Origin of the sequence: Ectobacillus soli (assembly GCF_042610425.1) — a bacterium.
In the GTDB taxonomy this organism is placed as follows: Bacteria; Bacillota; Bacilli; order Bacillales; family Bacillaceae_G; genus Ectobacillus.
In genome coordinates, this window is the sequence record NZ_JBGJZM010000003.1 from 57,672 (window position 1) to 115,342 (window position 57,671).

The 57,671-nt window shown below is 39.9% G+C and carries 52 protein-coding genes (2 of these 52 cut by a window edge); 36 read left to right on the top strand and 16 right to left on the bottom strand.

Features of this window, described 5'->3' with window-relative positions:
- The 5 genes from ACAN53_RS14850 to ACAN53_RS14870 form a co-directional block, all read left to right on the top strand.
- Positions 1-1,610, top strand: partial view of a DUF2309 domain-containing protein gene (locus ACAN53_RS14850; protein WP_379970935.1) — the 3' portion only. The gene continues 1,000 nt to the left of window position 1, outside the view; the window shows 1,610 of its 2,610 coding nt (coding positions 1,001-2,610); the start codon falls outside the window, past its left edge; it ends in the stop codon at positions 1,608-1,610.
- A gap of 101 nt (positions 1,611-1,711) precedes the next feature.
- Complete coding sequence (locus ACAN53_RS14855; protein WP_379970936.1) at positions 1,712-2,095, top strand: Na-translocating system protein MpsC family protein; 384 nt, start codon at positions 1,712-1,714, stop codon at positions 2,093-2,095.
- Positions 2,096-2,115: 20 nt separating this feature from the next.
- Positions 2,116-2,586: a carbonic anhydrase gene (locus ACAN53_RS14860; protein WP_379970937.1), complete on the top strand. Its 471-nt coding sequence runs from the start codon at positions 2,116-2,118 to the stop codon at positions 2,584-2,586.
- A 201-nt stretch (positions 2,587-2,787) separates the two neighbouring features.
- The gene (locus tag ACAN53_RS14865) at positions 2,788-4,143 is read left to right on the top strand and encodes a DUF2252 domain-containing protein (protein ID WP_379970938.1); all 1,356 of its coding nucleotides are present in this window, start codon (positions 2,788-2,790) and stop codon (positions 4,141-4,143) included.
- 53 nt (positions 4,144-4,196) lie between these two features.
- Entirely contained in the window at positions 4,197-5,078 is an 882-nt protein-coding gene (locus ACAN53_RS14870; RefSeq protein WP_379970940.1) for a VOC family protein, read from the top strand.
- Positions 5,079-5,419: 341 nt separating this feature from the next.
- Here ACAN53_RS14870 and ACAN53_RS14875 read toward each other — a convergent pair whose 3' ends face one another.
- The gene (locus ACAN53_RS14875) at positions 5,420-5,716 is read right to left on the bottom strand and encodes a DUF3892 domain-containing protein (RefSeq protein WP_379970941.1); all 297 of its coding nucleotides are present in this window, start codon (positions 5,714-5,716) and stop codon (positions 5,420-5,422) included.
- 265 nt (positions 5,717-5,981) lie between these two features.
- Here ACAN53_RS14875 and ACAN53_RS14880 point away from each other — a divergent pair, with 265 nt between their 5' ends.
- Positions 5,982-7,373 carry an amino acid permease gene (locus tag ACAN53_RS14880; protein ID WP_379970942.1) on the top strand — a complete coding sequence of 464 codons (1,392 nt, stop codon included), beginning with the start codon at positions 5,982-5,984 and terminating at the stop codon, positions 7,371-7,373.
- A 266-nt stretch (positions 7,374-7,639) separates the two neighbouring features.
- Here the strand turns inward: ACAN53_RS14880 and ACAN53_RS14885 are convergent, their stop codons facing one another.
- Positions 7,640-8,059: a cupin domain-containing protein gene (locus ACAN53_RS14885; RefSeq protein WP_379970943.1), complete on the bottom strand. Its 420-nt coding sequence runs from the start codon at positions 8,057-8,059 to the stop codon at positions 7,640-7,642.
- A gap of 262 nt (positions 8,060-8,321) precedes the next feature.
- Positions 8,322-8,744 carry a VOC family protein gene (locus tag ACAN53_RS14890; protein ID WP_379970944.1) on the bottom strand — a complete coding sequence of 141 codons (423 nt, stop codon included), beginning with the start codon at positions 8,742-8,744 and terminating at the stop codon, positions 8,322-8,324.
- A gap of 242 nt (positions 8,745-8,986) precedes the next feature.
- On the opposite strand from ACAN53_RS14890, the gene ACAN53_RS14895 reads away from it, so the two are divergent.
- The 4 genes from ACAN53_RS14895 to ACAN53_RS14910 all read left to right on the top strand — a co-directional run bounded on the left by ACAN53_RS14895 (position 8,987) and on the right by ACAN53_RS14910 (position 14,938).
- The gene (locus tag ACAN53_RS14895) at positions 8,987-9,130 is read left to right on the top strand and encodes a DUF3934 domain-containing protein (protein ID WP_379970945.1); all 144 of its coding nucleotides are present in this window, start codon (positions 8,987-8,989) and stop codon (positions 9,128-9,130) included.
- A gap of 569 nt (positions 9,131-9,699) precedes the next feature.
- Positions 9,700-10,374 (top strand): response regulator transcription factor, encoded by a 675-nt coding sequence (locus ACAN53_RS14900; RefSeq protein WP_379970946.1) that lies wholly within the window; start codon positions 9,700-9,702, stop codon positions 10,372-10,374.
- Positions 10,371-11,717, top strand: coding sequence for a sensor histidine kinase (locus tag ACAN53_RS14905; protein ID WP_379970947.1), 1,347 nt, complete (start codon positions 10,371-10,373; stop codon positions 11,715-11,717). Before ACAN53_RS14900 ends, ACAN53_RS14905 begins: the two co-directional genes overlap by 4 nt.
- 71 nt (positions 11,718-11,788) lie before the next feature.
- On the top strand, positions 11,789-14,938 hold the full coding sequence (locus ACAN53_RS14910; protein WP_379970948.1) for an efflux RND transporter permease subunit: 3,150 nt from the start codon (positions 11,789-11,791) through the stop codon (positions 14,936-14,938).
- 328 nt (positions 14,939-15,266) lie between these two features.
- On the opposite strand, the gene ACAN53_RS14915 is transcribed toward ACAN53_RS14910, so the two are convergent.
- The gene (locus ACAN53_RS14915; protein WP_379970949.1) at positions 15,267-15,926 is read right to left on the bottom strand and encodes a YczE/YyaS/YitT family protein; all 660 of its coding nucleotides are present in this window, start codon (positions 15,924-15,926) and stop codon (positions 15,267-15,269) included.
- A 184-nt stretch (positions 15,927-16,110) separates the two neighbouring features.
- Between ACAN53_RS14915 and ACAN53_RS14920 the strand changes: the two genes are divergently transcribed.
- Positions 16,111-17,490, top strand: coding sequence for an aminotransferase-like domain-containing protein (locus ACAN53_RS14920; protein ID WP_379970950.1), 1,380 nt, complete (start codon positions 16,111-16,113; stop codon positions 17,488-17,490).
- 61 nt (positions 17,491-17,551) lie between these two features.
- On the opposite strand, the gene ACAN53_RS14925 is transcribed toward ACAN53_RS14920, so the two are convergent.
- Positions 17,552-17,827 (bottom strand): hypothetical protein, encoded by a 276-nt coding sequence (locus tag ACAN53_RS14925; RefSeq protein ID WP_379970951.1) that lies wholly within the window; start codon positions 17,825-17,827, stop codon positions 17,552-17,554.
- A 207-nt stretch (positions 17,828-18,034) separates the two neighbouring features.
- Positions 18,035-18,310: a hypothetical protein gene (locus ACAN53_RS14930; protein WP_379970952.1), complete on the bottom strand. Its 276-nt coding sequence runs from the start codon at positions 18,308-18,310 to the stop codon at positions 18,035-18,037.
- Positions 18,311-18,586: 276 nt separating this feature from the next.
- Here ACAN53_RS14930 and ACAN53_RS14935 point away from each other — a divergent pair, with 276 nt between their 5' ends.
- On the top strand, positions 18,587-18,940 hold the full coding sequence (locus ACAN53_RS14935) for a helix-turn-helix transcriptional regulator (RefSeq protein WP_379970954.1): 354 nt from the start codon (positions 18,587-18,589) through the stop codon (positions 18,938-18,940).
- A 24-nt stretch (positions 18,941-18,964) separates the two neighbouring features.
- On the top strand, positions 18,965-19,552 hold the full coding sequence (locus ACAN53_RS14940) for a carboxymuconolactone decarboxylase family protein (protein WP_379970956.1): 588 nt from the start codon (positions 18,965-18,967) through the stop codon (positions 19,550-19,552).
- Positions 19,553-19,567: 15 nt separating this feature from the next.
- On the opposite strand, the gene ACAN53_RS14945 is transcribed toward ACAN53_RS14940, so the two are convergent.
- Positions 19,568-21,436 (bottom strand): pyruvate kinase, encoded by a 1,869-nt coding sequence (locus ACAN53_RS14945; RefSeq protein WP_379970957.1) that lies wholly within the window; start codon positions 21,434-21,436, stop codon positions 19,568-19,570.
- 631 nt (positions 21,437-22,067) lie between these two features.
- On the opposite strand from ACAN53_RS14945, the gene ACAN53_RS14950 reads away from it, so the two are divergent.
- From ACAN53_RS14950 to ACAN53_RS14975, 6 genes are all read left to right on the top strand, one after another.
- Positions 22,068-23,420 (top strand): MFS transporter, encoded by a 1,353-nt coding sequence (locus ACAN53_RS14950; RefSeq protein WP_379970958.1) that lies wholly within the window; start codon positions 22,068-22,070, stop codon positions 23,418-23,420.
- A 115-nt stretch (positions 23,421-23,535) separates the two neighbouring features.
- The gene (locus ACAN53_RS14955; RefSeq protein WP_379970959.1) at positions 23,536-24,663 is read left to right on the top strand and encodes a glycerate kinase; all 1,128 of its coding nucleotides are present in this window, start codon (positions 23,536-23,538) and stop codon (positions 24,661-24,663) included.
- A 227-nt stretch (positions 24,664-24,890) separates the two neighbouring features.
- Entirely contained in the window at positions 24,891-25,931 is a 1,041-nt protein-coding gene (locus ACAN53_RS14960) for a toxic anion resistance protein (protein WP_379971097.1), read from the top strand.
- Between the two features lie 32 nt (positions 25,932-25,963).
- Positions 25,964-26,797 carry a DUF3974 domain-containing protein gene (locus ACAN53_RS14965; protein WP_379970960.1) on the top strand — a complete coding sequence of 278 codons (834 nt, stop codon included), beginning with the start codon at positions 25,964-25,966 and terminating at the stop codon, positions 26,795-26,797.
- A 277-nt stretch (positions 26,798-27,074) separates the two neighbouring features.
- Entirely contained in the window at positions 27,075-30,011 is a 2,937-nt protein-coding gene (locus tag ACAN53_RS14970) for an OmpL47-type beta-barrel domain-containing protein (RefSeq protein WP_379970961.1), read from the top strand.
- Positions 30,012-30,227: 216 nt separating this feature from the next.
- The gene (locus ACAN53_RS14975; RefSeq protein ID WP_379970962.1) at positions 30,228-31,829 is read left to right on the top strand and encodes a DNA-binding protein; all 1,602 of its coding nucleotides are present in this window, start codon (positions 30,228-30,230) and stop codon (positions 31,827-31,829) included.
- 98 nt (positions 31,830-31,927) lie between these two features.
- On the opposite strand, the gene ACAN53_RS14980 is transcribed toward ACAN53_RS14975, so the two are convergent.
- A complete protein-coding gene (locus tag ACAN53_RS14980) occupies positions 31,928-32,800 on the bottom strand; it encodes an NAD(P)-dependent oxidoreductase (RefSeq protein ID WP_379970963.1) in 873 nt (290 codons plus the stop codon).
- Between the two features lie 166 nt (positions 32,801-32,966).
- Here ACAN53_RS14980 and ACAN53_RS14985 point away from each other — a divergent pair, with 166 nt between their 5' ends.
- Both ACAN53_RS14985 and ACAN53_RS14990 read left to right on the top strand, forming a co-directional pair.
- The gene (locus ACAN53_RS14985) at positions 32,967-33,512 is read left to right on the top strand and encodes a helix-turn-helix domain-containing protein (protein ID WP_379970964.1); all 546 of its coding nucleotides are present in this window, start codon (positions 32,967-32,969) and stop codon (positions 33,510-33,512) included.
- A 163-nt stretch (positions 33,513-33,675) separates the two neighbouring features.
- On the top strand, positions 33,676-34,455 hold the full coding sequence (locus ACAN53_RS14990; RefSeq protein ID WP_379970965.1) for a YhfC family intramembrane metalloprotease: 780 nt from the start codon (positions 33,676-33,678) through the stop codon (positions 34,453-34,455).
- A gap of 36 nt (positions 34,456-34,491) precedes the next feature.
- Here the strand turns inward: ACAN53_RS14990 and ACAN53_RS14995 are convergent, their stop codons facing one another.
- The 5 genes from ACAN53_RS14995 to ACAN53_RS15015 all read right to left on the bottom strand — a co-directional run bounded on the left by ACAN53_RS14995 (position 34,492) and on the right by ACAN53_RS15015 (position 39,207).
- A complete protein-coding gene (locus ACAN53_RS14995; protein WP_379970966.1) occupies positions 34,492-35,238 on the bottom strand; it encodes an amino acid ABC transporter ATP-binding protein in 747 nt (248 codons plus the stop codon).
- 19 nt (positions 35,239-35,257) lie between these two features.
- The gene (locus tag ACAN53_RS15000) at positions 35,258-35,929 is read right to left on the bottom strand and encodes an amino acid ABC transporter permease (protein ID WP_379970967.1); all 672 of its coding nucleotides are present in this window, start codon (positions 35,927-35,929) and stop codon (positions 35,258-35,260) included.
- A gap of 15 nt (positions 35,930-35,944) precedes the next feature.
- Entirely contained in the window at positions 35,945-36,745 is an 801-nt protein-coding gene (locus ACAN53_RS15005; protein ID WP_379970968.1) for an amino acid ABC transporter substrate-binding protein, read from the bottom strand.
- 257 nt (positions 36,746-37,002) lie between these two features.
- Positions 37,003-38,397 carry a glycosyltransferase family 4 protein gene (locus ACAN53_RS15010; protein WP_379970969.1) on the bottom strand — a complete coding sequence of 465 codons (1,395 nt, stop codon included), beginning with the start codon at positions 38,395-38,397 and terminating at the stop codon, positions 37,003-37,005.
- Between the two features lie 51 nt (positions 38,398-38,448).
- Positions 38,449-39,207 carry a sulfite exporter TauE/SafE family protein gene (locus tag ACAN53_RS15015; protein WP_379970970.1) on the bottom strand — a complete coding sequence of 253 codons (759 nt, stop codon included), beginning with the start codon at positions 39,205-39,207 and terminating at the stop codon, positions 38,449-38,451.
- A 229-nt stretch (positions 39,208-39,436) separates the two neighbouring features.
- Here ACAN53_RS15015 and hisC point away from each other — a divergent pair, with 229 nt between their 5' ends.
- The 7 genes from hisC (at position 39,437) to ACAN53_RS15050 (ending at position 48,499) form a co-directional block, all read left to right on the top strand.
- The gene (gene hisC, locus ACAN53_RS15020) at positions 39,437-40,498 is read left to right on the top strand and encodes a histidinol-phosphate transaminase (RefSeq protein WP_379970971.1); all 1,062 of its coding nucleotides are present in this window, start codon (positions 39,437-39,439) and stop codon (positions 40,496-40,498) included.
- A 275-nt stretch (positions 40,499-40,773) separates the two neighbouring features.
- Complete coding sequence (locus tag ACAN53_RS15025; RefSeq protein WP_379970972.1) at positions 40,774-42,393, top strand: long-chain fatty acid--CoA ligase; 1,620 nt, start codon at positions 40,774-40,776, stop codon at positions 42,391-42,393.
- 97 nt (positions 42,394-42,490) lie between these two features.
- The gene (gene purU, locus ACAN53_RS15030; RefSeq protein ID WP_379970973.1) at positions 42,491-43,390 is read left to right on the top strand and encodes a formyltetrahydrofolate deformylase; all 900 of its coding nucleotides are present in this window, start codon (positions 42,491-42,493) and stop codon (positions 43,388-43,390) included.
- A 215-nt stretch (positions 43,391-43,605) separates the two neighbouring features.
- Positions 43,606-45,891 (top strand): ATP-dependent DNA helicase, encoded by a 2,286-nt coding sequence (locus ACAN53_RS15035; protein ID WP_379970974.1) that lies wholly within the window; start codon positions 43,606-43,608, stop codon positions 45,889-45,891.
- Positions 45,892-45,996: 105 nt separating this feature from the next.
- Positions 45,997-46,959, top strand: a complete 963-nt coding sequence (msrA, locus tag ACAN53_RS15040) for a peptide-methionine (S)-S-oxide reductase MsrA (RefSeq protein WP_379970975.1) — start codon at positions 45,997-45,999, stop codon at positions 46,957-46,959.
- Positions 46,960-47,153: 194 nt separating this feature from the next.
- Entirely contained in the window at positions 47,154-47,660 is a 507-nt protein-coding gene (locus ACAN53_RS15045) for a DUF1700 domain-containing protein (protein ID WP_379970976.1), read from the top strand.
- A gap of 2 nt (positions 47,661-47,662) precedes the next feature.
- A complete protein-coding gene (locus ACAN53_RS15050; RefSeq protein ID WP_379970977.1) occupies positions 47,663-48,499 on the top strand; it encodes a DUF4097 family beta strand repeat-containing protein in 837 nt (278 codons plus the stop codon).
- A 61-nt stretch (positions 48,500-48,560) separates the two neighbouring features.
- On the opposite strand, the gene ACAN53_RS15055 is transcribed toward ACAN53_RS15050, so the two are convergent.
- Positions 48,561-48,947, bottom strand: a complete 387-nt coding sequence (locus tag ACAN53_RS15055; RefSeq protein ID WP_379970978.1) for a C40 family peptidase — start codon at positions 48,945-48,947, stop codon at positions 48,561-48,563.
- A gap of 241 nt (positions 48,948-49,188) precedes the next feature.
- Here ACAN53_RS15055 and ACAN53_RS15060 point away from each other — a divergent pair, with 241 nt between their 5' ends.
- Complete coding sequence (locus tag ACAN53_RS15060) at positions 49,189-49,347, top strand: hypothetical protein (protein WP_379970979.1); 159 nt, start codon at positions 49,189-49,191, stop codon at positions 49,345-49,347.
- A gap of 375 nt (positions 49,348-49,722) precedes the next feature.
- Here ACAN53_RS15060 and ACAN53_RS15065 read toward each other — a convergent pair whose 3' ends face one another.
- On the bottom strand, positions 49,723-49,917 hold the full coding sequence (locus ACAN53_RS15065) for a YwbE family protein (protein ID WP_379970980.1): 195 nt from the start codon (positions 49,915-49,917) through the stop codon (positions 49,723-49,725).
- Positions 49,918-50,109, bottom strand: a complete 192-nt coding sequence (locus ACAN53_RS15070; protein ID WP_379970981.1) for a hypothetical protein — start codon at positions 50,107-50,109, stop codon at positions 49,918-49,920.
- Between the two features lie 418 nt (positions 50,110-50,527).
- Here ACAN53_RS15070 and ACAN53_RS15075 point away from each other — a divergent pair, with 418 nt between their 5' ends.
- The 7 genes from ACAN53_RS15075 to ilvA all read left to right on the top strand — a co-directional run.
- Positions 50,528-51,964 carry a GntP family permease gene (locus ACAN53_RS15075; RefSeq protein ID WP_379970982.1) on the top strand — a complete coding sequence of 479 codons (1,437 nt, stop codon included), beginning with the start codon at positions 50,528-50,530 and terminating at the stop codon, positions 51,962-51,964.
- A gap of 45 nt (positions 51,965-52,009) precedes the next feature.
- A complete protein-coding gene (locus ACAN53_RS15080) occupies positions 52,010-52,711 on the top strand; it encodes a CoA transferase subunit A (protein WP_379970983.1) in 702 nt (233 codons plus the stop codon).
- Positions 52,712-52,722: 11 nt separating this feature from the next.
- A complete protein-coding gene (locus tag ACAN53_RS15085) occupies positions 52,723-53,385 on the top strand; it encodes a 3-oxoacid CoA-transferase subunit B (protein ID WP_379970984.1) in 663 nt (220 codons plus the stop codon).
- A 14-nt stretch (positions 53,386-53,399) separates the two neighbouring features.
- The gene (locus tag ACAN53_RS15090; protein ID WP_379970985.1) at positions 53,400-54,182 is read left to right on the top strand and encodes a 3-hydroxybutyrate dehydrogenase; all 783 of its coding nucleotides are present in this window, start codon (positions 53,400-53,402) and stop codon (positions 54,180-54,182) included.
- Between the two features lie 111 nt (positions 54,183-54,293).
- On the top strand, positions 54,294-55,679 hold the full coding sequence (locus ACAN53_RS15095) for a sigma-54 interaction domain-containing protein (RefSeq protein WP_379970986.1): 1,386 nt from the start codon (positions 54,294-54,296) through the stop codon (positions 55,677-55,679).
- 375 nt (positions 55,680-56,054) lie between these two features.
- Positions 56,055-56,987, top strand: coding sequence for a D-2-hydroxyacid dehydrogenase (locus ACAN53_RS15100; RefSeq protein ID WP_379970987.1), 933 nt, complete (start codon positions 56,055-56,057; stop codon positions 56,985-56,987).
- A gap of 71 nt (positions 56,988-57,058) precedes the next feature.
- Positions 57,059-57,671, top strand: the 5' portion of a protein-coding gene (gene ilvA, locus ACAN53_RS15105) for a threonine ammonia-lyase (protein WP_379970988.1). The gene runs 596 nt beyond the window's last position; the window shows 613 of its 1,209 coding nt (coding positions 1-613); it begins with the start codon at positions 57,059-57,061; its stop codon lies off the right edge, out of view.

The window sequence follows — 57,671 nt, forward strand, 5'->3', positions numbered from 1 at the left end:
CAGAGCGGAAAGCCCGTCTAACGTTAGCATATCGTTTTGATGAAATGGTTCGTCGTAAACTGTGGCTAGAGGCGTGGGAAGAAACGTACGAAAATCAACTGAAGAATCAGTTTACTTGTAAACAGCCAGCCATTGAAATGGCAAAAGTTCCAACAGCGCAATTTGCTTTTTGTATTGATGTACGCTCTGAACTTTTCCGCCGAAAGTTAGAACAAGCAGGCCCGTTTGAAACGTTTGGAACGGCAGGCTTCTTTGGTTTACCGATTGAAACGAATGAGCTCGGTTGTAAGCATAATCACAGTTCCTTACCCGTTATGTTTCAACCAAAGTACAAAGTTAAAGAAGCAGCATCGGCTTCTGCTATGCAGCAATACCAGGAGCGCGGGCAAGCGGTTCATTCTCTTAGCAATTCGTTTTTGACATTAAAACATAATCTGATGGCAAGCTTATTGTTACCTGAGGTGAGTGGCCCTTGGCTTAGCTTACAAACCTTGGCTCGTAGCTTTGTTCCGCGAAGTACAGGCTATGCCTTCCGTAAATTTCGCAAATCCTGGCTTCGAAAGCCGACCACTGAATTGTCTCTTGGCCGTATGCATACATCTGAAACGGAACTGCCGGTGGGATTTTCAGATGAAGAGCAAGTGTACTATGCGCACAATGCCCTGAAAATGATGGGACTTACCGATCATTTTGCTCCGATTGTTGTCATTTGTGGTCATGGAAGTCATAGTACGAATAACCCGTATGCTTCTTCCCTGGACTGCGGTGCTTGCGGGGGCGCGTCAAGCGGATTTAATGCGCGGGTGCTCGCAGCGTTATGCAATCTACCCAACGTAAGAAAGTCGCTTGCGGCAGATGGGATTATCATTCCAAAAGATACCGTTTTTGCAGCTGCAGAGCACATTACTTCAGTGGATGAATTACGTTGGCTATATGTGCCGGAATTATCAGAAGCAGCCGAGGAAGCATTTGCTGCTATTCAAACTGCATTGCCAAAAGTGAGTGAGAAAGCGAGTATCGAACGATTGGAACAGTTGCCGAATGTCAGCTCTACTTATAAGAATCCAAAGGAAGAGGTATACCGCCATGCTGAAGATTGGAGCGAAATCCGACCAGAATGGGGTCTTGCCAATAACGCTACGTTTATCATTGGAGATCGAAAACTTACAAAAGACACCTCTTTAGAGGGAAGAGCGTTTCTGCATAACTATAACTGGAAAAATGATAAGAACGGTACAATTCTTTCGGGTATTATCGCAGGGCCAGCAAAAGTGGCCCAGTGGATTAACCTTCAGTACTATTCTTCAACTGTCGCCCCTCATTACTATGGGAGTGGAAATAAAGCAACGCAGACGGTGACAGGCGGCATCGGTGTGATGCAAGGCAATGCTAGCGACTTATTATCAGGACTTTCTTGGCAATCTGTCATGCAATCTGATCAAGAAGCCTATCATACCCCTATACGTTTACTTGTGGTTATCCAAGCACCAAAGGAGTATGTAAAACGATTACTCGAGCAGGATCAAGCATTTCACCAAAAGGTTCGAAACGGATGGCTTCGACTAGCATCAATAGACCAAGAAGGAAACTGGGAAAGTTGGTCGTCGTAATGAGATCTGTCTACTTTGCTTACCAGCTCGTTTAAAGCTAAAATACAAGGGAACATCACATTCTCTCGTATAAATAACTTTAGTAAAGGAAAAGGATCATAATGAATAAATCAAAAGGGACGCTCGAGGCTGAAATAAGTAAGGCTTTAACACATTGGGAAAAACATTATCTAGGACGTGGTTCCGTTTCTGTTAAATCAGATATTTTACGGGATATGGTTATAGTTTCGTTACAAGGTATATTAACTCCCGCTGAATATTCTGTTTGTAAAGATAAAGATGGCTTGTTATCAGTGAAAGAAAGCCGAAATAGCTTAGTAGAATCAGGAGAAGATGATTTAAAGGAAATTATATTTTCAATTACAAATCAAGAAGTAGTAAGTTTTCACACCGATATTAGTACACGTACTGGCGAAAGAGTCATGGTCTTTAAGCTTTCGGATGATTTGCAAACCAATTTAGAGACATGTGAGATACCTTCATAATAAGTAATGAGGTGAATGTGATGTGGAAAGATGAAAAGAAAAATGTGTTAGTTGTGATGGGAATGGAGCAGGAACATTTCATTCAACCTATCAATCCAGAAAATAGTATTGTATTACATCGATATAGCCCCTTCGTTATTCATCCTTTCGACGATTTAATGAGGGACATCATCCTTGCAGTTTACGAGGAAAATATTGAGGAAATCGTTGTAGTTGAAACGAAAGAGGAGAATAACGAGGATATCTTTTATAAACTATATAAACAGAAAGGAAAGAAAATCCAAACGTTGGATTATCTTTTTAGAAATAATCCGAATCTTCCTGAGGAAAGTTTACGTGAATGGTTGGCAGGAGGCAAAGTATTACCAGATAACCAGCATAATGCAGATGTGATTCGCAATCATCCTTTAATACCATCTACTATTAAGGTCACAGAATTATGGATCGATACGGAACTACCTGAAAATCAAAAGAAAATCATAAACCTCTAACGTTTCATTTATATATATTTGCCTGATGAAATAAAAAAGAGAATTTTTCTTACTCTTAAAGAAAAATTCTCTTTTTTATGTAATGAAACTGAATCTTCACAGACAGAGAATTTATCCTGTGATAACATGAATTAATATTTATTATTATTCTGTCAAATTAGCAAACTAGATAACGTGATTTCAAGAGAGGAGTAGATTTGTATGGGGTTCGTTCTACTTGATCGTGTTAAAAATACTAGGAATGTGCTACGAAAGCATATTATTGAAACGATTTTAAATGAGTTTGATGGGCTGTGCATGCAGCTGGATCATGAAAAGCGAAGCATCAAATATAAAGAAATGATGGAAAGTCCGTTTCGTTTTTTCCGGGGGAGCGCATATTTGTTTTATTACGATATGACGAAAATTCCATTTTCCTATCATACGCCAGATGATAAACCGACATGGATTCAGGGCGACCTACATATGGAGAATTTCGGTGCGTTTCAGAATGAACAAGGGAACATTGTGTATGATGTAAATGACTTCGATGAGGGCTATATTGGTTCGTATTTATATGATGTGCTACGGATGTCGGTGAGCATTGCCTTATTTTGCGATGCACAAGGCTTTAGCGAAAAAGAGCAAAGACAGAGAATCATCACGTATCTTACTTCTTATTATGGGCAGCTGAAACGGTTTGCTAAGGATAAGGATGATCCGTTCTCGCTCATGTTCACGGAAGACAATACGAAGGGACCCGTGCGCAAGGTGTTAAAAAAATTAGGAAAAAGGCAGCGGGATCATCTCTTGCAGGATATTACGTATATCAATGAGGAACAAAAGCGAGTGTTCGCTTGGTCGGATGAAATCCAGCCGGTAGACGAACGAGAGCATGCGACGCTTGTGTCATTATTTGATGCCTATTTTCATTCACTAGATGCGGAAGACAAGCGGGACCGTTCCTTTTATACGATAAAGGATATTGCGCGGAAGCATGGTACGGGTACAGCCTCCATTGGACTCGATCGTTTCTATGTTTTGATCGAGGGAGGAAAGGAATCACACGGAATTGATGATTTAGTGCTAGAAGTAAAGGAAGTACGTACGCCGATACCTGCTTACTTTTTACCGTACCGTGAGCTATTTTGGGAAAAATATGAGCACCAAGGTCACCGCGTCGTTGCCACGCAAAAAGCGATGCACCATGCAGAGGATCCATACTTAGGCTATTTCACAATTGACGATCGCTATTTCTATGTGCGGGAACGATCTCCATACAAAAAGAAAGTAAAAGCGAATTTGTTGCAAGCGACTGAGGATGTGGATGTAACACTTGAAAGCATGGGAAAGATTACAGCAAAAATTCATGCCCGTGCTGATTCCGATTCCCAAACCGATTTGTTCTCCCACGATAGCGAGATAGAAATTTTGAAAGCAATCGGAAATGAATTTGACACCTTCTGTGCTCAAATTGTTTTTACAGCAATGACCTATAAGGAACAGGTGAAAATGGATTATGGATTATTTTGTAAGTGGGTGGGAGAGGAGTTTGGGGAAGTAGAGGAGAATGTTTGAAAGGTAGAAAACGAAGATGCTGATACGTCATTATGAATAGATGGAGGGTGTTTATGCAAAAAATCATACCACATTTATGGTTTGATCATCAGGCGGAAGAGGCAGTGAGTTTCTATACATCTATTTTTCAAAATTCAAGTATTCTGCGTGAATCTCGTTATGGTGAAGCAGGAGCAAAGGTGTCCGGAGTGGCTGAAGGAACAATCATGAACATGACGTTTCAGCTTGCTGGGCAAGAATTTATGGCGTTAAACGGCGGGCCGTATTTCACTTTCACGCCTGCTCTATCATTTTTTGTAAACGGAGATACCGAGGAAGAAATAAACGAAAATTGGGAGAAACTCACCCCAGGCGGAACTATTTTGATGGAACTGGATACGTATCCGTTTAGTGAAAAATTCGGATGGGTGCAGGATAAATTCGGTATTTCATGGCAATTGAATCTCGCTAGTCGCAAACAAAAGATTGCTCCATTTCTCATGTTTGCCGGCCAGCAACATGGAAAAGCCGAAGAAGCAATCAATCAATACATTTCCTTGTTCCCTAATTCGGGTATAAATGAAATTGAATATAACGAGGATGCTGAAGGAACGGTAAAACGCGCCGCATTCACACTTGGTGGGCAGGAATTCATGGCCATTGACGGTGGCAACGAACACTCCTTCACATTTACGGAAGCAATCTCTTTATTCGTTAACTGCACGACGCAGGAAGAAGTAGACATGTTATGGGAAAAGCTTTCTGAAGGAGGGGAACAAGGACAATGCGGCTGGCTGAAAGACAAGCATGGCGTATCATGGCAAATCGTTCCGACTGCCTTAGGTGAAATGTTGAATGATTCTGATCCCGTAAAATCAAAACGAGTCATCGAGGCAATGCTGAGAATGAAGAAGATTGAGATTGCGGGATTGCGAGAGGCTTATGAAGGTTCATAAACAAGAATAGAGTAAAATAGCACCTACAACTCGTGTAGGTGCTATTTTTTGATAATTATGACTACGATCATTATCCGAGGGAAAAGATTCCCGCTCATAACGAGGGTACTGAAAAAGCATGGACTTTGAAAAATAGGTGCGATGATAACTACTCGTGCGGACATTTTGTTCCCGCCCGTAAGCCTTTTCCCGAGAGTGGGTACAGAATTGGTACTTCTGTAGAACTGACGCTTTTTTACAATGAAAAAAGTATAAATCATGTTGCTGAAAAAATATCGATAGTTTTTTGTGTGAGAAAAGTGTATCTTCAATTATGGTGCTATCTGTTTCATAGAAAGATCTTAAAACTCCGGCAGTTCACTTAAGTTATTTTCCTTCACTCCATCTGGTTCGCTTCGTAAAATGTCTCGGCCGTATTTATGGAAGACATCGACATTTGCTAAGTTTCCTGCCTTGGCTTCGGAGAGTGCTGTTGGGTAATCCAGTTCCCGGCCTCGGCTCGTCTTGACGGCAATAATATTGTCAGTGTCATTTTTTCTTACTGCGATGATTTCTTCTACTTCAGTCTGTCCAACTTTATTGGGAATAGGGGTATCTTGATGCTTGTATTGTTCATAGGCTTTTTCGAATGAGTCCAATCTTATCACCTCCTATCCTTAAATTGAACAAGTCTTTATGGAAATATGTGTGAACGAATACATAACTTTGAGATGTATAGTAGCTTACAACTGAAATGAGACAAATATTCCGTCTTGGAATCGCAAAGGATTTATAATCTGCTTATATAAAGGAAAAGGTAAGGGTATTACATTAGGAAATTTTAGGGTTGTTCGATTTGTTATGAACAGATGCATCATGTCGTACTACGATTAGCTATTATTATTGCAACAGGAGGAGACAACATTGTTAAACAAGGGATTAAAGAGAGGACTTGAAGCACGGCATATCGAGATGATTGCCTTGGGTGGTACCATTGGTGTGGGATTATTTATGGGATCAGCCAGTACGATTAAATGGACAGGGCCATCTGTGATGCTAGCTTATGCTGTCGCTGGACTTTTTATATTTTTTATCATGCGTTCGATGGGAGAAATGCTTTATGTAGAGCCTACCACCGGTTCGTTTGCAACCTTTGCTCATAAGTATATTCATCCTTTAGCGGGTTATTTGACGGCGTGGAGTTATTGGTTTCAATGGGTTGTTGTAGGAATGGCTGAAATCACTGCTCTTGGAATATACATGAATTATTGGTTTCCTCATTTGCCCCATTGGATACCAGGTCTTATCGCAATGATCATTCTGGGCCTTGCTAATCTAGTCTCTGTCAAATTTTACGGAGAATTTGAATTCTGGTTTGCAATTATTAAAGTTGTAACGATTGTCATTATGATTCTAGCAGGGTTGGGTCTCATCTTCTTCGGTATTGGAAATCATGGTTATGCGATTGGGTTATCCAATCTTTGGGTTAATGGTGGCTTTTTCACAGGTGGGTGGAAAGGATTTTTCTTTGCTCTTTCCCTTGTGGTAGGAGCTTATCAAGGAGTTGAACTCGTTGGCATTACAGCTGGTGAAGCGAAAAATCCTACGCAGACTTTAACAAAAGCGATTAAAAATATCATCTGGCGTATTTTAATCTTTTATATTGGAGCAATCTTTATTATTGTTACTGTCTATCCTTGGAATCAACTAGGAACTCTTGGTAGCCCGTTTGTCTCTACCTTCGCTAAAGTGGGCATTACTGCAGCAGCAGGTATTATTAATTTTGTAGTCATTACAGCGGCGCTATCGGGGTCCAACAGTGGGATTTACAGTTCGGGGCGGATGCTTTATACGTTAGCAATGAATGGTCAAGCTCCTAAACGGTTTGCGAAAGTTTCGAAAAACGGAGTTCCAGTAAACTGCATTTTGGCCACTTTTGTTGGGTTAGGGATTGGTGTAATCTTGAACTATTTTGCTCCTCCAGAACTTTTTCTTTATGTATACAGTTCCAGTGTACTTCCTGGAATGATTCCATGGTTTGTCCTAATTATTAGCGAACTTAGCTTTAGAAAGGTACATGCTGCTGAAATGAATCACCACCCGTTTAAAATGCCTTTTGCTCCATACAGCAATTATGCTACGATTGTATTTTTGCTCGTTGTGCTTGTGGGAATGTGGTTGAATCCTAGTACACGTATCTCTCTTATTGTTGGGCTATCTTTTCTAGCTATTGTCGTAGTAAGTTTTTACCTTTTCAAAATGGAAAAACGAGTACCGCTAGAGAATAGGAAGGATGATAGGATAGTAAAACAGTAAGAACCCGTATACTTTTTCGATAAAAAAAGTGAAAACAGGGCTGTCTCAGAAGTAAGAGACAGCCCTTATTGCTATAGGGAGTGGATGTAAAGGGATCTACTAAAGCATGATTGTTGAATGTGAACGAATAATCGGTGATGATGACTGAGGAATGTTCTTTGATAGGATCAGTCATTTGAAAGTATTCAGGCATTGGCAAAATCCAGCGATACTAAATTTAGGTCACCTTCCGGAAGCAGTTAGAGAAAAGTTTTTAATTATTAGGTCTATGATTGATTCTTTTCCCATAAGGCATCAAGTTCTGGGAGGAGGAGAACACTTTCCTGTTCATTCGGATCGGTTCGAGCAATTAGGGCAGTACAGGATTCAGATTCACTTGGATTATAAGGAAGATGGGGCATGCCTGCTGGAATGTATAGAAAGTCTCCCTTTTCTAGATTCATATGTTGCTCAAGTTTCTCTCCATACCACATGGAAGATTTGCCTTGGAGCATATAGATAGCTGTCTCATGGTCTTGATGAAGATGTGCTGTTGCTCGTTTGCCAGGAGGAATTGTTAGTAGATGCATGCAGATTCCTTTCGAACCAACACTTTCTTTTGAGATGGCTTCAGCGTAATCAAACCCCTGTTTGCCATGGTATGTTCGGGATGAACGAATGAGCCTGCAAGCGTGTTCTGAATTCATTTGAGGTCCCTCCAGTCTAATTAGGATAGAACAACATCAGTTTGTTCCCAACCTATCCATATTCAGGAAAGAGAAAATTCATTCGTAATGGATTGCTAGTAAAAAAATAAATATAATTGTCAAAGCTGTAGCATGCCTCTTTCTCGAGACGAACAATGCAAGCAAAAAAAGGGGCTTGCTCTATAAAGTTGTGTATTGACAACCTTGATAGAGCAAGCTCTCTTGTTAAAGCTAAAGCTGGGGGAGTGTCACTTTATGTAAGTTACATTTCTCCATTTCCATAGTTAAGTTGCCATAAAATGCCGAATTTATCCGTTACTTGACCATAGTATTTGCTCCAGAATGTTTCTTGAAGCTCCATACCTACCGTGCCGCCTTCTTTCAGTTTATGAAAGTAAGATTTAATTTCATCCATGTTCTCACTCGCAATTGAAAGGCTAATATTGTTTCCTGCTACAAAAGGCGTACCAGGGAAGACATCAGAAAACATTACATTGCTTCCACTTATCGTTAGGCGTGCATGCATGACTAGATGTTTTGCTTCATCCGGAAGAGGAAATTTCGGGTCGCTTGGCGCTTCTCCAAAGGTCATAATTTGTGGTTTTTCCGTTTCGAAAACCTGTGCGTAATACTCTACTGCTTCACGACAGTTTCCATTAAAATTCAGATATGCTTCAACAGCCATTTGATTCACTCCTTAGTTTTATTGGTAAAGATTAGAAACTTTATTTTTATCATATCCAATAAACCAAAAAAAACCAAGTGACTTATTGTAAAGAAAGAATGATCTAAATTAAGATATAAAATATATAACATAGTGTTTTATATTGCTTTAAGGAGAACAAAACGGTTACTATCACTAGAATATTGTATAATAAAAAAGATTGGCTAACTATAGTATAGGTTATAAGTAAACGGAGTGAATACATGAGCAGTTCAAAAGGTAAGAGTGGAACAGGTAGAGGGACGGACAAAAAAGGCTGGAATAGATGGCAGGCAAAAGGAAAGAAAATAAAAAGTGCCAAGCCCTACACAAGCAAAGGTATTAAAAAAAACAAAGAACAAGAATAAACAAAGAGCTGGTTTGGATGACAATGTGTCAATCAAGCTGGCTTTTATTTGTGAGATGGAGTTTTAATGAAAACTGCTTAGTAGGCGGTAAAATGTACAGATCCTTAGCCTTAATTAGTGCCCGTAAACGAAGAAAACCAAGCGCAGCGGTAAGCAAAGCCTCCGATTGAAGCCCGCAAACGGAGAAACCCCCGCGCGCAGCGGTAAGCAAAGCCGTGGATTGAAGCCCACAAACGGAGAAACCCGCGCGCAGCGGTAAGCAAAGCCGTGGATTGAAGCCCGCAAACGGAGAAACCCGCGCGCAGCGGTAAGCAAAGCCTCCGATTGAAGCCCGCAAACGGAGAAACCTGAGCGCAGCGGTAAGCAAAGCCCCCGATTGAAGCCCGTAAACGAAGGAAGCCAAGCGCAGCGGACACCAAAGCCCTCAATTGAAGCCCGCTAACGAAGAAATCCGCCTATAGCAGTAACCAAAGCGACCCTACTCTCTGAAAAAACGATCATATCTTTCCCCCCGTCCCCCTATTTTTGTATAATCAACCTATCAACTATTGTAGAGGTGTACGAATTCGATGAAACCAACGGTCTTACTTGTCGATGATGATGAGAACATTCGCATGATTGAAGAGCTTTATTTAAAAAAGGAAGGATTCCAAACGGTTATGGCTTGTGATGGGGAGGAAGCGCTTCGCGTGCTGGATAGGGAGAAGATTGATTGTGCTGTTATTGATATTATGATGCCGCGAATGGATGGCTGGCAGCTTTGTAAAGAGATTAAGGCGTATTATGAGATTCCTGTTTTAATGGTTACCGCTTTGAATCAGGCGGAAGATACGATTAAAGGATTCCAAATTGGGACAGATGATTATATGGCAAAGCCGTTTCATCCGATGGAACTTGTGATGCGGGTGAAGGCTATCTTAAAACGATATCATATTTCTGATGAAGGGAGCTTATCCCTAAAGGATATTCTCATTGATAGCAATCGGTATGAGGTGCGATTGGGGGATGAGGCGGTGACGCTTCCGATTAAACAATTTGAACTGCTCTATACATTGGCAGCTCATCCTGGAAAAATTTTTACACGCGATGAATTGATTGAGAAAATTTGGGGCTTCGATTATGAAGGGGACGATCGAACGGTAGATACGCATATAACACGACTTCGTAAGCATTTGAAAGAATTTGAGCATCTCCTACAAATTGTGACAGTCAGAGGACTCGGTTATAAGGTAGAACTAGTATGATCAAATCCATTTATGTGAAAAATGTCATCTATTATTTTCTCGTTATTATTGTGTCGCTATTTGCTTCATTTTTGCTTACCTCCTTTCTATTTCAAAAACAAGAAGTACAGCGGTATGAGGAGCAATTACTTGCATTAGGAAAAAATAGTGTGCAGTTGTATCAAAACTTGGACGCTGATGCTTTTCAAGACTATGTGAAAAGTATTTCCTTCTTTCAGATGGTGGTTTACATCTATGATCAGCATGGAAATATCGTTCTGCAATCGAATACAGAGCCGCCCGAGTGGACTCAAAAAATAGTCAGTGACGTTGTGGAGGGTTCAGTATATCGAAATGTAACGAGTCCACGAACCGAAGCAGTCGGCATCCCCTTTTTACATAAGAATGAACATTATGCGCTATTTATAAGGCCTAGTTTTAAAGAAAGAGTGAATCAGACAAGAGATATTCTACTAACAGCGCTCGTAACAGCTTTTGTTGTAGGTATTATATTGATTGTGTTAACGACAAGATTCCTAATCCGTCCAATTGTTATGATGACGCATGCGACAAGAGAACTTGCGAAGGGGAACTTTAAAGTTCGGCTGAATATTACAAGTAAAGATGAAATTGGCGAGCTCGCAACTAGCTTTAATTTTATGGTGGAAGAATTAGATAAAACGGAGCAAATGAGAAAGGACTTTGTTGCGAATGTGTCCCATGAAATACAATCTCCGCTCACCGTTATTAAAGGGATGTCGACGGCATTAAAGGATGATCTGGTCGATCCGAGTGAGGTAAAACGGTATCTTGGTGTAATGGAGCAAGAGAGTGAACGGTTATCGAATTTAACGAAACAATTGTTGCAGCTTTCCGTGTTAGAGGCGAAGAAAACTGTCCTCCATACTAGCCAATACCGTTTGGATTCTCAATTACGGAATCAGCTTGCCGGTATGCAGCCGCTTTGGATGGAGAAACAACTTAAAATCCAGATCGACCTTCCGAAGCTTGAAATTGTTGCGGACCAAAATCTGATGAGTCAGGTTTGGATTAATTTATTTTCCAATTCAATTAAGTACAATTGTCCAAACGGTATGATCACAATTACTGGGCAGGAGATGCAGGATGAACTTGAAATTGTCATAGCTAATACAGGTAACGGAATTCCTGCAGAAGACCTTCCGAGAATTTTTGAACGATTTTATAAAGTAGACAAATCGCATACACGTACGACAAATAGCTATGGGCTTGGACTTGCACTAGTGAAACGGATTATTATTCTGCATAACGGGAACATTTCTGCTATGAGTACGATTGGGGAAGAGACAACCTTTTTCATTCGTTTACCAAAACATACGAGCTGATGATTATGTCACATTCATGACACATACCTTTTGTATCCTTAGGATATTACGAGCTAGAAGGAGTGTTATGAGTGAGCAAACTATTGCATATAAGCTTGAAGAACACCGTGGCTGTTCTAATCTTGGTTATTCTCGTTATTAGTAGTGGTTGGTATGCTACGAACAAAATTAAAGTCGAAACATTTCCGAATATGTCATTTCCCGCTTTATTTGTACAAGCTACTTATATGAATCATTCGGCAAGTGAACTGGAGGATCAGTTAACCAATCCGCTGGAAGATTCGATTAAGCAACAAAGGGGTTACGATACATTAACGAGTACATCCAGCAATAATACAGCTAATATATCGATTATGTATCCATTCGGTACAGATATGGATAAACAAAAAACAAAGCTAGATGAAGCTGTTAGTAAGGTGAAAGTTCCAGATGGGGCTAAGGTTGAAGTAAAGAAAATTGACACGGGTGCACAGGCTGTCTATGAGGTGGCTCTTTCTGCAAAGGATTCGAGTCAAGATACGCAAAAGGCAATTGAAGACAATCTTGTACCTGCACTAGAAAAACAAGAAGGTGTTGGAACTGTAACGGTTCAAGGTACGAAAACGCATAAGATTTCAATTGAAGTGGATCAAGACAAAGCGAAAGAATACGGAATTTCGCTGCAAACAATTAAGAGTGCGATTCAAGCGAAAAACTATAAAGTTTCTCTTGGACAGGTCAAACAAGACGGAACGAATATTCCACTTGATTTGGAAGGATCCACAGCAAGTTCAGATGATATAAAGAATATTGAAATTTCAGGTGGACAATCGAGCCAGCAAGCAACTACGTCGGCAACGCAAGGTGGATCAGGACAAGCAGCAGGATTAGTGATGGGAGCAACGCAAACAGCAGGGTCTGCTAGTCAAACAACCGGACCTACTATAGCAGCAGAAAAGGTAAAGCTTTCTGATATTGCAACTGTTAAAGACGCAACGGATCAGACGGAAATTTCCAGGTTTAATGGGAAAGAAAGCTTCTTAATTTCTGTTACAAAGACACAAGATGCAAATACGGCACAAGTTGTAAAGTTGGTAAAGGATAAAATCACTGAATTCCAAAAGAGCAATAATGTGACTTCTTATACCGTGCAAGACCAAGGAAAAGATGTAAATGAATCTATTTCTTCTCTTCTAAAAGAAGGCGGCTATGGTATATTATTTGCTGTCATTATCATTCTACTTTTCTTACGGAATGTACGTGCAACAGTGATTGCAATGATTTCGTTACCATTATCCATTTTGGCAACAATAAGCTTATTGCAGCAAACAGATTATACCCTCAATATTATGACCCTTGGCGGTATGGCGATTGCAGTTGGACGGATTATTGATGATAGTATTGTAGTTATTGAAAATATATTCCGTTGGCGACAAGAAAAAGGCGACGAACTCAGTATGAAGCAGACAGCTTTTTATGCAACGAAAGAAGTGATGCGAGCTGTTACAGGTTCTACACTTACGACGCTTGTTGTGTTCGTACCGATTGCGTTTGTATCGGGAATGATTGGTCAAATCTTTAGACCATTTGCTCTAGCAGTTGTATTTTCAATTGCTGTTTCATTACTAGTTGCGTTGTTGGTAATACCGATTTTAGGAAGTATGTTCTTTAAAAGGGTGAAACCTGCAAAGAAAGAAGGTAAACTTGTTCATTGGTATGAATCTTTACTTCGCGTATCATTGCGGAGAAAATGGGTAGTAGTCTTGTTATCCGTTCTGTTATTAGTTGGTTCACTATCCATGATTCCAAAGCTAGGCGTTTCCTTCTTGCCATCAAGTGCATCAACAGCTCTGCAAGCTGAAATAGATGTACCAAACTCAGTAAATGTGAATCAAATGGACGATATTGCAAAGCAAACGGAATCGTATTTGAAAGATCAAAAGGAAATTAAATATAGTCAAGTGTCAATTGGTCTATCCAATGACCGTGCCATGTTCATGGGTGGAAGTAGCAAAAATAAAATCACCTTTGCCATTCAGTTAAATGATAAGGAAAATGCAGATTCATATATTAGTAAATATCAAAAAAATATTGATAGTCTTTCTAAGGAAAAAAATAAAGATGCTACTGTAACTGTAACTGAAAGTCAACAAGGCGGTGTTTCAACAGGAAATAACATTGATATTCAGTTATACAGTTCTGATATGAATAAGCTTACAGATGCATCCAATACAATTGTGAAAATGCTAGAGAAAAATGATAAATTGAAAAATATATCTAGTAATGTAAGTGACGGACAAACGAAATGGAAGCTTGCTATAAATGATGATGGCAACAAAGCGGGCGTTTCGTATACTACACTTATGCAAGCAGTGAACGAATATTTATCAACTGTATCCGTTGGTCAATATGAAGTAAATGGTACAAAGCAAGAGGTTACCATTAATTACAATAAACAAATAACATCAAAAGATGATATTAAGAATATTGAAGTAACTACACAAAAAGGTAAGAAAACGGTTGGAGATGTCGCGGACTTAACGGAAGTACAAGTTCCTTCGACACTATATCATGATGACGGCAAGCCGCTTGTGAAGATTTCTGCAGTGGTAAAAGGAAACGATACTGCCAAAGTATCACAAAGTGTACAACAAGATGTGAAATCACTTTCATTACCAAGCGGCGTGGATGTAAAATTCGGCGGTGGTTTAAAAATGATTAGTGATGGTTTCTCTAGTATGGGACTTGCTATGGGGGCAGCCATTGGGTTTGTGTTCCTAGTACTAAGCTTTACATTTGGCGGCATATTGACACCGATTGTAATTCTATCTTCACTTATCTTCATTCCGGTCGGGGCGCTAGGTGGGTTATTAATTAGTGGACAATCCCTTTCTATGAGTGCCTTAATTGGTTTGTTAATGCTAATTGGTATAGTAGTTTCTAACGCAGTCGTTCTACTAGATCGCGTGGAAACGAATCGAAAGCATGGAATGGAATTAGTTGAATCGATCGTGGAAGCAGCAAAGACTCGCTTACGTCCGATTTTAATGACGGCATTTGCGACAGTTTTTGCCCTAGTACCACTTGCCTTGTCAACTTCAACAAATGGTTTGATCTCCAAGGGACTAGCGGTTACGGTAATTGGTGGTTTAACAACCTCCACACTTCTAACGCTAATCTTTGTACCTGTGCTATATGCGATGGTTGGTAAATTTAGAAAGAATCTATCTGATGATTTGTAAAATGTAAAGAAAAGGCCGTTTTCCAGTATGATGGAAAGCGGTCTTTTTTTGTATGAGAGTGGAGGGGAAAGAGAACGGATTGGTGCCCGTGAAAGAGGAAAAATCAAAATAGCGGTACGAAAGGTAAGCTTTGATGCCCGCACAAGGAAGAAAAGGTGTGTAGCGGTAAGCAAAGCCCCGGATTGAAGCCCGTAAACGGAGAAACTCGCGCGCAGCGGACACCAAAGCCCCGGATTAATGACCGTAAATGAAGAACTCTGCCCCTTGCGGTAACTAATCTCCTCCGTAAAAAAGAAAAACCCGCAAAGCGGGTATCCAAACATCAGATTCAGTATTGTTCCTTCTCCCTGCGAAGTCCTATCTTAAATGTCTGATCAAATGATTCATGCTGAATGGTAGTTGGACGGAATTTTAGTGCTTTAAATATGATTTGCACGCAGAAGCCGATTGCAAAAGCGGATAGAATGGTTCCAGCGCCGAGCATGCCCCCAAGTTGCCAGCCTACAAGGGCAGCTAGTAGTTCGATGATGGCGCGGCATACCCCAATTGGCAGCTTCGTGATGCGAGTTAGCGCGACCATGAGGCTATCTCTGGGACCTGCTCCAAATGCGGAGCCGATGTAAAAATAGGAGCCGAAAGCGATGATAAATAGGCCAAGAATCATCATGAACGATCCGATGACAAAATTACTTGCAGTTGGAATGACATGTAGGTTAAGAATGCTATCCATAAAGACACCGATGAGTACCATGTTCAACACGGTACCGAGTCCAAGCTTCTCCCTTAGTAACACGGCAAGAATTCCTATGATTACGCCGACAACGATGGAAGCGACTCCAATGCTCATTCCAGTTGTTTGCGCTAGCCCAACATGAAACACATCCCACGGCGCATATCCAATATGAGCATTAATTGTAACAACAATTCCTAATGCGTATAAAAAAAGACCCCAAATCAATTTCAACAGACGGATAGAAAATAGGCTCATCATCAATCTCCCTTTTTTTATAATGTATGACTAAAAACGCGGAAAACTATATAATTGTATGACAAACAATTCTTGGGGGAACAATTAGTAGAATAATGAGAAAATTTGAAGTATCTTTATTATATATACATTTCTGATGATTTCAATAGATGATTGTTTGTCATACATTTAAGGGGGGCGAAAGATGTGGAATCCCAAAGTCATTGATACAGATCATGTGCTGTATGTTGCGATTGCGGATGCGATTGAGAGGGATATTTATCTTGGTGTTTTGAAACCAAATGAAAAAATGCCACCTCAGCGTTCTCTTGCCAAAGTCATCGGAGTGAACCTCACTACGATTTCGAGAGCGTATAAGGAAGCTGAGAAGCGAGGGCTTATTTCGGGAACGGTTGGAAGCGGAACGTATGTGTTACCAATCAATAAGAAAGAATTTGCGCTGCCAGATATTTTAAAGAAGGACGAGGAAATCATTGAGCTAGGGCTTGTCGGCTCTGTTAAGATTGAGGGCGATGCGATCTCCAAGCATTTATCGGAGATAGCGGAGGATTCTATGCTAGATACGCTATTAGATTATGGACCGTGTCAAGGTATACAAAGACATAGGGAAGCTGCCGCAAGGTGGATGAAGCAATACGGAATGAAGGAGGATCCAGATCATGTAGTACTTTGTTCCGGGGCAATGCATGCCATTTCCTGCTGTTTGCTAGGGTTGTTTGCTCCTGGAGACCGAATCGCAGTCGATGTGCTCACCTTTACCGGATTTAAAAATGCGGCAAAGATGAACCATATGAAGTTAGAGCCAGTTGCCATGGATGAGGAGGGGATGATACCAGAAAGCTTGGAAAGTTTGTGCGAAAGAGTTCAAGTGAAAGGGATTTATCTCATGCCAAATATGCAAAATCCGACCGCTACAGCGATGTCAGCTGAAAGAAAGAATACTATTGCAGCGATTATTCGCAAGTACAATCTCATCTTAATAGAAGACGATATTTATAACTTTACTAATACACAGGAGCAGACAGCACTTAGTTCTCTCGTTCCGGAGCAAGGCATCTTTATTTGTAGTATTTCGAAGTTGTTATTCCCAGGGCTTCGCGTTGCATTTGCAATTGTACCAGATCGTTACTTGTATAAATTTACGAATGCCGTTACGAATACGATATGGATGGCTTCACCGCTAAGCTGTGAAATTATAACACGTTTCATTGAGAGCGGTGCAGCTAGAGATATGACGATGAAAAAAAGGAGGGTCATTGCCCGCAGACTAGCACTTGCGAAGGAAATTTTGAGCGGCTATTCTTTTCAGACAGTAGATAGTAGCATGTTTTTGTGGCTTACGTTACCAGACGGGTGGACGGATGCAGAGTTTGAACATATCGCACTTCTTCATAAAGTGAGAGTGATAGCTGCGAATAAGTTTTCTGTAGGAAATCATGAGGTGCCCCGTGCAGTTAGAATTTCATTAAACTCAGTAGAGAGCGATGAACAGTTAACGAAAGGATTGCATATTCTTGTGCGTATGCTGAAGCAAGATCCGATGCTATCTGTTCCGATTCTATAGAAAAAAAGAGAATGGTTCTTCTCCAATATGGAGAGAAGCATTCTCTTTTTTAGTTTTTGAATTATAAACATTGAAGCATCGTGCGTTGTCCCTTGAGTTCATTATTTACTCGAAACATGATTGTATTGTAAACTTCAAATTTATAAACCTGTAGCAAAGGGTTCGTTACGGTTTGTTGTTTGAAGAAAAGATCAATTCGTTTGTGAACATAACGCATGATTTGCTCTTTATAAAATAATTTTTTCTGACTGATTTTTTCTCGAATGTCGTCAGTCATGGAGAAGACGAATTCTAGAACGGACAGGTCCAATACACCGCAGTATTCATACATAGTCATCATGTGTACCTCCTTCATCCGTAAAGTTTCTGTAAATAAATTTACGTTAGCTTTACAATTTACGCTTTTATTGTATTATATTTTTTTAAAAAAGCAATGGAAATGATTTGTGAAAGGAGTGACTTTTTTATAGAAATAAAAACAGATAATTTTTCCTAAAATTCTGAAGATTTAAAAGAAAAACTATCTGTTATATGAGGTTACATATTATACACATTGAAATAGAATATGGTGCTCCTTCAGCTCTTTATTTAACTTAAACATGATGGTGTTATATAACTCAGATTTATATACTTGCAGCAGTGCACCTTTTAGAGGTTGATGCCGCAAGAAAAGAGCAATGCGTTTTTGTAAATAGCGGGTTATTTGTTCTCGATAAAACAATTTTCTCTGTGTAATCTTTTCTTGTATGTCTTCTATGATTGCAAAGGTGAATTGGAGTATCGCTACATCCAAGACGCTGCAGTATTCATAGATTTTCATATTCGCTCCCTCCTTTGGTTGTAAATCTCGCATTGGTGTATTTACTAAAAATTTACAATAGGTTGCTATTATTTTAATCTATTCTATGAAAAAATCAATGCTTATGACAAAATAAGTCAATTTATTAATTTTGTGGGAGAAAATATGACAGAGGAAAAAGCGTTCTTCGTTACGTAAAAGTAGTCGGATGCAGTCCAGCTTTTTTTGCTAGTATTCTCCTATCTTATACACTATACTGTTAATTACAGTATAGTGTATAAGATAGGAGATGCTGATTTGGTTGCTAAGAAAGGACAAGGCTATCGTCATTTACCTGCATTTATTCTGTTAGCTCTTGCACAGAAGTCGATGCATGGAGGAGCTATTTACACGTTTTTATGTGAAAGCTTGCCGGCCCTTCATACAGATAGCGGAGCAGTCTATCGATGTTTGCAAGAAATGGAGAAAAACGGGGCTGTTACATCGGTATGGGATACGAGCGGAGCGGGTCCAGCTAAGAAAATATATGAGATGACGCCATTTGGCTGGGGAAAGTTAGAGGAATGTAAACAAGATATTGAAATGAGAATGACAAATTTCATTTACTTTCTTCAGACGTACGAAAAAGTGCGAAAGGCGAAGGAAGAATAGAATGTCATAAACGAGGAGAAAACGATGAAACAGGAATTCTATAAAAAAATTTATTCGGTACGAGAGTTTTATATTGCTCTCTATAAAGGATTCAGAACTATGCCTTTTATGATCAAAGCGAAAAAAAATAAGGAAATTTCGATGGAATTTAGAGAACGTATTATGCTTGCGGTTACAGAAGTGAATGGGTGTGAAGTTTGTTCCTATGCGCATACGAAGATTGCGTTAGAGCAGGGGATGAGCAAGGAAGAGATTCAATTGCTTTTATCAGGAGGGAAGGATCATGTTCCTGAAGAGGAAGCGCCTGCTTTGTTTTTTGCACAGCATTATGCAGATATGAGAGGCAATCCATCTAAGGAATCGTGGCAACAAATCGTGAATATGTATGGGGAAACAAAGGCCTTCGGGATTTTAGGTGCCATTCGGGCTATTATGATTGGGAATGTGTACGGAATTCCTTTAAGTGCATTTCGTAGCCGCCTCCGCGGAAAACCAATTCAAAAAAGCAATTTAGCATACGAACTTACCATGATAGTAAGCATTTTCTTATTGTTGCCGATTGCTCTTATTCATAGTTTCTTATCAGATTTATTTCGAGTTCCGCTTATATAAAAAAACGAGCAAGACCTATTCAAATAGGCCTTGCTGATTGGTAAAGGCAGTAAACACTTGGCGCTTCTTCACATGATGGCGCGCTTCGGTCGTTAAGAGTTTGGATAATACACGGACTGCATCGATGATATGCGGTCCTTTGTTTAGCATGACGCATTCTGCGCGGTGTCCCATTGCAGCGTCTGTTATTTCTGCGCGGGCTGGTACGCCTTGCTTAGCGAGACTTTCGAGTACTTGCGTTGCCCAAATAACGGGAATGTGAGCAGCGTCGCACATGCATAGAATATCCTCTTGTACGATGGACATATTCTCAAAACCAACCTCTACAGCAAGGTCACCGCGTGCAATCATAATACCGAAGGAGTCGAAATTTAATCCAGCGAGAAGGATGCGGGATAGATTGTGAATGGCTTCTGCGGTTTCAATTTTCGCAACGACAGCTAAATCGGTTCGATTTAGTTTTTCTAATGCACTGTGCAGATCTTCTAAATCTTGAGGAGAATGGACAAAGGATAAGCCGACCGTATCTGCGTGCCCCGTGACAAATTGTAGGTCCTCTAAATCCTGTTCGGTAAGAGCGGGTAAATCGAGTAACGTGTCAGGGAAGTTTAACCCCTTCTCTTCTTTTACTTTTCCAGATTTAATAACGGGGGAGATAATTTCTAATTCAACCCGTTCTTCATTTGTATGAATGACAATTCCGCCAATCTTCCCATCATCAATAAAAATTCTATCTCCAATTTGCACATTTTTTAATGCTTCAGGGAGCATGGCGGCAACTCCGGCTGGTCCTTGCTCAGATGCGGGATGTCCGAGCTTGGATGGTTCTCGGTATAGATAGAGTAAGTCTCCTTTTTGAACGCTAATTTGTACAGGTTTTGGCACGAGATCGCGTACTTTAAATACGTTGCCACTCGGCGTGGTAATTTTCATTTCATCGCTAAAGTAACAGGATTTCTCTGTTAATACGCGAATTTTGGTTGGATTGATAATCTCCATAACACGCAAGGAACGCTTGCGTCCTCTTGTATCGGTAAAGTGAAGTTCCTCCCCGATGTGCAAGGATTTAAAGCTGCTCTTGCTTGATACAGCGAGCACAAATTTTGCTGTATCAGCTTTGTCATCTAGTTTGTCCGTGTGGGCAGCATGCAAATCGATATAGCCTTCGACGACACTCTTTTTGTTTCCATACATATCTTTTAAAATTGAGATTTTAAGGGGGCGTATTTCCTTTTGAAATTGGTTAATCCGAATTTTTGGACCGCCTAAATCCATATATATTCTACAAATTTGGTCTCCGTATAATCCTTCATTGTGTAGCTTTTCTTCAGCGCGGCGCAGCATTTGGATGAGTAATTTCCATTCTTTTTTCGTATCATGTGCACAGTTAATCCGAGCAATGTCCATGCCATGAAGCAGTAATTCCTCAATCATTTCTGGTGTGCCTAACATCGATACATCAAGTGTTACCATGATATTTGTACTTCGATCATGTACGGTCGTTCCGAGTACGTGGGCAGCTCGATCCGTTGATAATTTACTAGCCTCGATCCAGTTCGGCTGGTAGATGTTCGTCGGTTCCATTTCACTGATTCCTAAATGGCCAAGTACTTTTTCCATATGGGAAAAGACATGACTTTCAAGTCGTCCGAGTGAGGAAAGACCTTCCGCTGCTAAGTGATTTTGTAATTCATGTATGTCGTATTCACGAAGAGCGGCATAGGCAAGCAAATTATCCCGGCTTACTTCACCATCATTCGTTTGCATTGGAAAATGATCACGGGCATGCAGAGTTTTTTCCTTAATTAATTGATACAACTCAAATAATTCTTTGGTAGCGTTTTCATTTATTTCATCATCATACGATTGAATTGAAATGTTCATGGCAATTGCTCCTTCCCCAAAGTCCTCTTGCTACCTTGACCATACCACCTTTTACAGACAGAATAAATGCCAATTCTGTTAACATTATGTTATTTCCTACTTTACGTAGTATTACGATGAATCGATACCATTTTGTCGAGAATTTGAAACAAAAGGTATTGGATTAGTGAGATTTATAATAATAAATGTAGGGAATCTACTAATTGCTTCGGATTATGGTTGGACATATGAAGCCTGGTCATTTTGTGCATACTTCCCCTGGTCAAATACATCCTTCTTTGTTATGTGTGAAAGAGAGTTGTAAGTTTGTTAGAAGTAAATATGCTTTATGTTGTTAAATATATCGATATATGTAATAATAATCTAAATATTGTTTTATTATGGAAAAATGTTTCAAACATAAAGCCGGTAATCACATGTATTTTTGGCTCGCTATTTAATTTAAAACAGGAGATGGGGTGTAGGGTACTATAAAAATAGTAGGATTCTTGATTGAACAAAGGTTTTGTCGGGGGATATGTTTTGTTTTTTTGCATCGGAACTTAAAATGATTCTCTTAATATCCTATAATACCAATTTTTAAAAACGCTTACAAAAAATATATCTTGGCATTTATGAGGAGGGTTTAATAATGACGCAATCCATTGAGCGTGCAGAAACACGTCGCATTACGGGTAATATCTTTAAAGGTTCTGTTGGAAATCTCATTGAATGGTACGATTGGTACGTCTATTCTGCTTTTGCTGTGTATTTCTCAGCAGAGTTCTTTCCGAAGGGAGACCCGACGACTCAATTACTTAATACAGCGGCGATTTTTGCCGTCGGTTTCTTGATGCGCCCAATAGGAAGTCTGCTGATGGGAAGATATGCGGATCGTTATGGACGCCGTGCTGCACTTACGCTCTCGATTACGATCATGGCGGGTGGTTCCTTAATTATTGCTTGTATTCCGGGTTATAGTACCATTGGTATGTGGGCTCCCATTGTATTAGTTCTTGCACGTTTGCTTCAAGGATTGTCGTTAGGTGGAGAGTATGGAACCTCAGCGACCTATCTGTCTGAGATGGCGAGTAGTGGTAGACGTGGGTTCTATTCAAGCTTCCAGTACGTTACACTTGTTGCTGGACAGTTAATAGCACTTGGTGTTCAGATTGTCCTTCAGCAATTACTCAGCGAGCCTGATATGAAATCATGGGGGTGGAGAATTCCCTTTGTAATCGGTGCACTTGGTGCATTGGCTGTATTGTGGTTACGCCGGACGATGGACGAATCGGAGCAATTCACCAAAATGGGTTCAGAAAGCCGAGCAAACGCTGGGACGATCAGGGCTTTGATGAAACATCCAAAAGCAGTGCTGACAGTTGTCGGACTAACGCTCGGAGGAACCGTTGCTTTTTATACGTATACTACATATCTACAGAAATTTATGGTAAATACTGTTGGACTTAACAAGGGGATTGTTAGTTGGATCAACTTCATTGCCTTGTTAGTATTTGTTGTAATTCAACCACTAGCTGGCATGTTGTCTGATAAAATTGGTCGTAGACCGTTATTGCTTAGTTTTGGTATATTTGGAACGTTACTGACGGTACCTCTCTTTTTAACCATGCAACATACGAAAAATCCTATTTTTGCTTTTTTGCTCATGATGGTAGGTCTGATTATTGTAACTGGTTATACTTCCATTAATGCGATTGTAAAGGCGGAGCTCTTTCCAACTGAAATTCGTGCCCTTGGTGTTGGATTTCCTTATGGGCTCACTGTTGCGGTGTTCGGTGGGACGGCGGAGTTCATTGCGTTGTGGCTGAAGAGCATTGGAGCTGAGTCGATTTTCTTCTTTTATGTAGCTGCCTGTATTGCGGTGAGCTTCATCGTATATTGGCGTATGGGCGAGTCTTCGAAGATTTCCCTCATTGAAGCTGAGCTTGACGCTGAACATGCACTAGCTGCTAGTGAGAAAATAAGAACGAGTAAAGTGGAATAAGTATCCATGAAAATAGGGCAAGTATTCTTTTCAACATCTTGAAAAGAATACTTGCCTTTTTATATTGCCTTTTGTAAGATGGGTGAAAATAAAATCTGGGAAAGAAGGCATACCCTTGAAAGTTGTCATTGCAATTGATTCGTTTAAAGGAAGTATTTCATCTGTGCAAGCTGGACAGGCAATTTCTTTAGGTATTACAGATGTGTATCCAGATGCAGATCTGGTTGCAGTGCCGATGGCGGATGGCGGAGAAGGGACGGTTGCAGCACTTGTGTATGCGTTGCAAGGGGAAATAGTGACGACTGAGGTGACAGGACCGCTCGGTGAGAGAAGACAAGCTGTTTATGGAATTGTCCGTGATAATACGGCGGTAATTGAGGTGGCGCAGGCGTGCGGTTTGCCCCTCGTTCCGCGAGAAAAGCGCAATCCACTTGAAACGACAACGTACGGAGTAGGGGAACTAATCTGTGATGCAATAAAGAGAGGATGTCGACATTTTGTAATTGGACTTGGGGGGAGCGCCACGAATGATGCAGGGGTTGGCATGCTGCAGGCACTCGGATTTTCGTTTCGAAATGCAAGCGGGAATGAGGTTGGATTTGGAGGAAAAGAGCTGCAGTCCATTCAAACAATTTCGGTAGAAGAAGCTCTTCCTGCACTTCGTGATTGCACGTTTCAAGTGGCCTGTGATGTAACCAATCCACTTTACGGAAAGAAGGGGGCTGCTTATGTCTTTGCACCGCAAAAAGGAGCATCGCCTAAGATGGTGGAACAACTAGATGCAGGTCTGATGAATGTTGCAAAGGTGGTTGAAACAACACTCCATCAAAATGTACAAGTGCCAGGAGCAGGAGCGGCCGGAGGATTAGGCGCGGCATTTTCCTTCTTTTTACATGGTACGCTAGAGTCTGGCATACAAGTCATGCTAGAGATAACCAAGCTAGCAACACATATGCAGGGTGCAGATTTTGTGATTACAGGAGAAGGAAAGATGGATGCACAAACGGAAATGGGAAAGGTTCCGCAAGGTGTTGCACGGCTAGCAAGCAAGTTCGGCGTGCCTGTGATTGGATTGGCAGGAGCCATTTCGGGTGACTTATCTCGCCTAGGACTCACGGCCTATTTTTCGATTACTCCTGCTCCGTTGTCACTACAATCTGCAATGGATGAAGTAGAAACATTTCAAAATTTGCGCACAACAACGAGACAAATATTTTCCTTAGTAAATGAATTAAAACATTGATACATTTTCCTTAGTAAATGAATTAAAACATTGATACATAACGGGCATGCCAGTAATCTTTCGTTTGGATACGTTTTTTTGGTCTTTCTACCTTTTTTGACTTACCGTGTATGGTGAATCCTGTATTTTTCGTCTACAATGGAAGTAGCAGTAGTTAAGGAGGGATTCATTTGGATAACCAAAACAAAGAACTTCTAGCTGCTTCCCCAGAAGAGCATGTAGAGCTAATTGTGAAAGAAGAAGAGCTTGCAAAGCTGAATAAGGAAGCAGATTTATATGTGCAAAAGTTGAACAGTGAACGTAATGTTGATATTTCGAATGTGTTGACACAGCTAGCAGCGCTTGGTGATAAAGAACAACGTGAAGCAGGAGAGACGTTAACTGCTCTGAAACAGCCAGTTGTTGCAATGATGAATGGGAAGAATGATGAAATACCGAACACATTGCTTGAACTGCGTAAAGCGGTTTCTCAGCTAGATCCAAATCCCATGCATGCATCTGGATTCAAACGTGTGATGAATAAAATGCTTCGTAAAAACCCATTAGAAGCCTATATGATTAAATATCAATCTATTGATAAACAAATTGAAGCGATTATTAAATCCTTGTTAGTCGGACGAGATAATTTGCAAGAAGATAGTGTTGGTCTGCAGGTACTAAAGGAACGGTCAATCCAAAAGATAGAAGCGCTTGATAGGCAGGTGTATCTTGGTAAGAGACTATCCGAAATGCTAGAAGAGGAGCGACAAAAGCCAGAACGTAGCAAGGATGTAGTGCTTATTAACGAAGCACTTGAAAAAATTCTCGTTCGTACTCGTAACATGCAACAAGCAAAGAGTATTCTTTTGCAGTCTATTGCATCGATTGATATTATAAAGAAAAATAATGAGAAATTGATAGAAGCGATTCGAAATGCCGTTTCCATGACACAAAATGTCGTTACGATTTCAGCTTCCATACAGCTTGCTCTTGCTAATCAGCGTAAGAGTATTGACGCTGTAAATGCAACGAATGAAGCGATTGAAACGATGATTCTTAGCAATTCTCGTGCCTTGAAGCAAAATACAGAGGAAACGACACGTCTGCTTGAAAATCCAGCGATTGGAATGGACAAGTTGCGTGAGTCGTTTGATAATATTTTCGCTGCCTTGCAGGCTTCAGAAGAGTCTTCAGAACGGATTATTCAATCAAGTAAGACATTTGTGAAAGAAATTGATACATTTAATGATGAAATGAAGAAGAAATTAATTCCGTATGTAACAAAGTAATAACGGTGTGAGAAAGGCTTGGAGGTGATTAAATGAGTATATTGGGAGTATTATTCACGATTATTTGGATTTTAGTTGCCATTGGTTTGAGTGCTGTTGTTGCGGCTATTGTTCTAGGTCGAAAGGTATATTATTCGTGGAAGAAGCCCTACAAAAGAGCGACGGAATCGTTGCAACGCGTTTCCAATTCGACGATTCCTTTTTTGAATGAGTTTACGCGTAATTCGCTTTTTCGTCAGTGGATGCAATCAAATGGTATGCGAGATGTAGCAACGCTAACCGTTCTATTTAGTGCAAGCGATGATGCAACAAAAGGATATATCATATCCTCCCTTTCAAAGGATGAGCAGAAGAAGCTTCATAGTATTGTTCGCCATAAACGAAGCTTTACGAAAGAGGATGTAGAAAATACAGTTTCTGTTTTGCGTGACTATATGGAAGAAGAATATTATCATCCTACCAAGAAACATGATCTTTCCTTCTATCGTATCTTTTTCTATGATGAATACGATGCAGTGCTTTCAGAAATTCAACATTATAAAAAGGTAGTAAACATAACATTGCAGCACACCATTGATGAAATTGTCACATCGGTGATGCAAAGTATCCCGTATTACCGTGCTAATAAAATGTACGAGCAGCAGCATAAATATGAAATGTTTTTAACTAAAGATCTTCCTAGTATGTTAGAGCTTATATCCCAGCTTCCTCCCGCACAGCGGCTTGGAAAAGAGCAGGAATTAGCAGTGTTCTTGAAGGAATTTCAAGAAACATTACAGCAGGAAGAACAAAGCATATACGAATCGGTCGAAGACGCATTAAACGTAAAGATTCGTACAGCAAGAGAGAAATTGTATCAAAATTAGTCTATTGTTTTTTTGCGAAACAACCAATGCCCAAAGCCTCTCATCTCTGCCATATGGAAAATCGTTTCCATATGGCAGAGATGAGAGGTTTTTTTATTTCCTTACGTGATACCTATTTTCCTATAAGTCCCATCATACCCCTACTAAACAGCCTGAAACTATAATGCCTTTTATTTGTAAAATTTATATAGTATTTACAAAACTATTAAAATACAAAAAGGTGAACCAAGTATAATCAATTTGTAAGATTTACAAAAATAAGAAGGAGAGTGAGAAAATGGGTAAGACGTTTTGGAATAAATTTGCAGCAATTCTATTAGCTGCGTTCGTATTCGCATTGAATACAATTTCATTTGTACCACCAGCATCAGCAAATAGCAGTACTGTAGCAACAAATGTAGGACAAGCTGCTTTAACAGGGAAGAAAGTGCTATTTGATAATACACACGGCCAAACGGCAGGAGCAGCAGACTGGGTAATAGACGGTGCCTTTTCAGATTTTTCGGACGGTTTAAAAGCGGACGGATATACTGTAGAACAATTGGACCGTCAAATCCCGTACACGTTTGGAGAACAAGCGGTTACGTACGACAAACTGAAGAATTACGATGTATTTATCATCGGTGAAGCAAACACTCCGTATAAACAATCTGAGCAAGATGCGATGCTTCAATATGTACAAAACGGGGGAAGTATTTTCTTTATTGCAGACCATTACAATGCAGACCGAAATAAAAATCGTTGGGATGCATCTGAAGTAATGAATGGGTTTCGCCGCGGTGCGTATACCAACCCTACTCAAGGAATGACGACAGAGGAAGCAAGTTCTCCAGCTATGCAAGGATTGACAAGTTCGGATTGGCTTGGATCAAATTTTGGTATTCGTTTTCGTTACAATGCAATCGGTGATGTAAATGCTACAGATGTAGTGACAGCTGATCAATCGTTCGGCATTACACAAGGTGTCAGTGCAGTTGCCATGCATGCAGGTTCTACACTTGCCATTTTAGATCCGCAAAAAGCAAAAGGAATCGTGTACATACAAACAGGCGTTCCTGCATGGGCAAATGCGGTAGACCAAGGTGTATATGATGGCGGAGGCCGCGTTGAAGGTGCGTTTGCCGCTATATCGAAAGTTGGCCTAGGAAAGGCTGCGTTTATCGGAGATTCTTCACCTGTGGAAGATGCTACACCGAAGTATTTACGTGAAGATAATGGGAAGGCGAAAACAACATATGATGGCTTTAAAGAAGTAGATGACGCAAGATTTTTAGTACAAACGGTAGATTGGCTTTCTCAGAAGGAAAGTTATACGAACTTTTCTCAAGTACAAGGTTTGCAATTAGATGAACCGACTAAGCTACTTCCGATGGAAGATCCAGCTTCTTCAACAGAGCCACAACCGGAACCATGGGCTGCGCCGGACCCTGGATATAAGTGGTACGATCCTTCTACGTTTAAGGCAGGATCATACGGTTCCACGACGAAACCGAGCAGTAATCCTGTGTATAAATTCGTTCATCAAACAACATTACCGAGCCAACAAGAATTTAAAATCCGTGTAACGGTAGATCATCTGCTACCAGGACAGTCGCAAGGGAGCTTAAAAGCAGGTATATATCTACCAGGCGGAGAGCAAATTGCGCAATTTCAAAATGCTGATGGTACATGGTCAACTTACGGGTATAGTTCTGATTTTACACTTACTGCAGATGCTACTGGCCATGCATCGACGGAATTAACGGTAAAAATTAAACCAGGAAAGCAAGGAGCGGCGAATTTACGATTGAAGCAGGGCTCAAACAATGTAATTACGGAAAGTGTAACAATTGCAAATGTTACAGCGGAGACATTACCAGAGGATTCGATACCTGTACCAACGCCTGTTTCGATTCTAACAGCTAGACAAGCTGCAGATGATACGCTTGTTACAGTGGAAGGTGTTATTACTTCAGAGCCTGGTGTATTTGGTGGACAAGGTTTTTATTTACAAGACGATGCCGCAGGGATTTACGTATATCAAAATACAGCGGGTCTTCATAAAGGTGACCGAATTTCTATTAGTGCTATCAAAACAACATATAATGGGGAAGTCGAGCTTAGCAATCCAGTTGTATTAAAGAAGGTAGGTACATCTGCTCTGCCACAACCAGAGGTACAAGCGGCCATTAATAATGAAAATCAGGGGCGCCTTATAAAAATTGAAAATGTAGTGATTCATAATATTGTCTCTGCTTCTCCATCAGGCTCATTTGAATTTGATGCAGTCGGACAAAATGGAACAATACATGTTCGGGTTGATGGTAGAACGGGCATATCTCAGTCTGCATTCCAACAACAATATCCAGAGGGAAGCTGGGTAAACATTACCGGAATTTCTTCAATTTTTAAAGGAATGTATCAGTTAAAACCGTTAGAATATGCAAATTTTGAATTGGCAGATACAATTGCTCCTGTTACAACAGCGGTTGTAGATGGTGTCTACGGCGAAAATCAGTATAATACGAAAGACGTAACAGTAACGTTTACTGCAAGTGATGAAAATGGTTCCGGAGTGGAAAAAACAGAATATCGAGTAGACGGTGGAGATTGGATTACAGTAGATGGGCCAGTTATCATTTCTGAGGAAGGGAAGCACAGCATTGAGTATCGTTCCGTTGATAGGGCTGGAAATGTAGAGGACAGCAAAGTACTGCCGATATGGATCGATAAGTTGGCACCGGCTATTACAATGGATGGGGTAACGTCATTCTATCAAACCGATGCATCTATCCCTGTTACTGTAAAAGTTGAGGATTCCATAAGTGGTGTAAAAACAGTTATATACACACTAGATGATCATGTTATTGATAGTTTAGATGCTGTTTCGCCATTATCCTTGTTAGTAGGATCGCACGTGTTCACCGTCAATGTAGAAGATAATGCAGGAAATAAAGCAAGCCAGACATTTACGTTAGAAAATAAAATCGATATTTTTCACTTAAGTGAGTTAGTGTCAATTGGCTTTAACTATAATGATATTCAAAAGCAAGGAACTGTATCAAGCCTTCTAGCAAAAGTAGAAGGAATTAAGCAGGCACCTACGAAACAAGCACAATTGAATAAATTACAAGCATTAGAAAATGAAATTAGAGCCCAATTTGGAAAGTCAATATCTCCTAGTTTTGCTTTACTACTTATCATGGATATACAGAGCATTCGTACGCAGTTATAATTAAGTAAAAGGGTGTCTCCAAAAGTCAAACATAAACGACATTTTGGAGACATCCTCTTTTTTTATGTCTAGTTTTCTCTTATTATCTGATGACTATCGCCTAGAATTTCTCTTTAAAAAATTATATTTTTTTAACAAAAATACTAAATAAACCTAATTTATAGAAAAGTATAATCAATTTGTAAGATTTACAAAAATGAGAAGGAGAGTGAAAAAATGTTTAAATTGTTCCGCAATAAATTTGCAGCTAGCGTATTAGCCGTGTTTGTATTCGCACTTAGTACGATTGCATTAGTTCCGCCATCTGCACCAGGAAATGCTGCTTTATCACCAATTACACACAGCCAAGCAGCCACATTACCAGGGACAGGAAAAGCTGTGTTATTTGACAATACGCACGGGCAAACTGCAGGAGCAGCTGATTGGGTAATAGACGGTGCTTTTTCAGATTTTTCGGATGGCTTAAAGGCGGACGGATATACTGTGGAACAATTGGACCGTCAAATCCCGTACACGTTTGGGGAACAAGCAGTTACGTACGACAAACTGAAGAATTACGATGTGTTTATCATCGGTGAAGCAAATATTCCGTATAAACAATCTGAGCAAGATGCGATGCTTCAATATGTACAAAACGGGGGAAGTATTTTCTTTATCGCGGACCATTACAATGCGGACCGAAATAAAAATCGCTGGGATTCATCTGAAGTAATGAACGGATATCGACGCGGTGCGTATACGAACCCAGCGAAAGGAATGACGACAGAGGAAGCAAGTTCACCAGCTATGCAAGGATTGACAAGTTCGGATTGGCTTGGTTCGAATTTTGGGATTCGTTTTCGTTACAATGCAATCGGTGATGTAAATGCTACCGATGTAGTGACAACTGATCAATCGTTTGGCATTACACAAGGTGTCAGTGCAGTTGCCATGCATGCAGGTTCTACACTTGCAATTTTAGATCCACAAAAGGCAAAAGGAATTGTGTACTTACCAACTGGTGTCTCTGCATGGGCAAATGCGGTAGACCAGGGTGTGTATAATGGAGGGGGCCGCGCAGAAGGTGCGTTTGCCGCTATATCGAAAGTGGGACTTGGGAAGGCTGCATTTATTGGAGACTCTTCACCAGTGGAGGATGCGACTCCGAAATATTTACGTGAAGAAACTGGAAGTGCAAAAACGACTTATGATGGATATAAAGAAGTAAATGATTCAAAACTCTTAGTACAAACGGTAGAATGGCTTTCAAACAAGGAAAGTTATACGAACTTTACTCAAGTTTCGGGTTTACAGCTAGACAATCCGACGAGTCTTCTTTCATCAGAAGATCCAGCATCTTCAACGGAACCACAGCCAGAACCATGGGCCGCGCCAGCTGCAGGCTATAAATGGTATGATCCGACAACCTTTAAACTAGGATCATATGGATATACGACCCCGCCTGTGCCTAGCGGTCAGCCAGTCTACAATTTTGTTCATCAGGCTACGTTGCCAAGTGTACAAGTATTTCAAATTCGCGTAACAGCAGATAACTTTACACCAGGTCAGCTACTTTCGAATTTAAAAGTAGGTATTTACTTATCAACCGGAGAGCAAATTGCACGATTTAAAAATCCGGATGGAACATGGTCAGCTTACGGGTATAGTCCTATTTTCACATTAACACCTGATGCTACTGGTCATGCCTCTAAAGATTTAACAGTACAAATTAAACCAGGAAATACGGGAGCAGCCAACTTACGCTTAAAACAAGGAACTACCAACGTTATTACGGAAAGTGTTACGCTTGCAGATGTTCCAGCAGTACCACTACCGTAATAATACAAGTATATTCAATCATAACAATACACTCTTAAAACAAAACCTTCTAAGCGCTAGCATAGAAGGTTTTGTTTTTTAGTTGAAAGATACGTTTCTTATACTTCTCTAGATTTTGATAAAAATTGATAGATAGCTGAAAAATCCTTTTTACCAAGACCGTCTTGCTTAGCAAGAGCAAACACTTCTTTCGTTGCATTGGTTAAAGGAAGAGCAATCCCACCTTCGAAGGCAGACTGTGCTGCAAGATGTAAATCTTTTTGAATATGTTCCAGCGGGAAATCTGCTTCGTAATCTCCTGTTACTAGTTTATTCTGCTTTGCTTGTAGGAACGGAGCGGTTGTTGGTCCATTTAAGAGAGTTTGTACAACATGCTCTTTTTCGAGACCCAGAGATTCCCCGAGCGTAACGGCTTCTGCAAATGCGACCATGGACTGGGCAAGCATGAGGTTTATGACTAGTTTCATAGACGATTCCATCCCTATAGGTCCTTGATATTGTGTAGTTGTTCCCATCGCCTCTAGCATCGGTTGAATTTCTTCTACGTCTTCTTTGTTCCCACCAACTAAAAATATAAGCTCACCCTTTTCCGCGGGCATTTTCGTACCAGCTACGGGTGCATCTAGAAAGCGAATGTTACGACTTGCAGCTTCATGTGCCATCTGTTTTGAAAAGGTAGGGGATACAGTGCTGCAATCGGCCCAAAGTTTTCCTTCACTAAGACTGTGCAAGAATCCATCTTCTCCTAATGCAAGTGACTCAACGACTTGAGGATTTGCAAGCATTGTAAACAATACATCGGCTTGCTTGGCAACTGCTAGTGGTGAGTCCGCCCAGATTGCACCTTTTTCAAGAAGTGATGCAGCCTTTTCCTTTGTTCGATTGTAGATGACGAGTGAAAATCCCTTATCTAACAAGTTAGTAGCCATCCGACTCCCCATAATTCCTAAGCCAATAAAACCAATCATCATTTCCACCTCATTTTAGTAGTATGTTCCCTTTTTATTATCTACATTGGGATAGAGGAAATCCAATTATAATGCTTTCCTATTTACAGGTAATGGAATATGTATTATTATCATTATTGAGAATGATAATAATAACATCGCTAAAATATGAAAAATTGAGGTGATGGTGATGAATGAAAAGGCAAAGCTTATTTTACATCCTGCTCGTATGCAAATCATTCAAACTCTTGCGGGAGATAGGCATCGAACGGTGCAACAAATGAGTGAGGCTTTATCTGAAATTCCGAAGGCTACTTTATATCGGCATTTAAACAAGCTTGTGCAAGGCGGGGTCGTGGAAGTTGTAGCACAGCATCAGGTCCGCGGTACGATTGAAAAAGTATATAGACTTGCAAAAGAGGGGCATAGTCTTTCGATGGAGGAATTTGAACAGAGCTCGAAAGAAGAAAAGATGACAACGTTTATGCAGTTTGTAGGAACCTTAATTGACGGCTTTGGAAACTATGTGAGTCAGGATGAAATCGATTTAGTTAGAGACGGCGTTATGTTTCGGCAGGTTCCGATATATATGAATGACGAAGAATTTACTGGGCTTTTACAGGAAGTAAGCAGTGCCTACAGTAAGGTGCTGCAAAACCAACGAACAAATGATAGAAGAATGCGAACGATATCCACCATTATTATTCCGGAACCAAAAAAAGGAGAGGACCTATAATGCGTATAAAAGCCAATAGTAAAAAATGTAACACATATTTTACGCAAATGGGACGATGAAATGGATGCACTTATGTTGCTTAAGGTATATCGTAAGCAACCAATAAATGAAGAATTTTGCAGTATTTTATAACATGGTTAGAAAAATATAAGGGGGAATAACAATGGTAAGTCAGACGGCTATATCAGGTTTAGTGTTCCAAGCGTTGATTGCAATTTTAATTCCAATTTTAGCATTTGTATATCTCAAGAGAACGTATTCTATTTCATATCGCCCTATTGTTGTTGGGGTAATGGTATTTATCGCTTTTTCACAAGTTTTTGAAACTGCTTTAAATGCATACATTTTAAATGTAAATCCAACGACATCTGTCATTAAAAATTATCCGTATTTGTATGCGTTATACGGAGCATTAGCAGCGGGTGTATTTGAGGAAATTGGCCGTTATGCAGGGTTTATGTTGCTATTAAGAGAGAATCGTGAACGCAAAGATGGCTTAGCGTATGGTCTTGGTCATGGAGGCATTGAAGCTCTTCTTATTGGTGTCATGAGTAGTGTCCAAAGTATCGTAATTGCAAATCTTATTAATTCTGGGCAATTTGAGGCTATGTATGGCAAAAGCGCATCTGCTGAAATGATTGCTGCAGTAAAAAATAGTTTAGTAACTCTTACCTTTACTGATGGGGTACTTGGCGGAGTAGAACGAATTGCCGCATTTATGATACAAGTGGCTTTATCCTTACTCGTGCTATATGCAATCAATTCGAAGAAATTCCAGTACGTAGGGCTTGCTATCTTGATTCATGCTGCAGTTGATTACGTAGCTGTGTTTCACAGAATCGCTGGACTGAATCTCTTCATTGTAGAAGCATTTATACTAGTGGTAGCTGCTGTAGCTTTTCTCTATATACGAAAGACGAAAGAATCGTGGACACAAAACTAAGAGAAAAGGACCGTTTTTACGAGACGGTCCTTTTCTTTATCTTGCATGAACTTTATTTAAAAATTGAAGAGTACGGGGATTTTTTGTATTAGTAAAAATATCTTCCGCCGTTCCACGCTCTACAACGACTCCTTGGTCCATGAAAATAACTTGATCTGCTACATCACGTGCAAATCTCATTTCATGGGTGACAACGACCATCGTCATTCCTTCTTTCGCTAAATTCTTCATAACTTTTAGCACTTCGCCCACGAGTTCCGGATCAAGGGCTGAGGTCGGCTCATCAAATAGAAGTACATCCGGATCCATTGCCATCGCGCGTGCGATACCAATGCGTTGTTGCTGTCCGCCAGAGAGTTGATGCGGATACATATCAGCACGATCCTGTAAACCGACTTTTTCCAGTAGATACATGGCTTTTTTGTGTGCTTCTTCTTTCGAACGTTTCAGCACGACAAGCTGGCCTTCCATTATATTTTGCAGTGCAGTTAGATGGGGGAAGAGATTATAGCCTTGAAAAACCATTCCTGTTTTCTTTCGAAAATCAGTTACTTCTTTGTGTGACAGCTTCTTTTTTGTATTGAAATCGATTGCGGTGCTTCCTATCTTTAACATTCCTTCGTCCGGTATTTCAAGTAAGTTGAGGCAACGTAATAACGTCGTTTTACCGGAACCAGAAGGTCCAATGATAACAGTTGTTGTGCCTTTCCCAGCTGTTACATCGATTCCCTTTAGCACGTTTAGATCACCAAAGCTTTTGTGTAGTTGTTGCACTTGAATCATTGTATTTCCTCCTTCTCACTCATCTTGCTACGCCTCGATCAAATCGATTTTCTAGCTTCGATTGGAAATAAGAAAGCACTGTACTGAAAATCAAATAAATGAACGCAACTTCTATATATAGCCATAGAGGCTCGTACGTATTAGCAGCAATTTGCTGCCCCTTTTGGAACAGTTCAGTTACCGTAATTGTAGCAGCGAGGGAAGTATCCTTAACAAGTGAAATGAAAGAGTTTCCTAGGGGCGGAATGGAAACTCGAACCGCTTGCGGCAAAATAATACGCTGCATTGCCTGAAATTTTGTCATGCCAATCGAATAAGCAGCTTCCCATTGTCCTTTCGGGATGGAAAGAATGGCGGCGCGTATAATTTCTGAGCTATATGCACCTACGTTTAAGGTAAAGCCGATGACAGCTGCTGTGAATGGATCTAGCGTTAAGCCAAGACTTGGCAGACCGTAGAAAAGAATGAACAACTGTACAAGTAATGGAGTTCCGCGGAATATCCATACGTAAAACTTAGCTACGATAACGAGAGGCTTATTGCTAGATAAACGGGCAAGTGCTGTGCAAAATGCTAGCAATGTGCCTAATACAAATGTAATGAGTGTTAATGGAATCGTAAAATACAAACCAGCTTTTAAAATAGGGAAAAAGGAATCGCTGAGGATTCCTATTATTCTTTGATCGATCATATATGCTTCATCCCTTTACTTCGATACGTCCGTACCGAACCATTTTTGAGATATTTTTAAATACGTTCCGTCATTTTTCATATCGGCAAGAGCTTTATTAACGGCTTTCACTAAATCATCGTTATTTTTACGGAATAAGAAGGCATTGCTTGTTGCATTTGCTTCTTCATATACGGTTTTAACCTTTACATCAGGACGTTGTTTTTTCAAATCTAAGAATGATAGACTATCATTTAATGTTGCATCTACGCGGCCAGATGTAATTAAATCAATCGATTGATTAAATCCATCTACAACTGTGTTTGTTGCGCCGTGATCTTCTGCGATTTTACGGAAGTTACTATCTAATGATTGAGCTACTTTTTTCCCTTTTAAATCATCTAACGACTTGATTGTCGTATTATCTTCTCCAACGATGAGAACAGACTTAGATACAATGTAAGGATCAGACATATCATATTTTTGCTGGCGGTCAGGACGAACGGCAACTTCATTTGCAACCATGTCGTAACGTTTTGCGTCAAGACCGGCGATCATGCCGTCCCATTTTGTTTCAATAAATTTAGGTTTAATATTTAAACGTTTGAAAACTTCTTGTGTGATTTCAATGTCAAAGCCTGTTAATGTACCTGATTTATCATGAAATGTAAATGGTGCGTAAGTTCCTTCTGTACCGATTGTGATTTCACCTTTAGCTTTAATTTGCTCGTATAAGCTGTTTGATGCCGTAGCAGTTTTGTCGTCTTTTTTTGTACCGCATGCTGCAAGAGCAAGTACTAATGATAAAGCAAGAAATAAAGTAAGTAGTCTTTTCATTTATAATCCCCCACTAATTTTATAGGATTTATTTGTTTTATAAAATGCTTTCTTAGAATAATGCAAGTATCGGGAAAAGTCAATGAAAAAAAACCTTCCCGTAATGGGAAGGTTAGGAAGAAATTGGATTCGATAATAAAAGTAGCGATTTCGATAATAAAAGAAAGGAAATCGATAATAAATTCGCCATTTCGATAATAAATGATTTGTAGAATAAAAGAACCCCCAGCTAAACTGCGCTTTGCAGGGGTTCTTATTCAAATAACGGGAACGATAATGCCATCAACTACTGCTTGTTCAAGCGTTTCTTTCGTCAGAGAAGCCTTTTCCGCTTCAGTTGGTGTAAATGGATTTGCTTTTTGCAAAGCTAAAAAAGAATATAATGCGTCTTTCTCTAAATATTTGTAGAGGTAGTCATGATAAATGCCTTTAGTAGATACGTAGCACCAAGGAGCGAGCTTGTACATTTGCTCTTTCGTCACAGCATGCTGACTCAAATCCTCCGTTCTGCATGTAGCGGAAGTAATAAGTTTTTCATAGGTAGCTAGATTTTCATCGTAATTATATGTTTTGTTTAAATAGTGGTGCACCTTTTGTATATCGACTTGCTCCTGCAAGAGAGCTAGGACGGCAGAAACAGCCGCTTCGATATCTCCGTAATCAACTTTTGTCACATAATAGCCATCGTCTACGATCGACCGCTGCGCTCCAACATTTGAAACGACGGCAGGAGTACCGCAGGCAATTGACTCAATTTGCACATAACCGAATGCCTCAATGAAATTTCCAATGCACATTGTTACATCAGCAGCGGAATAAATGCCTGGCATTTCATGGCCTGGAAGCCATGGATAATACACAATCGAATCCCGAATGCCGAGCGTTTCTGCATGTAAAAGGAGAGAATCATAAAAAGCGGCTGTTTCAGGAGAAACGTTCACATCAAAGTGCTTTGGCATAAGCAACTTGATGTTTTGCTGCCCCAGATCCTTAAGCCGTGCTACGACTTCGAATGATTGATAGATTCCTTTACCGGGGTCTGGGCGGTGTGGAAAGAGGATGACGGTATCTTCTTCCAAAATGCCAAGTCGTTGTCGCCAGTCCGTTTCTACTGGATGATATATAGTTAAATCAATGCCATTTTTTACGACCGTTAATATATCATCGATGCAGGGAAGGACGCGTCCCACTGTATGTTTTACACTTTCATATGTATAGTCGCAAGCGACAATAAAGCGATCTCGGTTCGTATGAAAGGCGGAAATTAACGCTTCAGGATAGACGAAATTTTTTAACGATGTGACGGTTGGAATACCTTTGTGCAAATAGCCATAATCCATCTGTCCGTCATGAATATAGAACACATCATGCTCCTTTGCGTAATTACGAATTAATTCATACGAATGGGCTAGATGAAATGGATGGGTATCGTATGGAATTGGAAATGTTTCTTTAAATCGTAAAATAGGTAAAACCGTTACCCGTTCACATAAATCAAATGGTTCACTGTTATCGCTGCGATAATTCGTTAAAACGGTAACGGTATGCCCTTTCTTGGAAAAGTAAAATAAAAGCTCACGCAAATGACGTTGCGAGCCACCCATAGAAACATCCTTCATGATGGTAGCCATTGAAAAAACAAGAATTTTCATGACGAGAAGTCCTCTCTTAACTTAAAAATAGTGAATATGCATCTCTGGCTTTTATAGCAGTAACAAAGAACCGCCTATCATCGGAAAAAGTACCATAGCCGTTTTTAAAATACGGGCTGGAACCCGCTTTGTAAATTTTGCGCCGATGTAGGAGCCAAGCATCGTTCCAAAGACTACCTCTGCAAGGAGCTGTAGATTTAAATACCCTAAATGATAATAGCCAGTTCCGCCTGCTATCGCAATGAGAATAATGACAAGCATGGTCGTTCCTGCTGATTTTCGTACCGACATACCTAAAATAGCCATTAAGCCAATTTGGATAAATGGAGTCGATCCAATGCCGAATAAACCAGACAAAGCGCCCGTTACCAATCCGATGCCACAAGCTGATACGAGGAACCGAATTCCAGTTATATGTGCGGTTCTTTCATCATCAATCGATTTTTTACGAGACACGATGAACATGCGAAGCCAAAGGACAATCCCCGATAAATATAACATTCCTGCTGTCATAAACTTTAATTCACTCGCAGGTATATAAACAGAAAATTTTGAGCTAAACCATGCACCAATAGCTCCAAATATACCGATGATAATCCCTTGCTTTAAGGAAACATTCCCTTCACGGTAGTGGCTCACTGCTCCTGACAGAGATGAAAATATCATCGCAACAAGTGCGGTTCCTAATGCGATATGAATAGGAATGCCAAACAATACTAATATTGAGATAATAAATCCCGAACCGCCTGCGCCGACAAATCCTAAAAGAAGTCCTACTAAAAACATGGTAGCGATTATTTCTACAACCATCTATCATTCCTCTTTCCAACAATTACATTATGATATTCATAATTAAAGCATTCAATCCTGCTTAAGTGCAAATTCATAAATAGATTTTCGTATCTTTGTTTACGTTAATAGTATAATAAAAAATAGGAATCATGTATGAAAGTTAGTTCCCGTATTTTTGCTATTGATAGTAAACTATTTATATCGATAGAATGAATGGGAGCAGTTACCTCGAAAGGAGAAATAACAATTGAGTAAATATTGGAATCAGTTAGTGAAAGAGTTACAGCCTTATGTTCCAGGAGAACAACCACAAAATAAAAAATATATTAAGTTGAATACAAACGAGAATCCGTATCCTCCATCCCCTAAGGTGATAGAAGCAATTCAGCAGAAAGCAAACGAGGATTTGCGTTTGTATCCTGATCCGAACTGTAATGAATTAAGAGAAAAGCTGGCGGAATATTATCAAGTGCAGAAAGAGCAAATTTTTGTTGGAAATGGGTCAGATGAAATATTAGCCTTTTCGTTTCAAACTTTTTTTGAACCAGGGCGTCCTATTTTGTTTCCGGATATTTCGTACAGCTTTTATAAAGTATATGCCAACTTGTTTCGCTTACAATATACACTTGTCCCACTAGATGAGGAGTTCAATATGCCAATTGAGCCTTTTAAATCTAAGAATGGCGGCATCATTTTTCCAAATCCGAATGCACCGACAGGAAAGGGATTGTCAGCACAATTCATTCGAGAGATTCTTGATGCGAATCCGGAAAATGTAGTTATTGTGGATGAGGCCTATGTTGATTTTGGAGCGGAGTCCATGATCCAATATGTTAATGAATATCCGAATTTGCTTGTCATTCAAACGTTCTCAAAATCACGTTCTTTAGCAGGTCTTCGAGTCGGGTATGCCATTGGTCACCCTGACTTGATAGAAGGGTTGCAACGCGTAAAAAATAGCTTTAATTCATACACGCTTGATCGACTTGCGATTTCTGGAGCGGTAGCAGCCCTTTCTGATCGATCTTATTATGAAGAAATAACAAATGCTATTATTCATACGCGAAATGATGTTGTAGACAAACTACTGTCACTCGGATTTTCTGTTACTGAATCACGTTCAAACTTTGTTTTTATTAGCCATCCTGAAGTACATGCCAGTGTATTGTATGCAAAACTAAAAGAAGCCGGAGTTTTGGTTCGTTATTTTAATCAACCAAGGATTGATAATTTTCTACGTGTAACAATTGGATTAGAAAATGAAATGGAAGTATTCTTGCGTGCATTGAAGAATATTTTAACAAAATAAACCACTTTTAAAAAACATAACAATATAGAATTACGTTTGGAAAATAAGAGCCAATTCTTTACTTAAGTAAAGAATTGGCTTGTTTGTTTTTATTCAAGACAGGAAGTTATAGTATGGATTATATCTTTTTGAAAGATGTGAACGAATATAAAGTGACACGTTTTTCCTATATTTGTCGATTATTGTAAGTATTCTCCTAATTATATTTGGATTATTTTGTAAAATACTATGCTATAATACAAGACATTACATGATTAATAGGAGGTATGATAGAGATGATGATGGATACACAGTTATTGTTGCCGCTAATGATGGAGAGAGCTGAGAAGTTTTTTCCGAAGAAAGAGGTTGTATCACGTACGCATTCGACGGTTCAAACATTTACCTACCTTGAAATTGCTAAGCGTACGCGTAGACTTGCAAGCGTTTTAACAAAATTAGGGGTACAAAAAGGAGACAAAATTGGTACATTAGCATGGAATCATCATCGCCATTTAGAAGCATACTTTGCTATTCCAAGCATTGGTGCCGTTTTACATACGGTTAATCTTCGACTATCACCACAGCATATTTCTTACATCATTAACCACGCAGAAGATCGATTTATATTTGTTGATGAGGATATGGTTCCAGTATTGGAGCAAATCCAACACGAACTCACACATGTACAAGCCTTCATCATTATGACAGACCAACCAGACATTCCTCAAACTAGTTTATTTCCTGTATACCACTATGAACAGCTTCTAGAAGAAGGCGACGAAGCCTTTCCATTTGTAAAAGATTTAAATGAATCAGAACCAGCCGGTATGTGCTATACATCCGCAACAACTGGACTTCCGAAAGGTGTAATCTATACGCATCGTAGTATTACGTTGCATAGTTATGCTCTTGGTCTTGCAGATGGAGGGAACTTATCCGAAGCAGATGTCTGCATGCCGGTTGTTCCAATGTTCCATGTAAATGCATGGGGATTGCCATTTGCTTGTACATGGTTTGGAACGAAGCTTGTTCTACCAGGGCCACATTTTAATGCTGTAGTGCTAGCAGATTTGATAGAAAAAGAGAAAGTAACGGTAACAGCAGGTGTTCCAACGATTTGGAGCGATGTTTTACAAGAAGTAGAAAAAAATCCACGAGATATTAGTAGTCTTAAGAGTATATGGTCAGGTGGTTCGGCAGCTCCAAAGAATATGATTCAGACGTATGAAGAAAAATATAAGATTGACTTCCGACAAATTTATGGGATGACAGAATCAAGTCCGGCTGTTGTCTTTAATCGATTCAAGTCATATCAAAATAATTTAAATCAAGAAGAATATTATGAACTCCGTTCTCGTCAAGGCTGCGTTATTCCAGGTGTAGAAATGAAAGTGATTAGTTCAGAAGGCGAAGTGAAATGGAACGGAGTAGATATGGGAGAACTTTGCGTACGTGGTCCATGGATTGCGGGTAGCTATTATAAGGATGAAAGATCAGAAGATTCAATGAAAGATGGTTGGTATCATACAGGCGATGTTGTAACGGTCGATGAAGAAGGGTCTATCAAAATTGCTGACCGTACTAAGGACTTAATTAAAAGCGGAGGAGAATGGATTTCTTCTATTGACTTAGAAAATTCATTAATGACGCATGAGGCTGTGCTAGAAGCATCTGTTATTGCTGTTCCACATGTAAAATGGCAAGAACGCCCTATTGCTTGCGTTGTTCTCAAAGAGTCCCATAAAGAGTCTGTATCAAAAGATGAATTATATGCATTCCTCACACCGCAATTTGCAAAATGGTGGTTACCGGATGATATTATTTTTATGGATGAAATTCCGAAAACATCCGTTGGAAAGTTTTTAAAACGAGCACTTCGCGATCAATTGAAAAGTTATTTGATCAAAGCATAAATAGAATAGGTTAAATTAAATCCCTCTCAAAGAGATACTTCTGTCTATTGAGAGGGATTTTTCAGTATAATGAAAGGTAAAAAGGAGCTTTTCGAAAATGAAACCAGCTATAGAGGCCCTGCAAGATTTTAAGAAACAAAATAAAAATAGAGGTAGGTTGCTCGTTCACTGCCCCGATCAACCGGGTATTGTTTCTAGTATTTCAAAATTTTTATTTGAATACGATGCAAATATTATTGAATCTAGCCAGTATTCAACAAATCCAGAAGGCGGCATGTTTTTTCTCCGCATTGAATTTGAATGTCCAAATCTGCAAGAAAAAGCGATAAAGCTTGAACAAGAGTTTCTACCAATTGCTACGCAGTTTCAAATGAAATGGAAATTTACATACGTTCATACACTAAAAAAAATGGCTATTTTTGTTTCGAAAGAGCTTCATTGCTTGCGTGAACTTCTATGGGATTGGCAGAATGGTGACTTAATGACAGACATAGCTGTTGTGATTAGTAATCATGAGGATGCACGTGAGGTTGTGGAACTTTTACATATCCCGTTTTATCACATACCTGCTTCTAAGGAAAATAGAGCGGAAGTCGAACTAAAGCAGCAGCAGCTTCTTAAAGAATATGAAATCGATACGGTCGTATTGGCTAGATATATGCAAATTTTAACACCCACATTTGTAGCCACTCATCCAAATGAAATTATTAATATACATCATTCGTTTTTACCTGCATTTGTTGGGGCAAAACCATATGAACGTGCGTTTACACGAGGGGTAAAACTCATCGGGGCCACCTCACACTATGTAACAAATGATTTGGATGAAGGACCGATTATCGAGCAAGATATTAAACGAGTGAATCACCGCGATGGAGTAGAAGACCTAAAGAAAATCGGACGTGCCATCGAACGAAGTGTGTTGTCGAGAGCGGTGAAATGGCATTTAGAAGACCGCGTGATTGTGCATGAGAATAAGACAATTGTATTTGCGTGATGCAAAAAAAAATCAACTCACGGCTTACTGAAGGAAGCCGTAGCTAATAAAGCGAATGATTGATGCCCGTAAAGGATGAGAAAGATGTGTAGTGGTAATCAAAGCCCCGCATTGGTTACTGGAAAGAGAGAAAAACTTCAATAGCGGTAATCAAATCGTCCCTACCCCCCTATCCGTGATATAGTAAAGCCATTAACAAACAAACGGGTGATACAATGGAGTCTATCATTTCAATTTCAGTTCGTTCATTAGTAGAGTATGTATATCGGAGCGGGAGTATTGATGCTGGTTTTCGGACGAGTTCGTCTCTTCATGAGGGGACGAGAGTGCATCAGAAAATCCAGCGTACGTATGAGGAGCTGGATCAGAAGGAATGTTTTTTAGAAATCGATATGGCGTGTGAAAATCTTCCGTTTCATGTGGAAGGGCGATGCGATGGTCTGTTGTTTCGCGGGCAGGATGTAGTAATTGATGAGATTAAGTCTACGTCTGGGGATCTATCAGTTCTTGAAGAAAATTCGTATCCGGTTCACTGGGCGCAGGCGAAATGGTATGCCTATATGTATGCGACTGCGAAAAACGTAGAGCAGATGGTTGTACAATTAACGTATGTGCAGGTTCCGAGCGAAGAGCAGAAGAGCTTTCGACAGGTGTTGTCACACGATGAATTGGAAATGTTTGCAAAGAAAGTGCTGCAGCAGTATGCCCCGTATGGTGAATTGCTTCGCAAGCACCGAGCAAGGAGAACGAGTAGCATCCAGGCGTTAGCTTTTCCGTTTCCTACGTACCGACAAGGGCAACGAAAATTTGCTAGTGCTGTTTATAAGACGATTGTAGATGAGAAAAATATTCTTGCCAAGGCACCTACCGGCATTGGAAAAACGATATCTACAACCTTTCCAGTAGTAAAGGCGATGGGAGAGGGGCTTATTCAGCGCTTGTTCTATGTGACTGCGAAAACGACAACACGTACTGCAGCTGAAGAAGCATGTAAGCTTATGAAAGATCATGGTCTTATCCTACATGCTGTAACCCTTACAGCAAAGGATAAAATTTGTTTTAAGGAAGAAACGAGATGTCAAAAGGATTATTGTGAGTATGCAAATGGCTACTATGATCGAATCAATGAAGCAATTCTTGATGTTTTAGAGAACGAAACAATTATGGATCGTAATGTGATCGAACGGTATGCTAAGAAACATACGGTATGTCCGTTTGAATTTTCCGTGGATCTTGCGTATGCAGCGGATGCGGTGATTTGTGATTACAATTATATCTATGATCCTCGCGTTTCATTCAAACGTTTGTTTGAAGAGCAGAAGCGACAAAGTGTTCTTCTCGTTGACGAGTCACACAATCTTGTGGACCGGGCGAGAGAGATGTTTTCAGCAGAACTGTACAAATCCTTATTTTTAGAGCTAAAGCGTAAATACAAGGGAACAAATGACACGATATATAAAATTGCTCACAAACTCAATCAACATTTTATCGCACTACGAAAAAAAATCAGGGAACAAAAGCAAGTGGTAGAGAAAGAGCAGAATACAGAAATTCTTGCTTTATTAGAAGAATTTATTGTAGCAGCTGAGCAGGCGCTTCTGCATGCCACTGGCGAGGAACAAGCATTACTAGATTCCTTTTTTGCAGCGCAAAGTTATGTTCGCATCAGTAAGCTATATGATGAACGATTTGTCACGTATGTGGAATGCACTGGGAACGAGGTTCATTTGAAAATGTTTTGCTTAGATCCATCCTACTTATTGAATCAAGTTGCCAAAGGGTATCGTGCAAGCATCTATTTTTCTGCAACGTTAACTCCACTTTCTTATTTTCATCGGATGCTAGGGTGCAAGGAAGAGGATTATACGCTTTCTGTACCTTCCCCTTTTGCAAAGGAGCAGTTGGACGTGTTTGTGCAAGCTTTGTCAACGCGGTATCATGACCGCGACTATACGAAATCACATATTGTTCGTATGCTTAGAAATTTGCTTGCATCCAAGCCTCAAAACACCCTTATATTTTTCCCATCCTATCAATATTTGCAGGCAGTGTATACACAGTTTGCAGAAGAAGATTCAGAATTTGTAACCATTGTCCAGTCTACATCTATGAAGGAAGAGGAGAGAGATGAATTTTTAGAAAGGTTTCAGCCGAGTTTAGATAAGCCGGTCGTTGGATTTGCTGTATTAGGTGGAGTGTTTTCAGAAGGGATTGATTTAAAGGGGGATCGTCTTAATACGGTTGTCGTTGTTGGTGTTGGCTTGCCGCAGCTCTGTTTAGAAAGAGAAATCATAAAACAATATTTCCATACTACTGGCGCAAATGGATACAATTACTCCTATGTATATCCCGGGATGAACAAAGTGCAGCAAGCAGGCGGAAGACTGATTCGAACGGAGCAAGATACCGGCACTATCGTACTTGTAGATGATCGTTTCTTGAAAGAACCCTATGTATCGTTGCTGCCTGAGGAATGGCAGTCGTTTACCGTTATTTCGTAACGTTTCTACTCTGTAAAGTGCAGTTTGTTTGGTGTTCAAGTGGTATTGCTATACAATACGAAGTAGGATTGTTTTTTGGATAAATGAGAAAAATGGGGTGGAAGCATGAGCGAAACAGAACAAACTAGAGAGCTTGCAACCTTCGCAGGCGGTTGTTTTTGGTGCATGGTTAAACCGTTTGATGAAATAGATGGTATTATAAAAATCGTGTCTGGCTATACAGGTGGTCACAAGGAAAATCCAACATACAAGGAAGTATGTTCGGAAACAACAGGACACTACGAGGCTGTACAAATTACATTTGATCCGAGCCGGATGTCTTATGACGAGCTTCTTGAGATGTATTGGCGTCAAATCGATCCAACTGATGCGGGAGGTCAATTTCACGACCGTGGTGAATCATATCAAACCGTAATTTTCTACCATAATGAAGAACAACGTCAGAAGGCAGAAGCTTCTAAAATTGCGCTAGCGGAAAGCAGCCGTTTTCAAAAACCGATTGCAACGAAAATCCTCCCAGCAAAGCCTTTTTATGAGGCAGAAGATTATCATCAAGACTACTATAAGAAAAATCCATTTCGCTATGGCTTATATCGAAAAGGATCAGGCCGAGATGCGTTTATAAAGAAGCATTGGGAGTTAAATAAAGAGCATTTAAAAAGTAAACTTACTGAAATGCAGTATAATGTTACACAAGAAAACGGAACGGAGCCTCCTTTTCAAAATGAATTTTGGAACGAACACAGAGAAGGTTTATATGTAGAAATCATTTCAGGTGAACCGTTATTTAGCTCACGAGATAAATTTGATAGCGGATGTGGATGGCCAAGTTTCACCAAGCCGGTTATGGATGCAAGTGTCAAGGAAAACATGGATATCAGTCATAGAATGGTCCGTACGGAAGTGCGTAGTAAAGAAGGAGATTCGCATCTCGGTCATGTATTTGAAGATGGACCAAAGGACCGAGGCGGACTTCGCTATTGCATTAATTCTGCTGCCCTTCGCTTCATTCCAAAAGAAGAGTTAGAAAAAGAAGGATACGGGGATTTTCTCATTTTATTTAAATAATGAAAGCGTGAGGCCGAGATGATAATCTCGGCTTTTTATATAGGAAGATGTCACGTTTGTGGCATCTTTTTTAGTAATGAAATTTCTAATCTAAAAGTCATGAAATAGACGGATAAAGTCATGACTCCTTGCACTATGTAACAGGGTCTCTTTTTTATATCATACAGTAAGAAAGAGAGAAGGGGAGAGATACAATGAGCAAGGAGGAAATGCGGGCAATTATCGAAAGACGGTTAGCTGAGGCATCAATGGATGATAAAAACCGAGTAATTTCGTTATATGAGGATTTGTATGAAACAGCTTTAGCGAAGGGGAAGGAAGAAGAAGAGATTATGAAGGAACTGGGGTTACAAGTGGTGGCAGTGCCGAAACAGCCTCCTTCGCTAGCGAAAAAAATAGGAATTGGTATGGGATTATTTCTCTTTAATGTGATGGTTGCACTCGTTCCAGCCATTATGTTGGTATCCATTTATCTTTCCCTTTGGACCGTAGCGGTAGCTTGCATAATTGGTGCTGTGACTTTGCTTATTTCTCTTTTTTTCATTCATGACATGGATATTATGCAATCTCTTTTTATCTCGATGCTTATGAGTGGCTTAGGCATGTTGCTAGTTGTTGCACTCATTTTTATAGGAGAATTATTGTATAGAGGTGTTCGACTCTATTTTGGATTCCATATGAAAATGATGAGAGGAGAATAAAGATGATAAAACAGATAGTGATTGCGGCGGGAATTTTAGTAGGTGTTGGTGCAGTTGGATTAGCTTTAACAGGTGGTATAAACAAAGGAATGAACCTTACACAAACAACAAATCTATTTGATCAAAGAAAATCAATAGATGGTGCGATGATTACGCAAATAAAGACAAATGTTAGTTCGGCGGATGTTCATATCGTACCAGGGAATTCAGATAAAGTGGAGGCTCATTATTACGGAAAGGGAAATAAATCGGCTGTGGATGCCATGAGATTTGATGTGGAACAAAAAGGAGAAGAGGTCATCATTACTGTAATGCCAAATAGTTTTACTTGGTTTCTAAATATGGATGCACAGCTTGATGTATCACTTCCTGAGAAACAATATAAGCAACTTCATAGTTCCACATCTAGTGGAACCTTGCAGATAGAACGATTGAAATTTGATAACGTGCAGGCAGACACTTCATCTGGAAACATTGAGATTTCAGATGTTACGAGTAGTAGCATGAGTTTGCACTCCTCTTCTGGTAATGTAAATGGAAAGAATGTTACGGGTGACATAAAAAGTGATGTGAGTTCGGGTAATACGACCTTTACACTTAGTACATTACAGCAAAATATGGATATTCATTCTTCAAGTGGAAATGTGAAAGTTGATCTAGCGCAAGAACCTACGACTATGCGTATGGATTACGAGGGAAGCTCTGGCGTGGGGAATGTGGCATTATCCATGAATTATGATATAAAGTCTGAAAAAAAGATTAAAGGTCAAATGGGAGACGGAAAGTATATCGTAAAGGTGCGAATAAGTTCAGGTGATTTTTCTCTTACTACAAAATAATAGCTGAAGAACCCGTGGCTTCGTTACATAGTGCAATTTATGGATCCCTTTCGAAGGGCTATCAAATAATCCGTTTCGCACCAACATACATTCGTTTCCAATAGGAATGAAAGGGAGAAATCATAACCATTTTTCCTTCTTGGTACGTATGAAGTAAATTGGTTCCTCCTATATAAATGGCAACATGTCCAATATTTTCGATTCCCGATTTGTCTTGCCTTTGCTTCGTTTTAAAAAATATGAGATCACCAGCCTGTATTTTCCAAAGGGGAACCGATTGTCCCTTTTGAAATTGTTGCCTGGAACTTCTAGGAAGTAGAATCCCATTTGCTCCAAATACATATTGCGTAAATGAACTGCAGTCGAAGGTATCCGCTTGAAAAGCGGGAGCATTTCGTAAGTAAGGTGTACCTAAATATAATAATCCAGTCAAAACGATCCGATTCATTTATATAAACCTCCCGTATTATCTTATTCAGAGAGAGGGTAATAGGAGTGGGGTAATGTAGAAAAACGTCAAAAAATAAGATGCATAGGGAAAACTTATCATCTTATTGCTGAAAAATATTCCTTAATATGTCTATTTCCACGGAAATAATACAAAAAACTGCAGTATTATCTTTTCTATTCATACTTTGCATGGCTTTATCTCATACTAAGGTGAATCTTCTAGCAAAGGAGTGAACATGATGGGAAGAGGAAAGTCGTTTCATCATAAGAAGAAAGGACACGCACCGCAAATGCCAAAAGATAGTTTTCTCGAGAAAGATGTAGAGAAGAATAATTTGGAGGATTTGCCGGACGTTGTGACGATCGAAACATACAAGAATAGCTTAAGAAAAGGATAAAGTCACTGCCTGAAAAGGGGGCCACTGAAGAAGCACCATGTTTCAGTGGCCTCATTCATGAGTTAGGAAGGGAACAATATAGTGGGATTGTGCCCGAAAACAAGAGAAAAGCGGAATAGCGGTAAAAAAAGAGCCCGGATTGTGCCCGGAAACAAGAGAAAAGCGGAATAGCGGTAAAAAAAGAGCCCGGATTGTGCCCGGAAACAAGAGAAAAGCGGAATAGCGGTAAAAAAAGAGCCCAGATTATGTCCGAAAACAAGAGAAAAGCAGAATAGCGGTAACAAAAAGAGCATAGATTGCACCACAAAGAGAAGGTTCCGTCGCATCTATTATCGAAGTCCGTGCTTTGTTTGACAGAAACCAACCTTGGGAGCCTTATTTATTAATTTCTTGGACTCTTCCTACTTGTCCGTCTTGTAGACGCACTTTAATGCCATGCGGATGAAATGAGGAGTTAGTAAGAATATCTTTTACAATTCCGCTTGTTAGCTTCCCGGTTCGTTGGTCTTGCTTGAGGACGATTTGAACAGAAAGACCAGGAGTAATATCTTTTCGGTTTTGTCCGTTCATTTACATTCCTGTCTTTCTACGTTGATTATTTGGTTTTTTTGTGCGCTGACTTGACATGCTTTTCGTCTTTTGGGAACCCTGTAGGCTAGCTTTTGTATTGCCTTGGTTTTGCTTTTTGCTTTCCAATCGTTGCTTCATGATTTCCTGTAAGCTGACTTTCTTACCTTGTTCGTTATGATCTGTATTTGACATAAAGTGTAATCTCCTTCAAAGATATGATAGAGGATAATTATAATATAAAATGTGATATAAAGCTATTTGAGGAGAAAAATACAACAAATAGATAGTAAGGAAGGACGTATTCCGGAATAACGGAATTTTCCAGAATAGTGGAAGAAAACATTGTTTTTTTCCGCTATTCTGGAATTTTTTTTGTGAATAATACTTAAAACGAATGCTTTCATTGTATTTATATTCCATATTTACAAATAAATTTAAAGGAAAAAGATGTTTATTTTTTCAATTTAGAAAATGTGGCATACTACTTGCTTTATTAACGGGCGGGAGTACTTACATACATAGAGAGGAGAGTAGTGTGTTTAATAATATGCAAACGGTTACTTCTTTGCAAATATTCATTTACTATTCTGGTTCATAAAGGGGGATTCTTGTGGAAATAGTCATTATATTACTTGCTCTTAGTCTGTTAATGTTCGTAGCGTATCGAGGGTTTTCCGTTATTTTATTTGCTCCGATTTGTGCGCTTTTTGCAGTTTTATTAACGAATCCTGAATTTGTTCTTCCGTTCTTTTCTAATGTGTTCATGGAGAAGATGGTTGGATTTATTAAATCCTATTTTCCAATTTTCTTACTCGGTGCGATCTTCGGTAAGGTAGTGGAAATGTCGGGTATAGCAGAATCAATTGCAAAAACCATTGTGCAACTAGTGGGTACAAAGCGTGCTATTTTGGCCATTGTATTAATGGGAGCCATTTTAACATATAGTGGTGTGAGCTTATTCGTTGTTGTGTTTGCTGTGTATCCATTTGCAGTGAATCTGTTTCGGGAAGGTAATATACCGAAACGTCTAATTCCAGGAACGATTGCTTTAGGTGCATTTACTTTTACGATGGATGCACTGCCTGGGACACCACAAATTCAAAACGTAATTCCGACTACATTTTTTAAAACGAATATTTATGCTGCTCCAACTTTAGGGATCATAGGAGCCGTTTTTGTTCTTAGTTTAGGATTATGGTATTTGGAATCTCGTCGTAAAAAAGCTGAGAAGATGGGTGAAGGGTATTACGGATTTGAGGGAGCGGAAATTGCTGCTTCTCAGGAAGCAGCCGTTCAAACCGAGCCATCCCTTTCACCTTCCACACAAACGAGCGTGGTCCGTCAGGTTTTTGCGTTTGTACCGCTTATACTAGTGGGCGTAATGAATAAGATATTTACCGTCTATCTTCCGATATGGTATCCGAAGGGATTTAACTTTGAGGCTATTGGACTGAAAGCCTTTGGAAAAGTTGATATTTCTGCTGTCGGAGCTATTTGGTCTTTAGAAATGGCGTTGTTAATTGGGATTATCACAACGATTTTGTATAACTGGAAGCAGATTAAGGTTGATTTCCAAACGGGTATTAACGCAAGTATTGCTGGCGCCTTGCTAGCGGCTATGAATACGGGTGCTGAGTATGGATTTGGAGGAGTCATCTCATCTCTTCCAGGATTCAGTGTCATCAGTAAGGGAATCGGGGGAACCTTTACGAATCCGCTCGTTAACGGAGCTGTTACGACTACCGTTCTAGCTGGTGTTACGGGATCTGCTTCAGGTGGTATGGGGATTGCACTTAGTGCGATGTCTGAAAAATATTTACAGGCTATTCAGACCTTTCATATTCCACCTGAAGTAATGCACCGCGTAATTTCGATGGCTTCAGGCGGTATGGATACACTTCCGCACAACGGAGCGGTTATTACACTGCTTGCGGTAACCGGTTTAACACATCGTCAGTCGTACCGTGATATTTTCGCCATTACCATCTTTAAAACATTAGCAGTTTTCTTTATCATCGCTGTGCATAGCATCACAGGGATTGTATAAATTTTGGATAAGAGATTAGTAGAGTAGTAGAGGGGAGAATGTGAGATGAAACAAAGTAAGGTTATGGAATCCTTTCAAGAAGCGGTAGCAGATATACAGGACGGCGCAACAATCATTGTCGGGGGCTTTGGATTATGTGGTATTCCAGAAAAAGCAATTTTGGCATTACGTGAACAAGGCACGAAGGATTTAACTGTTGTAAGTAATAATTGCGGAGTAGATGATTGGGGATTGGGTTTGCTTTTAGCAAATCGCCAAATTAAGAAGATGATTTCCTCTTATGTAGGTGAAAATAAAATTTTTGAAAAGCAATTTTTAAGTGGAGAGTTAGAAGTGGAGCTTGTCCCGCAAGGAACACTCGCTGAGCGTATTCGTGCAGGCGGTGCGGGTATTCCAGGCTTTTATACGGCGACGGGGGTAGGGACTCCTATTGCCGAGGGGAAAGAACATAAACAATTTGATGGCCGTACTTATATATTGGAACGTGGAATTGTTGGCGACTTTGCCCTTGTGAAAGCATGGAAGGCAGACCCGCTTGGTAATCTCGTATATCGGAAAGCAGCACGAAATTTTAATCCAATGGCAGCTACTGCTGGAAAAATTACGATTGCAGAAGTTGAAGAAGTGGTTTCGATTGGCGAGCTTGACCCAGATGAGATACATACGCCTGGTATATATGTACAGCGAGTACTGCGTGGAACTAATTATGAAAAACGTATTGAAAGACGTACAGTCATACAAGCATAGGAGGTATGGAAATGAAGGACGTAAGAATACAAATTGTAAAGCGTGCAGTGAAAGAAATTCAGGATGGGATGAATGTGAATTTAGGAATTGGAATGCCGACATTGGTAGCCAATGAAATTCCGCCGCAGTATGAGGTTCTTTTGCAATCTGAAAATGGGTTACTTGGCATTGGACCGTATCCGTCTGCGGGATTAGAGGATGCCGATTTAATTAATGCGGGAAAAGAAACAGTAACGGCTGTTCTAGGAGCTTCTTTCTTTGATAGTGCTGAGTCATTTGCCATGATTCGCGGGGGGCATATTGATCTGGCGATATTGGGAGGAATGGAGGTTTCCGAAACTGGAGATCTGGCAAATTGGATGATACCAGGGAAAATGGTAAAGGGAATGGGCGGTGCCATGGACCTTGTGAATGGGGCTAAGCGAATTGTTGTCATTATGGAGCATATTAACAAACACGGAGAATCAAAGATTAAGAGGGAGTGCACATTGCCTTTAACTGGAAAACAGGTCGTACATAGACTCATAACCGATCTTGCCGTTTTTGATTTTACACAAGAAGGAATGGTTTTAGTAGAAACATCAGAAGGGGTAACAGTAGAAGAAGTAATGAACAAAACAGAAGCAAGCTTTTTTATCAGCCCCAATGTACAAATAGGTGTTTCGGTATCATAAGGAGGGATTATGATTTGGCTACATTAGAAAATCAAGTGGCACTGGTTACAGGAGCTGCAAGTGGAATTGGATTAGAAATTGCCCGTTCATTTTCAAAGGAAGGGGCAAGCATTGTTATTGTTGATTTAAATAAGGAAGCAGCAGAAAATGCTGCACAATCGATTCGCGAGGAAGGTGGAAACGCGATTGCGGTTGCTTGTGATGTAACGAATGAAGAAAACGTAAAGGAAAGCTTCGAAGCAGCATTGCTTGAATTTGGTAGATTAGATATTCTTGTAAACAATGCCGGTCTTCAGTATGTATCTCCAATCGAGGAATTTCCAACACAGAAATTTGAATTGCTTATTAAAGTGATGTTAACAGCCTCCTTTATTGGTATTAAGCAAGCTTTTCCGATTTTTAAAGCTAAGGGGTACGGTCGCGTCATTAATATGGCATCCATAAATGGATTAGTCGGATTTGCAGGAAAAGCAGCCTATAATAGCGCAAAGCACGGTGTCATTGGGTTGACAAAGGTAGCCGCTTTAGAGGGAGCAGCCCACGGCATTACCGTGAATGCGCTTTGCCCAGGATATGTTAATACACCTCTTGTGCAAAATCAATTGTCAGATTTAGCGAAAACAAGAAATGTACCACTAGAAGAAGTTCTTGAACAAGTTATTTATCCGCTAGTCCCTCAAAGAAGACTTCTTTCCGTCCAAGAAGTAGCAGATTATGCCGTGTTTTTAGCCAGTGAGAAAGGAAAAGGCATAACGGGGCAAGCAGTTGTGATCGATGGTGGCTATGTCGCACAATAAGAAGTAAGGAGATGATACGTAGGTATCATCTCCTTACTTTTTTTGTTATTATTGTAGTATGATGTATTAAATTGAAATAATGTTCTTTAGCGTATGAAGGGAATGAGAAGCGTGCATACCCAAAATCTGTTTCCTTATGAATGGCTTGAAGAAGTATTGAATGTTGCAGCGGAATGGATTGTTGTTGTTGATATAAAGGGAATGATTCGATACATAAATACCGCATATTGTGATTATTTACAAACGACGGTTGAAGATGCACTTGGCAGAGATGTACAAGATGTAATTGAAAATACGAGAATGCATATCGTCATGAAAACGGGTAAATCTGAAGAGGCGTCCATTCATTCTATTAAAGGAAAAGAAATGATTGCGAATCGCTATCCTTTAATTGTGAAAGGAGAACTCGTCGGTGCAGTTGGTACGGTTATGTTTCGCAACTCTGAAGATTGGATGAACTACTCTGAAAAAGTACAACCTATTTTAGAAGAATTAAAGTATTATAAAAACCGTTTGCAAAAAGAGTTACAAAGTAAATATAGTTTTGATGATTTAATTGGAGAGCATGCATTGTTTCGAGAGACAAAACGGCTCGCCCAGCGCGTTGCTGGTAGTCAGTCTGTAGTTCTACTAGTAGGAGAATCGGGAACAGGAAAAGAGTTATTTGCTCATGCCATACATGGAACCAGTCCGCGAAGTTCGTTTTCGCTCGTTCGTGTGAATTGTGCCTCCATTCCGGAGAATCTTCTCGAATCTGAACTATTCGGTTACGTGGACGGAGCTTTCACAGGCGCACGCAAAGGTGGAAAAAAAGGAAAGTTTGAGTTAGCGCATAGAGGTACTATTTTTCTAGATGAAATTGGAGATATGCCACTCTCCATGCAAAGTAAGCTCCTTCGCGTTTTACAAGAAAGAGAAATTGAAAAAATAGGTGGACAAGCTCCCATTTCAATTGATGTTCGAATTATCGTTGCCACACATCGAAATCTCGAACAAATGGTGGAAAATGGAACATTTCGACGAGATTTATACTATCGATTACATGTTATGAAAATTGAAATTCCTCCCTTGCGTGAACGGAGAACGGATATTGAACGAGTAGCTAAAGCCTTGTTACAAAAGTTAGAACGTACGTTTAACCGGCATGCTATTGTCTTGTCAGATGAAGTAGTTGCAAAATTAAAGGGACATTCTTGGCCAGGTAACGTGCGTGAATTAGAAAATGTATTAGAACGGGCCGTCAATGTGCTTGATGAAAATGTTATTCGGTTGTCCCATTTACCACTTTATTTGGTCGATAAACCTAGTCAGTTGTACGAAACACCAGAGCAAGAAACCGAGATAAAGCCGTTAAAACAAAGGTTAATGGACGCAGAGAAGTGTGCAGTGCGACATGCCCTGCAGCAGGCGAAGGGAAATAAACAATTGGCAGCGAAGCTTCTTCGTATTGGAAAAACAAGTTTCTATGAAAAATGTAAACGATATGAGATTGACTAGAATTGGTCATATAGGTATGATTCGATTATGAGCTCATATGTATAAGAAAGGATTTACTAATGAGCGAAGAACAAATCAAGTTTAATAGAAGGTTCTATAGAGTAGCAGTTCTATTTATGCTAATCGTAATGGTGAGTGGTATTGTAGACAGACTGGAATGACAAGATGCCAGTTGTAAACATCTTCATTCACTTTTTTTGTTGCATGCTATCTGTTTTTTTATTACTTAAGCCTATTAAAAGCTACTATAGACAAGCTTTTCTATTTTGATTTCAAATCCATTTTATATCCACAGTAACTTCACTGAATTAAAGCGAGTGTCGTAAATATTTTGAAAAATATGATTGAAATGATGCCATATGGGGTGATAGAGCTATGAAGATTGAAAACATCTTATTATCAGGTAAAATACGAGAGGATATGGAACGTATTATCTGCAAAAAGGGGATAAAAAAACAGTTCCGATTTGTGTCTGAAGAAGATCTAACAACCGAGGATTTCAAATGGGCGGATGCCTTTGTTGGATTTCGTCCCACACCGCAATTTGATCTTTCTTCTTTAAAATGGGTACATGCATTAGGCGCAGGTGTAGACAGTTTCTTATTCAACCAACAATGGAAGGAAGACGTTCTTCTTACTCGGACCATTTGCTCCTTTGGAAATCGAATTAGCGAATACTGTTTAAGCTATTTGTTGCGTGATTTACAAGCCCATATGTCGTTTGAGAGCGCACAACAACAAAAACGCTGGGATGTGCAAGAGCCGGTCATGCTTGCCTCACAAACAGTTGTTATATTCGGAACAGGAGTTATTGGACAAGAAATCGCAAGAACGTTATCCTTTTTCGGCGTAAAGGTTATTGGAGTTTCCCGAACGGGTATGGAAGCTCCGTATTTTCAACAAATCGTTTCCTTACGTGAATTAGATCAAATGCTTCCAAGTGCAGATTGGGTTATTACGACTCTTCCGCTTACGCAAGATACCTATCACTACTTTTCTTATTCTTTCTTTAGCAAACTTCGTCAGGCAGGATTTATCAATGTAGGTCGGGGGAAAACAGTGGAGGATAGCGCTCTTTTGGAGGCGCTTGAAAATGGTCATGTACGGCATGCTATTCTGGACGTGTTCACGAATGAGCCGCTACCAGAACAATCACCCTTTTGGCGACATCCGTGTGTTACAATCACACCCCATATTTCAGCAGTGACTTCACCGAAAGAAGCGGTTGAGTGTTTTCTAGAAACACTCAACCGTTTAGAGAAAGAGGAGCCCCTTCTAAACCGAGTAACGATACAAGCGGGATATTAATTGAAGTCATTCGAATAAGTATCTCTCCTTTTGCAATACACTATAAGTAGTGGAAAGGGAGGGGTTTTTTTATGCTTTCAATAGCAGAATTAGTACGAGCCCGCGCGGGAATGGAGGGTATTGTTCATACTACACCTATTGATTATTCCAAAACATTCAGTCAGATTTCAAACAATGATGTGTACATAAAACTTGAAAATTTACAAAAAACAGGATCATTTAAAGTGCGAGGGTCCTTTAATAAATTAATGTCGATACCGAAAGAAAAGCTACAAAGGGGCATTATTGCAGCTTCAGCAGGAAATCATGCCCAAGGGGTTGCTTATTCTAGCAGTATATTACATGTTCCTTGTACAATCGTCATGCCAAAAGGAGCCTCATTAAGTAAAATACAAGCAACAAGGCAGTATGGAGCAGATGTCATTCTTCACGGAGATTCGGTAGATGAAGCACTTTCATATGCAAAGGAACTACAGAAACAAACGGGATATGTCTTTATTCACCCGTTTGATGATGAGGCGGTAATTGCTGGTCAGGGAACGCTAGGTTTAGAGTTAATGCAACAAATTCCAGATATAGACGCAGTTTTCTGTCCAGTAGGTGGAGGTGGTCTTATCGCAGGAGTTGCTCTTGCGGTTAAAGAACTTAATCCTAGCATTCAAGTATTTGGGGTACAAACAATGG

Bases quoted from the DNA above. Each gene is read 5' to 3' on its own strand.
- ACAN53_RS15015 (WP_379970970.1), bottom strand. From the start codon at position 39,207: ATGGTTGTAGAAATAATCGCTACCATGTTTTTAGTAGGACTTCTTTTA.
- ACAN53_RS14995 (WP_379970966.1), bottom strand. From the start codon at position 35,238: ATGATTCAAGTGCAACAACTACACAAAAGCTTTGGTGATCTAAACGTG.
- ACAN53_RS15065 (WP_379970980.1), bottom strand. From the start codon at position 49,917: ATGAACGGACAAAACCGAAAAGATATTACTCCTGGTCTTTCTGTTCAA.
- ACAN53_RS14985 (WP_379970964.1), top strand. From the start codon at position 32,967: ATGAATGAAAAGGCAAAGCTTATTTTACATCCTGCTCGTATGCAAATC.
- ACAN53_RS15080 (WP_379970983.1), top strand. From the start codon at position 52,010: ATGAAACAAAGTAAGGTTATGGAATCCTTTCAAGAAGCGGTAGCAGAT.
- ACAN53_RS14945 (WP_379970957.1), bottom strand. From the start codon at position 21,436: ATGAACATTTCAATTCAATCGTATGATGATGAAATAAATGAAAACGCT.
- ACAN53_RS15000 (WP_379970967.1), bottom strand. From the start codon at position 35,929: ATGATCGATCAAAGAATAATAGGAATCCTCAGCGATTCCTTTTTCCCT.
- ACAN53_RS14925 (WP_379970951.1), bottom strand. From the start codon at position 17,827: ATGACTATGTATGAATACTGCGGTGTATTGGACCTGTCCGTTCTAGAA.
- ACAN53_RS15060 (WP_379970979.1), top strand. From the start codon at position 49,189: ATGGGAAGAGGAAAGTCGTTTCATCATAAGAAGAAAGGACACGCACCG.
- ACAN53_RS15055 (WP_379970978.1), bottom strand. From the start codon at position 48,947: ATGAATCGGATCGTTTTGACTGGATTATTATATTTAGGTACACCTTAC.
- ACAN53_RS14920 (WP_379970950.1), top strand. From the start codon at position 16,111: ATGTGGAATCCCAAAGTCATTGATACAGATCATGTGCTGTATGTTGCG.
- ACAN53_RS14895 (WP_379970945.1), top strand. From the start codon at position 8,987: ATGAGCAGTTCAAAAGGTAAGAGTGGAACAGGTAGAGGGACGGACAAA.
- ACAN53_RS14930 (WP_379970952.1), bottom strand. From the start codon at position 18,310: ATGAAAATCTATGAATACTGCAGCGTCTTGGATGTAGCGATACTCCAA.
- ACAN53_RS14855 (WP_379970936.1), top strand. From the start codon at position 1,712: ATGAATAAATCAAAAGGGACGCTCGAGGCTGAAATAAGTAAGGCTTTA.
- ACAN53_RS15070 (WP_379970981.1), bottom strand. From the start codon at position 50,109: ATGTCAAATACAGATCATAACGAACAAGGTAAGAAAGTCAGCTTACAG.
- ACAN53_RS14965 (WP_379970960.1), top strand. From the start codon at position 25,964: ATGAGTATATTGGGAGTATTATTCACGATTATTTGGATTTTAGTTGCC.
- ACAN53_RS14980 (WP_379970963.1), bottom strand. From the start codon at position 32,800: ATGATGATTGGTTTTATTGGCTTAGGAATTATGGGGAGTCGGATGGCT.
- ACAN53_RS14950 (WP_379970958.1), top strand. From the start codon at position 22,068: ATGACGCAATCCATTGAGCGTGCAGAAACACGTCGCATTACGGGTAAT.
- ACAN53_RS14870 (WP_379970940.1), top strand. From the start codon at position 4,197: ATGCAAAAAATCATACCACATTTATGGTTTGATCATCAGGCGGAAGAG.
- ACAN53_RS14900 (WP_379970946.1), top strand. From the start codon at position 9,700: ATGAAACCAACGGTCTTACTTGTCGATGATGATGAGAACATTCGCATG.
- ACAN53_RS14940 (WP_379970956.1), top strand. From the start codon at position 18,965: ATGAAACAGGAATTCTATAAAAAAATTTATTCGGTACGAGAGTTTTAT.
- ACAN53_RS15100 (WP_379970987.1), top strand. From the start codon at position 56,055: ATGAAGATTGAAAACATCTTATTATCAGGTAAAATACGAGAGGATATG.
- ACAN53_RS15005 (WP_379970968.1), bottom strand. From the start codon at position 36,745: ATGAAAAGACTACTTACTTTATTTCTTGCTTTATCATTAGTACTTGCT.
- ACAN53_RS15010 (WP_379970969.1), bottom strand. From the start codon at position 38,397: ATGAAAATTCTTGTTTTTTCAATGGCTACCATCATGAAGGATGTTTCT.
- ACAN53_RS14860 (WP_379970937.1), top strand. From the start codon at position 2,116: ATGTGGAAAGATGAAAAGAAAAATGTGTTAGTTGTGATGGGAATGGAG.
- ACAN53_RS15025 (WP_379970972.1), top strand. From the start codon at position 40,774: ATGATGATGGATACACAGTTATTGTTGCCGCTAATGATGGAGAGAGCT.
- ACAN53_RS14915 (WP_379970949.1), bottom strand. From the start codon at position 15,926: ATGAGCCTATTTTCTATCCGTCTGTTGAAATTGATTTGGGGTCTTTTT.
- ACAN53_RS15050 (WP_379970977.1), top strand. From the start codon at position 47,663: ATGATAAAACAGATAGTGATTGCGGCGGGAATTTTAGTAGGTGTTGGT.
- ACAN53_RS14975 (WP_379970962.1), top strand. From the start codon at position 30,228: ATGTTTAAATTGTTCCGCAATAAATTTGCAGCTAGCGTATTAGCCGTG.
- msrA (WP_379970975.1), top strand. From the start codon at position 45,997: ATGAGCGAAACAGAACAAACTAGAGAGCTTGCAACCTTCGCAGGCGGT.
- ACAN53_RS14885 (WP_379970943.1), bottom strand. From the start codon at position 8,059: ATGAATTCAGAACACGCTTGCAGGCTCATTCGTTCATCCCGAACATAC.
- ACAN53_RS14990 (WP_379970965.1), top strand. From the start codon at position 33,676: ATGGTAAGTCAGACGGCTATATCAGGTTTAGTGTTCCAAGCGTTGATT.
- ACAN53_RS14905 (WP_379970947.1), top strand. From the start codon at position 10,371: ATGATCAAATCCATTTATGTGAAAAATGTCATCTATTATTTTCTCGTT.
- purU (WP_379970973.1), top strand. From the start codon at position 42,491: ATGAAACCAGCTATAGAGGCCCTGCAAGATTTTAAGAAACAAAATAAA.
- ACAN53_RS15085 (WP_379970984.1), top strand. From the start codon at position 52,723: ATGAAGGACGTAAGAATACAAATTGTAAAGCGTGCAGTGAAAGAAATT.
- ACAN53_RS14890 (WP_379970944.1), bottom strand. From the start codon at position 8,744: ATGGCTGTTGAAGCATATCTGAATTTTAATGGAAACTGTCGTGAAGCA.
- ACAN53_RS14970 (WP_379970961.1), top strand. From the start codon at position 27,075: ATGGGTAAGACGTTTTGGAATAAATTTGCAGCAATTCTATTAGCTGCG.
- ACAN53_RS15045 (WP_379970976.1), top strand. From the start codon at position 47,154: ATGAGCAAGGAGGAAATGCGGGCAATTATCGAAAGACGGTTAGCTGAG.
- ACAN53_RS14865 (WP_379970938.1), top strand. From the start codon at position 2,788: ATGGGGTTCGTTCTACTTGATCGTGTTAAAAATACTAGGAATGTGCTA.
- ACAN53_RS15035 (WP_379970974.1), top strand. From the start codon at position 43,606: ATGGAGTCTATCATTTCAATTTCAGTTCGTTCATTAGTAGAGTATGTA.